The following is a 57,305-nucleotide window of genomic DNA, read 5'->3' as shown; positions in this document are numbered from 1 at the left end:
TGATCATCGCCTCCGGCGTTTCGCCGGTGGCCTGAAAATCAAGCGCGAAGGAGGCCGTGCCGTTCGCGACCTTGCCAAAGCCTTCCGAGAGCAGGGCTGCCGCGATATCAAAGTCCTGAATATTGATCTTGCCGTTCAGCTTCGGTGTGCCGTCGAGCATCAGGTCAACCGCAAACGTTGCGGGGCTGCCATTCAGCTTGGCGGCTTGGCCAAGGTCGATACGAATGACGCCGTCACCGGCCGTCACCGCTGCCTTTGGTGCCATCAGGCGTTGGCCCGCAAGCGTTACACCGTCAAGCGCGAGGTCAACTTGGCCTGTATAACCGCGCAAGCTTTCAAACTTGAACGGTTCCGCGTTTGCGGGCTCCGCTGCTGCTTCACCCTTTTTGTTGCCTGTCAGGTTTTCTACCACAAAACCAGCACCGCGCAGGTTACCAAACAGGCGCTGTTTGCTGTCTGCTCCCACTTTACCGGCGAGTTGTGCGTCACCATTCCGGATATCAAGGCTTTCCAAAGTCCAAGCCGCATCAGCGAGCGTGACATCAGCCGCGATACGCAGGGGTGCGTTTGGTGCAGGCATCTTCAGCATGGGCAGGAACTGGGTTGCTGCACGCTTCGCGGTATTGTGGTCAAACCCGACCTTCCAAGTGCTTTTGGCTTCCCCTTGCTGGCCCTTGGCAATCAGTTGCCCGCCAGCGAACCCACCGCTCACGTCCATCGTGATGGCACCGCTTGGCGCCTGCCCAACGGTATAGTTGAGGTCCGCCGGAGCCGCGCCACGGATAGCAAAACCGGTTGTGGCGGCGAGCGGCGCGAGGTCATTATGCTTGAACGTACCGCGCATATCATAGGCGATCGGCTTATCGGGCGCGTAGGAAACGGTACCGCTTGCCGTCAGCTTCTTCGCGTCACCTTTGTTCGCATTCGCAGTAATATAAAGCTTCGAAAGCGGCCCCTGTGCGCGGGCTGTGGCATTCAGGCCGTTCAGCGCCGCGGCGCGAATATATCCGTCCGCTTCCGGCATCAGGGCTTTCACGAAGGGGAAGGTCCATGACTGCATAGCCACTTCACTATCAAGCTCCCACTGCCCCGAAACCGGCTTCACCTTACCCTTGGCCGAGAGCGCTCCGCCCTTCACATTCATATCAAGCGCGGTGAGGTCGATACCGGCATCGGACAGCAGCATTTGTGCTTTAGCGTCTGTGAAGGACTGACCGGACCACTGCATAGAACCTGCCTCAAGCGAAACCTTGGTTGCGCGCTTGGGGAAACTCTCCAGGAGGGACGTTTCAGGCAGCACGACCGGTTCACCGTCCTTGCTTTCCGGCAGATAGGCGTCAAGGTTGATGGTGTCAGCCACAAGGTTGACGGACGCTGGCCAGGTTTCAGCAAAATCACCCTGCACGTCGCCGGTGATATTGGTAGTATCGAGCCGTGTTTTGATACCCGTGACCGACCAACCGCGCTTGCCGAGCGATACGTCGGCCGAGAGGTCTGCTGTCGCCAAACGGCCCGCTGGCAATTGGCCTGCGGGGTCATAGCCCGCCCAGCGCAGCAAGTCCTGCAGGTTGCCGGAATTGACCGTGAGCTTGCCTTTGCCGCGTTTGCTAGCCCCCACTTTGCCCGCGAATACCATATTGGTCGCGCCCGGCAACAGTGCCTGAAGGTCCGCGATATAAGGGCCGCCATCATTGACACCGACGGAGAAATCCACCTGCTGGATAAGGCCGCCGTTCAATTGCACGCCTTCAATCGCAACATCGATCGCGCCAAATACGGGCAAGTTGGTGAGGTCCGCGGCGTCATCTGCCGCCTCAGGTGCAGCGGCCTGCGCACCACCACTTTTCTTTGGCGGTGTGGTGAAACTATCCATCCACGGCTTGGTATCAATAATGCCGATCGAGACGGTGCCGCCCATATGGGTCTTGCCGTCGCGCGGGGTGAGGATGAGGTCAGCGCGGCCATGGGTCTCGCCAAGGCTCAGCGTGCGCGACGTTACTTTGGTGACGGCTGCGCTGCGGTCCACCTGAATATCAAGCGCAAACGGCAGTTTAGGCAGCGGCATGTCGCCTGCAGCGCCTGTTGCAAGCGCCTGCGCGGCGGCGGCAAAACGATCGATCTCAGCACCCTTCAGTTGTATACGCCCCGTGAAGCCGCCATCTTCCACCCGGCCTGAAATATCAGCGCTACCGCCCGAAAGCCCCACATCAGCCTTGACCGACATGGCCTCACTACCGCTCGCAGGCCGCAGTTTACCAGTGGTTGCAAGGCGTTCACCACCACTTGAGAGGCTGCCCTCCCACTCCAGCGGGCCGGTTGGCAAGGTGCCTGAAAGCTCCAGGTTAATACCGTCCACCTTGCGGGAGGTGCCGTCGGCGAACATGATGGTGACGGCGCTGTTCTCAAGCGTCAGCCGGTCCATCTGGATGGGGGCGCTTGCCTCTTCGCTCGTACCTTCAGTCTCGGGCCAACCGCGCAGATTGATGCTGCCATCGGGCCGTTCTTCCAAGGTTACTGCAATACCCTTGAGGCCCAGATGCTGCACTTCAAGCTCGCCCTTGATGAGGGCGCTAAGCCCAAGGCTTGCTTCAATAAGTTCTGCTGTTGCAACGGGCTCTGGAGCACCTTCCTGTGCCGGCCACAGGCGCACTGATTCGGCGGACATGGACGGACGCGGCAGGATGCCAAGGCGAATGTCGCCAGCAAGCTCAACACGCATGCCAAGGCGGGAGGACACCAGTTCGGCAAGCGTGCCGCGATACTGGTTCCAGTCTAGAAAACTGAGGACGATGGAGGTGAGGATAATGAGGCCAACAAAAGAGCCCACCACCCACATTAGAATGCGACCCAGTTTTCCGGTTTTCATACGTCCCCTCCGTGTATCCGGCCCAAAAGCGTGTGGCGCAAGAGTGCGCACACGGGCGCGAGAATGCAAGTCAGCCTTTTTCAGTAAAGCGCATCAATGCGGCAGCCGTGCGGCGAATTTTCTTAACCTTTTGAAAATCGCACACTAAGGTGCAAAATCGAATTCAAGGTCAGCACTTACCGTAATGATGATACACGTGTTTTACAGTTGGGTTGCGTCGCACTGCCGGAGGCAATTGGCAGCATGACATCCCGCCGAAGCAAAAAACTGATGTCACTGGTCAGGCGCAAGGTTCGCGCCTCACTGTTTTCATCCGGCGGATATGAATTTGGCGCCATCACTGTGATAGCGGCTATTACCGGTGTGCTCGCGGGCTATGCAGCCATCGGCTTCTACCTCGGCATCGGGGAAATCCTCAATCTGGCCTTCGGGCAACACGAAAGTGAGCTGGCCACAGGGGCTGCGGCGCTACCCTGGTATCACATTGTGGCGGTGCCTGTGATTGGCGGCCTGATCGTTGGACAGCTTTTGCGCTTCCTGCCGGGCAACCAGACACGGGGCGTGCCCAACGTCATTGAGGCAGCAGCCCTCAATGAAAGTCGCCTTGGCCTGAGGCACGGCCTTTTGAGTGCGGGCACCACCATCATATCGCTCGGCTCCGGCGCGTCCATGGGGCGGGAGGGGCCTGTGGTGCACTTGGGCGCCACATTGGCAGCGACCATCACGCGCCTTCTGCACCTGAACCCGGCGGTTGCCCGCACGCTGCTTGGCTGCGGCGTTGCGTCTGCCGTGGCGGCATCCTTCAACGCCCCCATTGCTGGCGTATTTTTCGCGCTTGAAGTCATTATCGGGCACTATGCCCTGCATGCTTTCGCGCCGGTCGTTATCGCCGCGATTGCCGGCACGCTCGTCAGCCGCGCGCATCTCGGTAATTTTCCGGCGTTTGAGACCGCGGAATATTTCATCGCCAGCTTCTGGGAATTCCCTGCCTTTTTCATCCTCGGCATCGTGGCTGCGATCACCGCTGTCATTTTCATGTCCGGCATGAACTGGGCGGATCAGTTGCGCGTTCGCCTCAGCAAAATCCCCTACTGGCTGGAGCCTGCGATCGCCGGGCTTTTTGTCGGCCTGATCGCGCTCAACTTCCCGGAAATCCTCAGCGTCGGCTATGAAGCCACCAGCAAGGCCCTCAATGGCGAATATGGCTTTGAACTGCTTGTCTCGCTTGTAATTGCCAAGATGGTGGCCACCATCATTTCCTTCGGTGGCCGGTTCGGCGGCGGTGTCTTCTCGCCCTCCCTGTTCCTCGGGGCCATGGTGGGTGGCGCTTTTGGCATTGCTGCTGGCTCAGTCTTCCCTGCGCTGGCGTCGACGCCGGGGCTCTATGCCGTTGTCGGCATGGGTGCTGTGGCATCCGCCGTGCTTGGCGCACCTATTTCAACCATGCTGATCGTGTTCGAGATTACGGGCGACTATAACGTCACCATCGCGGTTATGATCGCCTCCGCAGTGTCCAGCATGGTGACAAGCGCCTTCTATGAACGCTCCTTCTTCCATATGCAGCTCGCGAACCGGGGTGTACGACTTGAAGGCGGCAGAGCCACCTACCTGTTGAAGTCCGCCCGCGTGATGCATCATATGACGCGAGATTTTTTCACTGTTCGAGAGAATGAACTGGCCATCAAAGCGCGGGAGCTACTGGTCGCACAAGGCGGCGGCATGCTCATTGTAACCGATGAGACAGGCAAGATGGTCGGTGTGCTGAGTTTCGGCCAGCTACCCGCCGATATATTCGAGGGTGATAACGCGCTCAATCACACAGTCGGCGAATATATGCGCGAAACACCGCGCACTGTGCGCGCGGACCAGCCACTTCAGGTTGCCTTGCAAAAACTTGAAGTCAGCGGCGAAGATATTCTGCCTGTCGTCTCGTCAGAGCAGCAAGACGTGGTTGTCGGCCTCATCCGCCACCGCGACGTGATGAAGGAATACAATCGCGCGCTTCTGGAAAGTCAGGGTGGCGACATGCAAATCGGCCGTCGCCGCTAATGTGAACAAGACAAGAACATCACTTTTTCAAAAAGCGCAAAAGCGACGCTTTGCCTGACGCAAATCAAGTGCTATAGACGCCCAATGATGAGTGATCCATTTGACCTTGATGACCTTGGCGAAGACACGCCCGCAGCGCCGCCTGCGCCGCGTCATGACGCCCCGCCCCCGTATCTGGACGGCCTCAATGCCCCGCAGCGCGATGCTGTGCTGGCCACTGAAGGCCCTGTGCTGGTGCTGGCTGGTGCCGGAACCGGCAAAACCCGGGTGCTGACAACACGCCTCGCGCACATCATGCAAACGGGTCGTGCGGCGCCGTGGAACATCCTTGCTGTGACCTTCACCAACAAGGCAGCGAAGGAAATGCAGGACCGGGTTGCCCGTGTGATCGGTCGCCCGGTTGAAGGCATGTGGATCGGCACCTTCCACTCCGTCTGTGTGCGCATTCTCAGGAAACACGCTGAACTGGTTGGCCTCAAGTCCAACTTCACCATCCTCGATACCGACGACCAGATCAGGCTCCTCAAGCAGCTCATTCAGGCTGAGAATATTGACGACAAGCGCTGGCCTGCCCGCACACTCGCCGGGCTTATCGACCGCTGGAAGAACCGTGCGCTCACGCCCGCGAAAGTCCCGCAGGGTGAAGCCTTCGCTTTCGCAAACGGCCTTGGCAGCATGCTTTATGAACAGTATCAGGAACGTCTGAAGGTCCTGAACGCCTGTGACTTTGGCGACCTCTTGATGCACGTCATCACGCTGTTTCAGGCCAACCCAGATGTACTGCGGGAATATCACAATCAGTTCCGCTATATTCTGGTGGACGAATATCAGGACACCAACGTCGCGCAGTATCTGTGGCTGCGGCTTCTGGCGCAGGCCTCCAAGAACATCTGCTGCGTGGGCGATGATGACCAGTCCATCTACGGCTGGCGCGGGGCCGAGGTTGGCAACATCCTCAAGTTCTCCACCGATTTCCCAGGCGCCAAGGTGGTCAAGCTCGAGCAGAACTACCGCTCCACCGGCCATATTCTCGCTGCCGCCTCGGCCCTGATTGCAGGCAATGAGGACCGGCTTGGCAAGACACTGTGGACCGAAAGCCATGACGGCGAAAAGCTGGATGTGCGCGGTGTGTGGGACGGCCCGGAGGAAGCACGCGCCATTGGTGAAGAGATCGAAAGCCTGCAACACAAGGGCCACCGACTGAGCGAGATTGCCATCCTTGTACGCACCGGCTTCCAGATGCGCGAGTTCGAGGAACGCATGATCACCCTTGGCCTGCCCTACCGCGTTGTAGGTGGCCCACGCTTTTATGAACGCGCAGAGATCCGCGATGTGATGGCCTACCTGCGTGTGATTGCGCAGCCAGACGATGCCCTCGCGTTTGAACGTATCGTCAATGTGCCCAAACGTGGCTTTGGCACCACCAGCCTGCAGAAGGTGCATCAGATGGCATCGGCGCACGGTGTGTCCTTGCCCTATGCGGCACGGCAAATTTGCGGGACAGACATGCTGCGCCCCGCCGCACGGTCAACGCTCAGCCGCCTGATGGACGACTTTGACCGTTGGCGCGCCCTCCTTCACACCCACAGCCATGTGGAAGTGACCGAGATGATGCTCGACGAATCCGGCTATATGGAGATGTGGCAGAACGATACATCGCCTGATGCCCCCGGCAAGCTTGAGAACGTCAAGGAACTGGTGTCCGCCATGGGCGAGTTCGAGAACCTTGGTGGCTTCCTTGAGCATATCGCGCTTGTGATGGAAAATGACAGCAACGACACGGTTGAAAAGGTCACCCTGATGACCCTCCATGCCGCGAAGGGGCTGGAGTTCGACACCGTGTTCCTGCCCGGGTGGGAGGAAGGCCTGTTCCCGAACCAACGCGCGCTTGATGAAACCGGCCTGCGCGGACTGGAGGAAGAACGCCGCCTCGGCTACGTGGGCATCACGCGGGCCAAGAAAAAAGCCTATATCTATTTCGCAGGCAACCGGCAGGTGTTCGGCCAGTGGCAATCAAGCCTGCCAAGCCGCTTTATCGAGGAATTGCCATCCTCGCACACCGAGATGGAAACCGCGCAAGGTCTTTATGCCGGTCGCAACCAGCGCAGCGGCTGGGGTGAAGACACTGCATCGGACTACGACACTAGCGGTTATTATACCTCCGGCGGCGACAAATACGGCCCCGGATGGCAGCGCGCGCAAAGCTGGCGGCAGGACCAGCAGACCCGCTATTCGCGCCCTGCCCGCACCATCGACGTGACACCGACGCGGCCCAAGAAAAAAGCTGCGGCACCAAAGTTAAGCGACATCGCGATCGGCGAACGGGTGTTCCATGAGAAATTCGGTTACGGCATTGTTGAGGATGTCGAGGCCAACAAACTGCTTGTCGCCTTCGACAAAGCCGGCAGCAAACGGGTGCTCGACACCTTCGTAACGCGCGCTTGAGATAGCGCAGGAGCATGATCATGAGTGATATCTGGTGCCTCAAGGGCGAACTGCCGGTCGAACAAGCAAGCGCGCTTGATGATCTGCTGACCGAGATGGGTGATGAGCGCGGCGAGTTTCCGCCCACCCTCTCCTATTTCGAGCAACCGGGCGAAACCAACTGGCTCGTTGAAATCTTCTTCGCATCCAAACCGGAAGACGGCTTTGTGGCCGAGATGCTTGAGCGTGCCGGCCTCACGGACTGGCCGCACGATTTCGCCGCCGTTGAGGACAAAGACTGGGTGAGCGAGAGCCAGAAACTGCTGTCACCGGTTGAAGCCGGACGCTTCTTTGTTTTTGGCGCGCATGACCGCGACAAGGCCAAGGCTGGTGCAGTGAACCTGCAAATCGACGCAGGCCAAGCCTTCGGCACTGGCAAACATGAAACCACCGCAGCTTGCCTTGAAGTGCTGGATGCACTCGCACGTGAGATCACGCCCCACCGCGTGCTGGACCTTGGCACTGGCTCAGGCGTGCTGGCACTTGGTGCCCATAAAATCTGGCAGAATGCCCGCGTGGTCGCGAGCGACATTGACCCCATCGCCATTGTGGTGACGGACGAGAATATCGAGATCAACACCGGAACCCCACGGGCCATGGGCGACGACAAGCCGGGTATCGCTACGCTTGCTGCAGACGGCCTTGATGACCCGGCGTTTGCAGGCGAGAAACCCTTTAACCTGATTGTCGCGAATATTCTGGCAGGGCCCCTGGTGGACCTATCGGCCGACATCACCGAAGCCCTTGCAAGCGAAGGAACGCTTGTACTTTCCGGCCTTCTTGTCACCCAGGAAAAAGAAGTCCTCGGCGCTTATGAGCGCCAAGGACTAGTATCTCTGGGCAGAGTAGAGAAAGGGGAGTGGCTCGCGCTCAGTTTGCGCAAGCCGTGAACCTCATACGTATATAAGGTTCGGGGAGTTGTGGGTCGGCCACGGGAATAGCCGTCCCACGCGGAATATCCGAAAACAATGTCTCGGAGAAATTCCTGAGAAATCTCTTAGTGGGCGAACGCGCCGCCACCGAAGGCACCACCACCGAAGCCGCCACCGAGGCTGCGCGGGCGGGTGATTTTGAACTGCACTGGTTTGCGCACTGGCTCAGCGCGCATCATGCCTTTTGCAGTCATCAGCGTGAAGAAGTCACCTTTGGCCGTGAGGTCAAGCGCAAGTTCAATTGCTGCTTCTTCGGTATCTGCAAAGAAGAAAGTCTTGTCTTTGCTGCCGCATGCTACGCCCGGTACTTTACCGTGAGCGGCCATCAGGCCCATGAAGCTGAATGCATCTACCGTCTCGATTTGTTTTACTGTGTTAGCCATCGGTTCTCTCCTGTCACCAATCTCGCTGTTTTATCTTTTTACTGTCAGGCCTTGCTGACAGCGCGTAGATACGCCCATGCGGTATGATTAAGAAGCTATTAAAACCGCAGACTAGCTATGCGTTATACGCATAGCTTTAGCCCTAAAGCTTCCCGCCATGCGCAAGTCACATAATGGTAATATTCAGGCAACTGCGTGACAGTCTGGAGAAATAATAAGAAAGATTGGGTCAGCGCAGGTTACGCACACCAACTACAAGGATGAGCAAAATCAACAGGGTAGCCCAAACGGCGATGCCCCACAGCACATAAGGCTTGGCCATGCGCCGTTCAAACCACTGCAGCGGCTTGATACCTTTCGCGAGGAAGACCAGCAGGCCGGAGAGGTTTACGCACACCACGTTGACGACCAGAAGAAGCGCGGCACCATAAGCCAAGGCAAACTCCCCCCGCCCCAGCAGGAAGCCAAGCGCAGCCGCAGGCGGCAACAGCGCGACGGCGACCATGACACCCACAAGGGTCATGGACAGCCCGGAGGTGAGCGACAGCACGCCGGCCATGCCGGAGGCTGCTGCAAGCGCCAGTCCGCTCAAGTCTACCTGTGTCCTGAGCATAAGTTCCTGGCTATCTGGCGTTTCGTGCCACAAGGCACCAATGAAGGCTGATACAGCAATAGCAAGGCAAATACCGCCAAACGCGGTGATGAACGACCGTGTCATCATTTCCTTGTCGCCAAGGCTGGTGCCAAAGGCGAACGCAAGGTTGGGGCCGAGAAGCGGGGCAATCACCATCGCCCCCACAACGACAGCCACATTGTTCTGAACAAGGCCAATGAGTGCCACGATGGTCGATAGGAAGGTGAGAATCATATAGTTGAGGTCAGGCCGCGCGCCCTGCCGCATCTTGTGATAGAGCTCCTCGCGCGTATCGGTCGCCCCGCCAATCTCCACAAGCGGCAAGGTCGCTTCAACGGGCGAGATGGTCATGCGCGCTTTCTTGGATGTGGTGAGAAGGAGCTGAAGTTCGTCAATCACTTCCTGCCGGTCGCCGGAGCGTGTGAGCAGAAAATAGATCGCATGGTCGTCCTCAAGCGGCACGCCTTTATGGTAGGAGATGACGCAGTCATAGCCTGACGCGATCTTGCGGATATTGGCCTCTGTCGATACCGGTGCAATCACCTGAATCATTTTCAGTGACATGCCATGCTCCCTTCTCTGAAACTTCCGGGAAGCCTAACGAAGCGCGGCCATGTTCACAAGGAATAACAGGTAGTTAGGCACCAATGTGCGCCAGCCACTCTTCCTCGCTCATGGTGCGCACACCGAGGTCGGCTGCTTTCTTGAGCTTTGAACCAGCCCCCGGCCCCGCCACCACGATATCGGTTTTCTTGGACACCGACCCCGCAACCTTGGCGCCAAGTGCTTCGGCCTTGGCCTTGGCTTCATTGCGGGTCATCTTCTCAAGGCTTCCGGTGAAAACAACCGTCAGGCCCGAGACCGGGCTATCACTTGCCTGTGCTTCAACCTCACGCACCGTCAGCTCAGACAGCAAGCGTTCAAATGCGCTGCGGTTCTGCGGCTCAGTATAGAAGTCCTCAACATTCAGGATGGCATCAACACCGATACCATCAATGTTCGCCAGTTCCTGATTGTGCGCATAAAGCGCGCGCGCTGTGTCCGCCGGGAAACGGAAGCCTGGCCGCTCAAGGAACGCAGCAACGGTCTCGAGATGCGCGACCTTGATGTTGTCACCCTTCAGGCTGCCGCTTTTGATTCGTGCCGCCCGCTCCGCCACCAGTTCCACATACCCGTTCGGGTCAGCGAGCAGGTCGCCGGGCCGAAGCGCATCTTCAAACGCCTTCAGTGTACCGAACTTCATCAGCACATAATTGAGGGACGATACCTCTTGCGCACTGAACATCTCCTCAAGCTTCTGGATCAGCACGAGCCCGTCAGCGAGATAGCTTCTGAGCGCGTCAACGGTACCAAAATGCCGTGCGATCAGCTTTGCTGTCTCCTGCCCGATGGACGGGATGCCAAGGCCAAAGAGGAAACGGTGAAAATCAATCTCGCGACGTTCTTCAATGGCGGCCATCAGGTTATCGACCGACTTGTCGCCCCAGCCTTCCTTGAGCTTGAGTTCATCAACTTTGTTTTTGAGCTCAAAAATATCGCCCGGCTCTTTCACCCAGCCCCATTCGGCAAAGGCTTCGATCTGCTTGGCACCCAGCCCTTCGATATCGAAGGCGTTGCGGCTGACAAAGTGGCGCAGGCGTTCGGTCAACTGGGCGGAGCAGATAAGGCCACCGGTGCAGCGCACCACAACGTCATCGCCTTCCGCCACGGCTTGTGAGCCGCATACAGGGCATTCCTCGGGAAACTCGAACGGCGTAGCGTCTGCGGGGCGCTTGTCCATCACCACTTCAACAACCTGCGGGATCACGTCGCCCGCGCGCTGTACAATCACCGTGTCTCCGATACGCACGCCAAGGCGGGCAATCTCATCGCGGTTATGCAGGGTCGCGTTGGAAACGACCACGCCGCCCACGGTCACAGGCTCAAGCTTTGCTACAGGCGTCAGCGCACCTGTCCGGCCCACCTGAATATCGATGTCGCGCAGGATAGTCATGGCCTTTTCAGCCGGGAATTTGTGTGCGATGGCCCAGCGCGGTGCCCGTGCCACGGTACCAAGGCGGTCCTGCAGATCGAGGCGGTCAACCTTATACACCACACCGTCGATATCGTAATCGAGCGTGGGACGCTGTTCCTCAATCAGGCGGTAGCGTTCGAGCGCACCATTTGCACCGTCGCAACGGATCATCAGCGGGTTCACTTCAAAGCCCCAGGCCTTGAAGCGTTCAATCATGCCCATCTGTGTATCAGCCGGCATGGCGCTCACCTCGCCCCAGGCGTAGGCGAAGAAACGCAGCGGGCGGGATTTGGTGATGCTCGCATCAAGTTGCCTGAGGCTGCCAGCTGCTGCGTTGCGCGGGTTGGCAAAAACCTTGGCGCCCTTCGCCTCCTGCGCTTCATTGAGCTTCAGGAAGTCAGCTTTGCCCATATAAACCTCGCCGCGCACCTCGATGACGTCCGGCCAATCATCGCCGCCGAGTGTTTCGGGGATGTCGGCAATGGTGCGCGCATTGGCGGTAACATTCTCGCCCACCGCGCCGTCGCCGCGCGTGGCAGCTTGCACAAGCTTGCCCTGCTCGTAGCGGAGCGCGAGCGAGAGGCCGTCGATTTTTGGTTCTGCCGTCAGGTACAGGTCCGCGTCCGAGCCGAGGCCGAGGAAACGGCGCACGCGTGCAACAAACTCGCTGACATCATCGTCATTGAACGCATTCTCAAGCGACAGCATGGGCCGGGAATGAGTGATTTTGCCAAACTTGCTCGCGCGGACCTGCGCCCCCACCCGCTTGGACGGGCTATCTGCACGCACGAGCGCCGGGAACGAGGCTTCTATTGCCTCGTTTCGTTTCCGTAACGCATCATATTCTGCGTCAGAGATGGCTGGATCATCATCAGCGTGGTAGCGCTGATCGTGGAAAGCAATCTCCATAGCAAGGCGGGCGAGCTCGGCGCGAGCCTGTTCTTCCGAAAGCGCTTCAACTGGAAGGTCGGAGGGGTTTGCCATGGCTATGATCCTATTGTGTCGCTGTTAGCAGTTTATCGGCAGCGGCGCGGGCTTCGTTGGTGATGACCTCACCTGCCAGCATACGCGCAATTTCTTCCCGCCGCTCATCTTGTGTCAGTTTACCCACATTGGTGCGGGTTTCACCGTCCACATCACCCTTGGCGATCTGGAACTGGCAATCGCCGCGTGCAGCCACTTGCGGACTGTGGGTCACCACAAGCACCTGTGCACCTTCCGACAAGCGCTTGAGCCGTTCGCCTACCGCACTTGCGGTCGCACCACCAATACCGCGGTCCACTTCATCAAAGACCATCACCGGTACGCTCGAGTCTTTCGCGAGCACGACCTTAAGCGCGAGGATAAACCGCGCCAGCTCACCACCCGAGGCGATTTTCACCAGTGGACCGAAAGGCGTGCCCGGGTTGGTTTTCACCTCAAAGCTGACACGATCTGCGCCGAGCGATGACCATTCGGCCTCCGGCAGCTCCTCAACCGCAGTGCGGAAAATAGCTTTCTCGAGCTTGAGGGGCGGCAGCTCAGCCATCACGAGCTCATCGAGCCGCTTGGCTGCTGACACCCGTTTGGCGCTCAATGCTTTTGCGGCAGTGATATAGGCAGCGGCCGCAGCTTTCATCTCAGCGCGGAGCTTTTTGACTGTCTCGTCCCCTGCCTCAAGCGCCGTATGCCGGGCCTCAAGCTCATCGCGCATTGCAGCGAGGTCATCGGGCTGGCAGTTATGTTTGCGGGCAAGGCGGCGGATTTCGAAGAGGCGTTCTTCGGTGCGCTCAAGCTCCAGCGGATCAAATTCAAGATTGCGCGCCAGATCATCAAGCGCCGATACAGCTTCGCCAAGCTCAATAGCCGCGCGGTCGAGCGCTTCCATCACGGGCGTGAGAAGGCGCGCCATCTCGGCATCCGTGCGCTCCATACGGCGGAGTACGCCGCGCACAACTGCGTCCACGCCGCCGTCTGCCGCCAATGCTTCCTGATAGCCACCGAGGTCTTCGGCAAGCTTTTCGCCCTGCATCATCAGGCTGCGCCGGTCGGATAGCTCGGTCTCTTCCCCCGGTAGCGGGTTCAGGGATTTAAGCTCGTCCACCGCGTGGGCCAGAAACTCTTCATCGCGGCGCGCTTCCGCGAGCTCACGTTCGGCCTTAGCAAGCGCCTTTTCCGTCGCACGCTTGGCTTCATGAGCCGCTGCCACAGCTTTGATATCAGTGCCGTAACCGCCGAAGGCATCAAGGAGCGCGCGGTGTGCGCTGGCATCAAGGAGGCCGCGGTCATCATGCTGGCCGTGCACTTCAACAAGAAGCGCACCGAGATCAGAGAGTGTGCCTTGGCTGACGGGCTGGTCATTCGCCCAGGCACGACTGCGGCCATCTGATGTAATTTGGCGGCGGAGGATGATCTCACCATCGCCCGCGTCCATGCCCTGTTCGTCGAGGAGCGCGCAGGCGGGATGTCCGGGCGTCACGGAGAATGCGGCCGTGACCGTACCCTTCTCTTGCCCCAAGCGCACAAGCGCGCGGTCGGCGCGGGCGCCGGTCGCGAGGCCAAGACTGTCAAGCAGGATGGACTTGCCGGCCCCCGTTTCACCGGTCAAAACCGTAAGACCTGCCGCAAGCGACAGGTCCAACTTATCGATCAGAACAATGTCACGAATGCTGAGACTGGTCAGCATCGCGCCCCCCTTGATTGATTAAAACGGCCAGATTTTGCTGAGCCAGGACGACTCTTTCACTTCCGGCACCATATCCTTGCCGCTCAGAAGCGCATAGCTGTAGCGGTACCATTTGCTGCCCGGGAAGTTCCGGCCCAGCACGGCGGCCGCCATCTTGGCTTCGTCATCAATACCCAGCGACAGATAAATCTCCACCAGACGGTGCAGCGCCTCAGGCGCGTGGCTTGTGGTCTGGTACTTCTCAATCACCGCGCGGTAGCGGGTTTCCGCCGCCAGATACTCGTGGCGGTTCTGGTAGAAACGGCCAACTTCCATATCCTTGCCCGCGAGGTGATCGCGCGTCAGGTCAAGCTTGAGCTTGGCGTCCTTGGCATAATCGCTGTTCGGGTAACGACGGATCACCTCCACGAGGGAGCTTTCCGCGTCGAGCGTTTTTTGCTGATCGCGCCCGACGTCCGAAATCTGCTCATAATGGCAAAGCGCGATCAGATAGTAGGCGTAGGGTGCGCTACGGTTACCCGGGTGCAACTGCAGGAAGCGCTGCGCCGCGAGGATCGCGTCGTCATAGGAGTTGGTCATATAGTGCGAATAGGCAGCCATAAGCTGCGCACGACGGGCCCATACCGAATAGGGGTGCTGGCGCTCAACCTCGTCGAAGGCGGCAGCAGCAAACTTGTAGCGCTTCTTCGCCAGATTGTCCTGAGCGAGATTATAAAGCACCTCAACATCCCGCGCGACATAACGGTCTTCGTCATCCTTGGAACTGCACGCAGCAACACCCAGCACCATCGCACTCATTACAGATATCTTCAGCCAATTTGCTGTCATGGCAGTCCGTCACTCCCGTGATGGGCGAAATGTCCCCTTGCATTTCCCCCATAAGGTTATAATCTTCTAACTATGCAACCAATGGTATATTTTCACCAACTACAAGAAGGAGATACCTGGCCACATTGGCGTTCGCGAATTCTCTAGCATAGTAACTCGCTAGCGCCAACGGAGAATCCCATCGGCAAAACTGGAGCAAAAGCTATGGGCAGAAAAATTGACGAAAATGAGGAGCATCTGCTGGACCTTTCGGCCCGCAAGGCAGATCTTATCGACAAGCATGTTGGCCGCCGCCTTCGGGACCGCCGCAGGACGCTGGACCTCTCCCAGCAGGACATTGCCAATATTCTCGGCATTTCCTACCAGCAGGTGCAAAAATACGAGAGTGGGCTGAACCGCATAAGCGCGGGCCGCCTCTATCTTCTTGCGCACATCATGCACACAAATGTAGGGTATTTTTATGAGGGTCTGCCGTCGGGGGACGAGATCCTCTCCGGTAAAATTACCGAAATGGACCTCATCATCCCTGAACTGGACACTCTTCCGAACGCAAACGTACGCGATGCCTTGAGCGACCTCGTGCGCGCGATCAAAGAATCGAAGATGCTGAGCTAAGCGGCGCAGCATCCGGGAAAGCCAATCAGGCTTTCCCTTTTACCAGCGCGTCGTAATCAAACATCAGCGTCTTGGTCATCTCACCAACTTCAAAGTTGTACGGCCCGATCTCGGAGAGCGGCGTTACTTCAGCCGCGGAACCGGTGAGGAACGCCTGCTCGAAACCAGCAAGCTCGTCCGGCATGATCGCGCGCTCAACAACCTTGATCTGGCGCTTCTTCGCAAGCTCAATCACCGTCTGGCGCGTGATGCCGTTGAGGAAGCAATCAGGCTTCGGTGTGTGAAGTTCGCCGTCCTGCACGAAGAAGATGTTCGCGCCGGTCGCTTCAGCAACCTGACCGCGATAATCGAACATCAGCGCGTCATCATAGCCCTTCTTCTCCGCCGCATGTTTGGACATGGTGCAGATCATATAAAGGCCAGACGCTTTGGCGTTGGTTGGCGCCGTATCCGGTGCCGGGCGGCGCCATGTGGAGATATCGAGGCGCAGGCCCTTGAGGCGCGCTTCAGGAGAGAAATATGACGGCCAATCCCACACTGCGATTGCTGTGTGGATGGTGTTGTTCTGCGCGCTCACGCCCATCATCTCGCTACCACGCCAAGCGACAGGGCGACAGTAAGCGTTGACAAGATTGTTCTTCACAAGAAGCTCTTTACAGGCTTCGTTGATCTGCTCCGGGGTGTAGGGGATCTCGTAACCGAGGATTTTTGCGGATGCGAACAGGCGCTCCGTATGTTCCTTCAGTTTGAAGATGGTGCCGTTGTAGGCACGCTGGCCTTCAAATACTGCGCCGCCATAGTGCAGAGCGTGGGTCAGCACGTGTGCATTGCACTCGCGCCAGGGGAGAAACTCTCCATCCATCCACATCCAGCCATCGCGGTCGTTATAGGGCGCACTTGCCATTTCTATTCTCCAAAAACGCCTAACAAATAAGAAAATGTCGCTTTTTGCTTGATCGGTGTAACATTGTGTCGATATTATGTCAACAACACTGACATAAATTCAACTGAGCAAAAATGCAAAGAAAACTACCGCACTCGAATTTATATTTGCGGGAGGAGGAGCTGCGACGAGGCGTCGAGCTTCTGTATTTCGCGTACCGCGATTTTACCCGTGATCCAGACGAGATCCTGGCCGAATCCCGTTTCGGCCGGGCCCATCACCGTGTCCTGTATTTTGTCGGCCGCAACCCCGGCACGACTGTATCGGGCCTTTTGTCCCTGCTGCGCATCACCAAACAGAGCCTGTCCCGTGTACTGGGTCAATTGGTGGAAGACGGATACATCACCCAGGAGTCAGGGCTTGAGGACCGCAGGCAGCGCCTTCTATACCTCACCGACAAGGGACAGGCATTCGAGAAAGAGCTGTTTGCCACCCAGCGCGACCGCGTGGCCGAGGCCTACAAGCGTGCAGGCCCCGAAGCTGTTGCCGGCTTCTGGGAGGTACTTCTCAACATCGTCGATGCTGAAGAACGCGACACCGTACTACGTCAGATTGAAAAGTAATCAAGAAGCGGTCATGATGGGCATGAAAGGAACTTCAGCCCATCATGTCCACTGAGCTTAATCCCGAATTTGACGAGTTCTTCTCGCTCTGGAAGGCCCTGCCCCGGCGCAAGCATAGCCTGTTGCCGTGCAAGGCGGACATTACCCCGGTTCAGTTTGGCAAGTTCCTGCAATTCATGGCGATCGCCGAGCGTAAATCGCCTGAAGATTTTCGCATCCTCTTTGCAGGTAGTGTGTTTGAACACAATGCCGGTTTCCCCGTTACGGGACGAAACTATTATGAGATGCTGCCGCCCTCTTTCATCAAGCCGATGAAGGCGTTTCACCGCAACTTGCTCGGCACACCGTGCGGCGCTTACATTGCCGACGTCATTCATACCACAAAGGGTGCGTCCTATATTCACCACACCCTTCAGTTGCCAATGGTGGATGAAAAGGGCTTTGTGCGCTACCTCGTTGGTTGCGGGCTTGCGCGAAAGCCATACGATGACATCGGTAGCCGGACGGACGCCAGCCACCGCCCCGCCAACATCAAGGACATGTTTTACCTGAACCTTGGCTCTGGCGCGCCAAAGCAGAAAATCGTGGACTTTACTGTGCAAGCCGTCGGGCTTTAAGCACCCACCTCCCCCAACCCGATTGAAAACCCGGCACAGTCGGCGCAATATAGGTGCCGGGAAGGAAATCCATGTCATTCAAACTCGGCGCATCATTCGATAGCTTTCAGAAGCTCTGGCAAGCCCTGCCACGACGAGCCCACAAGCTCCTGCCTTGCCGCAAGGACGTTACGCCAGCGCATTTCGGTGAAATGATTCAGAACATCGGCCTCGCCGAACAGGTCGGGCACCTCAATATGACTGTGCTGTTTTATGGCAGCGGGCTTGAGCGCATCTCCGGTCTGAAAGTGACCGGCATGAACTACTATGACCTCCTGCCGCCAGAGTTCGTGAAACCCATGTCCGTGTTTCATGCCTATATACTGGGGACCCCATGCGGTGCCTTTGTAGGTGATGTGGTCACCACGCCGTCTGGCAGCCGGTACCTATACGAATCTGTCCAGTATCCGCTCGTGGATGAGGATGGTCACGTTCGCTTCCTCCTCGTATATGGTCAGGCGCGCAAGCCGTTCGCGACCGAGGATGAACGAGCGCTTGCCAGTATTGGACGCGCCAATATCAAGGACATGCACTACCTCGACCTCGGCGTCGGCGCCCCCGCTGCCCGCATAGAAAACTTTGAATTCCATCGATGACATCAACTGTCACGGTGTGAGACCGCTTCAAAAACTATTTTTTAATCTTTAACGGCAAGAATACGAACTTCAGCACATATGGGGGTCATCGCGCAAAAAGCGTAGCTGAAGGGCGGATGTAACGTGTTCTCTATCGAGCCGGAATTTGACCAATTCCAACGGTGCTGGCAACAGTTGCCCAGGCATGCCCACCCACTGATCCCGCGCAAGAAAGATATTACCCCCGCGACATTCGGCGAACTGCTACACCAAACCTGCATCGGCGAACGCCGCAGTGTGGACGAGATGTATCTCGCCTACGCAGGCAGCGGGTTTGAGCGCAACGCAGGCTTCGATGCGATGGGCCAGAACTACTACGCGTCAGTCCCGCAGGCGTTCCTCGGCGCGATAAAACGCTTTCACGATAATATCTTCTCCCTGCCCTGCGCGGCCTATATCTGCGACCTTGTGACCTCGACCACGGGCAATCAGTATATGCACTATACCATGCATCTACCTGCGACCGACGATGAAGGTGTGCCGCGCTACCTTGTGGTTTTCGGACTCGACCGAAAGCCGGCTACCGATGTGGGTATCCGCGCGGAGCGAAGTGTCGCCGCGACAAGCATCAAACACCTTGCATATCTTGACCTCGGCGCAGGTACGCCTGAGGGTTTTGTGCGCGACTTCCAGCGCATGCCGGGCCGCGCAAAAATGACAAAGGCCCATAAGTTATGCCCAGAACCGCCGGGGGCAAAGCACCAGGAGCCTTGCGAAGACCGCATGAAGGCATACCAATTCGCCAGATAAGAAATTAATCGTTGGCTCCAAGGCTCTGTTCTGCCACATAGATGAAAAAAAGGAACAGAGATCATGACCATCGACGAAAGACTTCGCGCCGGTTATCGCACTTTCCGCGAAGGCGCTTATGAGCGTGACCGGGAACTCTACCAGGATCTGGCTACCTACGGCCAAACCCCGCATACGCTAGTTATCACCTGTTCAGACAGCCGTGTGATCGTTCAGGATATCCTGAGCGCTGGCCCCGGCGACCTGTTTGTAGTTCGCAACGTAGCCGCCATGGTACCGCCATACGAGAATGACAAAGGCTATCACGGCACCTCCGCCGCGATTGAGTTTGCCGTGACCGCGCTGGAGGTGGATAATATCGTTGTGATGGGCCACGCAGGCTGTGGCGGTGTCGCAAGCGTGATTGACCGCAACGTGCCGGAAGACAGCTTTGTCGGCCAATGGATGCGCCCGCTCCACAACTGGCTGCGCGACCACGATAATTTTGCGAACGAGAAACCGTCCGCCCGCAAGCGCATGCTAGAACGTGCTGCAGTCTATCTCTCGATCCAGAACCTGAAGACCTTCCCCTTCGTGACCGAACGGGTAAAGGCCGGAAAGCTATCGCTTCAGGGCCTTCTGTTCGACATTCATAACGGCGAGCTCTCGGAAGTCATCGCCAAGAACGATACGGACTTTGACGTACGTTCGGTCCTCGCTTCCAGTGAGTGAGACCCAGAAATCCGTAACAGCCTGGGCCGAGGAAACCTTCGGCCCGGTGACTGAGCATTCGGTCCTTGTCCGCCGCGCCATGGTGGAAATGGAAGAACTGCTTGAGGCGACCGAAGCCGGCAACCAAACCGAGATCGGCAAGGAAACCGCCGATATCGCTATTCTTCTCTACCGCCTTCTGGAGCTGAACGGCCTCGACCTCACAAATGAGGTCACCAAAAAAATGGCAGAGAACCGTGCCCGCCGCTGGCAGCCAAAGGGCGACGGCACCGGCAAACACATCAAGGGCTAAAGCCCGAACACCCGCCGTGCGTTACCTTCAAGGAAGTTGAACTTGCCTTCATCCGTGAGGCCAAGGCTGTCGAGCGCTTTCAAGCACTGCGCTGGCGACAGCATCGGCCAGTTGGTTCCGAACATCACCCGCTTGCCACCCGGCCCTTTCATGAACTTGACCAGATCATCCGGCAGACGGTGCACCGCATAGGCAGACGTATCCACATAGAAATTCGGGTATTTGAGCGCCAGTGACACCACTTCGTCGATCCACGGGAAGCCAACATGGCCGCCCACCACCTTCAGCTCCGGGAAATCCAGCAACACATCATCAAGGTAAGGGATTAACCGCCCCGGCTCCGACCGGCATAAAGGCCCGGTGTGCCCGATTTGTGTACAGAACGGGACCCCAGCATCCACACAGGCCGCATAGACCGGGTAGTAGCGCCGGTCATTCGGCGGCAGGTCCAGAAGCCACGGCACGAGGCGCACGCCAACAAATGTTTTGCCGTCCACCACGCGCCTGATTTCACGCACCGCCTCCATCGGGTTTGAGATATCAACCGTCGCGAGGCCCCGGAAGCGGTCCGGCGCTTCCGCGATCTGCGCTGCGACCTCATCGTTGCTGATCAGCGAGCCGCGCGGGCCATGCCATGCAGAAAGGAACGCTATGTCCACCCCTGCAGCATCCATCGCGGCAATGGTGTCCGCAATGGTGGGCACAATGACCTCACCTTCCCGCCCGGTCCAGCGCAGCAAAGTTGCCATCCAAGGCTCCCGCGCCATGCGTTCTGTGGTGACCTGTGCCCATACATCAATTGCAGCCATTGTCTTTATCCTCACTAATGCTTCACTAGTGTAGTATTAGCTGCTACTGTTTCCAAAATCAAGTTGCTAGAGTGCCGCCATGTCAGCATCGAACCACAGGCTCTATCTCCACCTGCAGCTTGCCGCCCACCATGTGAAAAAGCAGGCTGACCGCGCGCTTTTGGACGGGGCTGAGCTGACCACGGCGCAAGCGGCGGTGCTGTCGCTGCTCACCAGTGAGGAGCGGGTCACCCAACGCACAGTGGCGGACGCCCTTGGCCAGAACGAATCAGCCGTGACCGCCATGATCCGCCGCTTGATGAAGCTGGGTTATGTCACCCGTCACCGCGACAAGGATGACGCCCGTGCGTGGCTGCTGGAGATAACCGACAGCGGGCGTGCAGCACTTGATGCGATCGCAGGTCCCTTTGGCAGCATCAATGAGACCTTCGACAAAGTACTCAGGGCTGAGGAAGCGGCAGCGCTGGCGGACTATCTGAAACGCATCAGTTCAGCTTTCAGCCGCGGCTAGGTCTTATTGTGCCTTGCCGGGCGTATGTGGCAGGCCTAAGCTCCCCTTCAAACACGGAGGGGAAATCTCATGAAACGGCATCTGTTCAACGTTACATCCGCAATTGCACTAGCTGCCGTGATCGCAGGCACACCGGTACACGCAGACAGCCTCTCCCCGCTCATACCGGAAGCAACACTCAAGCAGATCGCCGAGGAAGTCTCAGGCGTCACCGCAAAGCGCAGCCTTGATGAAATCACGCTCTATCACCGTACCCGCGCCAGTGCGCAGTTTGACAAGGCCGGTGAAGTGGTCATTCGCAAGCTGCAGTCCTACGGCTTCGAGACGGTGGATATCTTCAGCCTGCCTGCCGACGGCAAAAGCATGTACGGCACGCAGAAATCCCGCCCGGCCTGGAATGTGAGCTTCGCCGAACTTTGGGAAGTGACAGAGGATGGCACACGTATACGCAAGCTGGGCGACTGGGAGGCAAGACCCCTCACCCTCGCGCAGGATAGCGACAGCGCAGACGTGACAGCTGAGCTCGTGGATATTGGTCGCGGCGTCACTGAAGACGATTACGCAGGCAAGGACATCAAGGGCAAGATTGTGCTGACCTCAAGCCAGCCGGGCGCGGTTGAGGCGCTGGCACTGCGGAAATATGGTGCTGCTGGTATCCTCTCCTACGCCGCAAACCAGAAATCGGCATGGTGGCAGCTTGACGACAGCCTCGTACGCTGGGGGCATCTGTCCTCCTTCCGCGATGAGCCCGCCTTTGCCTTCATGACAAGCCTTGGTGAAGCTCGTGCGCTGCAAGTGCGCCTCGCCAAGGGGGAGAGCATCCGGTTCCACGCCAAGGTGGATGCCGTGCGCGAGGAAGGTGAATACCGCATCGTCACCGCCACCATTCCCGGCAGTGACCCGAAGCTTGCGGACGAGGAAATCACCTTCAGTTGCCACCTTGATCACCCCCGCCCCGGAGCTAACGACAACGCCAGCGGCTGTGTGTCCATCCTCGAGGCGGCGCGCACACTCAAACGCCTGACCGATTCCGGCGCGCTGCCCGCCCCGAAGCGCACCATCCGCTTCCTGTGGCCGTCCGAGATTGAAGCGACACTCATTCTTCTGAACGCATACCCAGAACTCGGGGAACGCACCAAACATGTGATCCATATGGATATGGTCGGCGGCGGGCCGGAGACCAAGGCCGTATTCCGCGTATCGCGCGGCCCGAAAAGCACTGCGGACGTCTCCGGCGATATCGCATGGGCCATCACTGATTTTGTGAACGAGCATACCCTCGCATTCGCGAGCGGCGAGGACACCGCCTTCCCGCTTTTCTCACCTGAAGGTGGGCGTGAACCGTTGCTCGCGCAACACGAATGGCTCGACATGGGCAGCGACCATGATGTGTTTGCTGCCGGTAGCTGGGGCATTCCGGTCACCTATATGCACGACTGGCCGGACCGCTACATTCACACCACAAAGGATGTCGCAGCCAATATCGACCCCACCAAGCTGAAACGTGCGGCCTTCATTGGCGCAGTGCAGGCTGCTGTGCTCGCAAACCTTGACGACGACGACGCGGGTGCCCTGCTAGCGCTTGAGCGCCCCGCGGCTGTCGCGCGCCTTGCAGAAGTGATGAGCGAGTGGTCAAACCATTCGGCAGAGACACAAGCAGAAGCGCGCCTCGGGCACTGGCTTACAGAGCTGCGTATCACACGAAGCATCAAGGGCTATGCCCCCAAGGCAGACACTACCCCACTGACCGAGTTCACTGCCGCAGTGATGGCGCTTGAAGGCGCACAGGCTTCGAATACACCCCAGGGCACTGTCTACCGGCGCAACCCTGACCTCAAGGGCACCATGAACGGTTTCGGCTATTCCTATATCGCGGATAAACTAGGTGCAGAGAAGCTTGCCGCCCTCAAGCTACCAAACGGCCTACGCGGGCACGAGATGGCCTATGAGGCACTGAACTACGTTGATGGCAGCCGTAGCGTGCGCGAGATTTACACCATGCTGGTGGCCGAGTTTTACGCCGTCGACCGCGCCGCGCTTGAGGAATACCTGCAGGCGCTTGCGAGCATCGATGTTCTCTCAGCAAAATAGCAAAAAGGCGCGCCACTAAAGCACGCCTTAAAAGGTTGCTACGAGAGCTTGGCGCTAGTGTTTCACTGTTGCCATGCATTCGATCTCGACCCGCGCACCGAGCGCGAGACCCGATGCGCCCATGGCGCTGCGGGCGGGGAACTTGTCGGTGAAATAGGTGCGATACACCTCGTTCATCGCGGCCCATTCCTTGATGTCGGCCATCATCACGAGGCATTTGACCACATGGTCCATGTCGGAGCCATTGGCCTCAAGCGTTGCTTTGATGTTTTCCATCGTCTGTCGGGTCTCGGGGCCGATACCGCCTGGCACCAATTCCATCGTACCCGGCTTCGCGCCCAGCTCGCCCGAAAGATAGAGCATATTGCCGACACGTACGGCCTTCGAGAAAGGCAGCTTGGCTTGCGCGTTTTCCGCCTGTGCGCCAACACTTGCCCCAAGAAATGCTGCTGCGAGCACCAGTGATTTAAGCATGATTGATCCCCCGATTATTGCCTGCTGGAAGCCTAGCGAATGACGAGCACTTCGCCAAACAAAAAGGGCCGCCCGATGGGCAGCCCTTGATGTAAGTATTTAGCCTGAAGCTTATTTGTCTTCGTAGACGTTGCGGCCAGACTTGATCGGCTTCCAGATCTTCTTCATCGAGAGATAAAGCACAATCGTGAGGATACCGAGGAACATAAGAACCTTGAGGCCCATGTGGTGACGGTCAACGAGCTTCGGCTCAGCCACATAGGTCAGGAACATCACAACGTCTTTCGACATCTGTTCAGCCGTTGCAGCGGTACCGTCTTCATAGTCGACAACACCTTCAGCAAGCGGCGGCGCCATGGAGATTGCACCACCCGGGAAATACGGGTTGTAGCTCTTGCCAGCTGGCATCTCGTGATCGGCCGGAGCATCCTCATAGCCGGTCAGCAGGCTGTAGATATAGTTCGGACCGTCATGACGAGCTTTCGACATCAGCGAAAGGTCTGGCGGAACCGCGCCACCGTTGGATGCCGCAGCAGCCTCAGGGTTCGGGAACGGTGCCGGGAAAACGTCCTGCGGCAGGCCCGGACGCTCTTTCGGGTCACCCGCATCGTCGACACCGTCGATAACAGTGTATTCAGCGGCCCAAGCCTTGATCATGTCCTCTTCGTAACCAAGGTCAGCAAGGTTACGGAAGTGGAAGTACTTGAGGCTGTGGCAGTTCGAGCAAACCTGCTTGTAGACCTGCCAGCCGCGCTGTGCAGACTGCATGTCGAACTGGCCAAACGGACCTTCGAAGGACCACTCAAGCTGCATCGGGTGCTTTGCGGCACCGGCTGCGAACGAAGCACCTGCGAGGCCTACAGCCGCCGTCAGGGCAATCGCAATGTTTTTAACAAGTTTCATCGTTGATCCCCTTACTCGGCAGCTTTTACGACCGGATTGGCAATGCTTTCCGGCAGCGGCAGCGTCTTCTCGATCTTGCCGAGGAGCGGCAGGATCACGAGGAAGTACGCGAAATAGTATGCCGTACCGATCAGACCCACGAGCGGCCAGATACCTTCAGGCTTCTTGCCACCAACAACCGTGAGGACAAACATGTCAATCACGAGGAAGAGGAAGAACCAGCGGAAGGTCGGACGGAACTTGCCCGAGCGAACTTTCGAGGTGTCAAGCCACGGCAGGAACAGCCACACGAGGATCGATGCAAACATCGCCAGAACACCAAGAAGCTTGGCCGGGATGAACACGATATCCGTGAACGGAATGCCGATATCGAACGTGATGGAGCGCAGGATTGCGTAGAACGGCAGGAAGTACCATTCCGGCACGATGCTCGCAGGCGTTACCATCGGGTCAGCCGGAATATAGTTATCCGGGTGGCCGAGCACGTTCGGCATGTAGAAGATGAATGCCGCGAAGACAAAGAAGAATACACCGGCACCAAACGCGTCCTTGATCGTGTAGAACGGGTGGAACGGGATCTGATCAGCGTTCGACTTCACGTCGATACCAAGCGGATTGCCGCTGTCCGAGATTTTCTTCGCCCAGAGGTGAAGGATTACAACACCTGCAATCACGAACGGCAGCAGATAGTGCAGGCTGAAGAAGCGGTTCAGAGTTGGGTTATCAACCGAGAAGCCACCCCACAGCAGGGTCACAATGCTTTCGCCCACAACAGGGATCGCGGAGAAGAGGTTGGTGATCACAGTCGCACCCCAGAAGGACATCTGGCCCCATGGGAGAACGTAGCCCATGAAAGCGGTTGCCATCATGAGGAGGAAGATCACAACGCCGAGCATCCACAGAAGCTCACGCGGGGCTTTGTATGAACCGTAATAAAGGCCGCGGAAAATGTGGGTGTACACAGCGATAAAGAAGAAGCTTGCGCCGTTCGCATGCATGTAGCGAATGAGCCAGCCATAGTTCACATCACGCATGATGCGCTCGACACTGTCGAACGCGAGCGAGGTGTGCGGGGTGTAGTGCATTGCGAGCACAACACCGGAAATGATTTGAACAACGAGCATAAGGCCCGCGAGCGAACCGAAGTTCCACCAGTAGTTCAAGTTGCGCGGCGTCGGCGTATCGACACCCACAACATTGTTCACCAGCGAAAGGATCGGCAGGCGTTCTTCAACCCATGCAGCGACAGCATTTTTGGGTTTTGCAGCATTCCATTCAGCCATGAGGTGCCCCCTTAACCGATCTGAAGCGTTGTATCGTTGACGAAGGCGTAAGTCGGCACTTCGAGGTTCTTCGGCGCCGGGCCCTTGCGGATACGGCCAGCCGTGTCGTAGTGCGAGCCGTGGCACGGGCAGAACCAACCGCCGAAATCGCCGCGGTCATCGCCCTCTTTGGTGCCGAGCGGCACACAACCGAGGTGGGTACATACACCCAGAACCACCAGCCATTCAGCATGGCCTTCCTGAACACGTTCCGCGTCAGGCTGTTTGTCGACCAGCACGTCCATCGGAACCGCGCGGGCAGCCTCAATCTCGGCTTCCGTACGGTGACGGACAAACACAGGCTTGCCGCGCCATTTGATGATGACCGCTTCACCAACGCCGATAGCGCTGAGGTCTACTTCGACAGATGCAAGCGCCAGCGTATCCGCTGCCGGGTTCATCTGGTCAATGAAAGGCCAAGCCGCCATTACGGCGCCTACGCCGGCCATACCGGCAGCTGCCACGTGAAGAAAGTCGCGCCGCGTGGCGCCATCTTCAGCTTCGATAGTCTCGTTGATAGTGCTCATCTAATCTTCCCTGACAGGAACGTGATGCGAAAGGCGATCAGTCGTTTGATTCCCGAACGTAGTTCTACCTCTGCATGGTGGCAAATCCCTGCGGCACAAGGCCGCACAGCAGCTCACCATAAACTCGACCGCCGGACAGCCCCTGCCCAGCGAATTGGGATTGGTTTAGTCGGACGCGCGTTAAGAGGCAAGGGTTTATCCTCCATCTGACCAAAAAAATGGCCGAAAAAAGTTAAGAAGTTGTGGTCGTCGTTGCATCGGCGCATCAACGTCGGTAGCTTGCGCGCCATGGAAATAGCGCTTTTTGAACCGGACCAGCCCCAGAACACGGGAACCATGCTTCGCCTTGCTGCCTGCATGGGGGTACCGGCGCACGTTATCGAGCCCTGCGGCTTCCCCTTTTCCCACAAGGCTTTCCGGCGTTCCGCCATGGATTATGCCGACCTTGTGGAGCTGCATCACCATATGGACTTTGATAGCTTCAATGCGGCAAGAAAGGCTTTGGGAAAACGTCTCGTCCTCTTGACGACAAAGTCACCTGAACCCTACACCGCGTTCAGTTTCAACCCCGATGATATTCTGGTGGTTGGTAGTGAATCGACCGGGGCGCCGGACTATGTTCATGAGAGCGCGGACGCACGGGTGACGATTCCCATGGCAGCAGGTGCGCGTTCACTCAATGTTGCGGTCTCAATGGCGATGGTTTTAGGTGAAGCATTAAGGCAGACACGATCCGGCACAGAAGGAAACGGGTAATGGATATCGAAGTAAAAAAACAAAAAGCCGCCGAGTGGTTCTTCGACCTCAGGAATCAGATCTGCGCCAGCTTTGAAGCCATTGAAGATGACAACGCCGGCCCGCTCAAAGACCGCGCGCCCGGCCGCTTTGAGCGCAAGAGCTGGGACCGCACCAATCAGGGTGATGGCGCCGAAGGGGGGGGCGGCACCATGTCCATCATGCGCGGCGGTCGCGTGTTCGAGAAGGTTGGCGTGAACATTTCTACCGTCCACGGCACCTTCACGCCGGAATTTGCCAAAAGCATTCCGGGCGCCGAGGAAGACCCGCGCTTTTTCGCCACGGGAATCAGCCTTGTCGCGCATATGAACAGCCCGCGGGTGCCTGCCGTGCACATGAACACCCGTTTCATCACCACCACCCAAAGCTGGTTCGGCGGCGGCGCTGACCTTAACGCGCCCCTTCCAAACGCCACAGACACCGCGGATTTCCATGCCGCATTCAAAGCAAGCTGTGACCGCCATGGTCCGGACTATTACGAGCGCTTTAAAAAATGGTGCGACGAATATTTCTATATCCCACACCGCAACCGCGCCCGCGGTGAAGGCGGCATTTTCTATGATCGCCTCGCGACCGGCGACTGGGACGCAGATTTTGCTTTCACCCAGGACGTTGGCCGCACGTTCAACGAGATTTACCCTGCCCTTGTGCGTCGTCACATGAATGAAGAATGGACGGCGGAAGAGCGCGAGACCCAGCTTGAATACCGCGGCTACTATGCAGAATTTAATCTGGTCTATGACCGCGGCACCACATTCGGCCTCAAGACAGGTGGCAATGTGGAAGCCATCCTGATGTCGCTGCCGCCCGAAGCCAAATGGCCCTGATCTCGCCTGAGGTCCTGCTCTATCTCGGGCTTTTCCTGAATGCCTTTGTAGCGGCAACCTTGCTGCCCGCCTTTTCGGAAGTGGCGCTTGCGTCGCTGATCGCATCCGGGAACGGCGAGTCTGTGTTGCTTATTGCCGTTGCCACGCTTGGCAATGTGCTCGGCTCCATTCTCAACTGGTGGCTCGGCGGACGGGCGCTTGTATACCAAGACCGCCGATGGTTTCCCTTCTCCCCACGGCAGATCGAGCGCGGAACACGACTTTTTGAACGCTACGGCTACCCTACCTTGCTGTTCGCATGGCTGCCTATTATTGGCGACCCGCTAACCTTTGTGGCTGGCATCTTTCGGATGCGTTTCCTGCCTTTCCTTGTTCTGACCACCTTGGGCAAGGCGGGGCGTTATATCGTTATTGCCTTGGCTGCAAACGCCTTTTAAGACCGCTTTCAATCGACAGGCGGTCAAACTTATGCCAATTTTGACCCGCAAGACATTTCAGTAGTTTCGGCTTTCATGGGAAGCCCCATTCAGGCAGAGGGAAGTAAATGACTGCAAGAATCATGAGTGGCCTGTTGCTTATCATCGCATTGGCATTTCCTGCCACCGCGGCCAGCACGGCAGAAAAACGCGAAAAAATCCTCACCATGCGTGAGCAGGTACTGGCAGAGCTGTTCGACCAGCGCCCGCAAGCCCGCGCCGAGATTGACGATGCGGAAGGCTATGCCGTCTTCTCAAACGTTGGTGTGCAGATTTTCCTCCTCGGTGGTGGCGGTGGTCGCGGCGTGGTCCGTGACGCAAAAACCGGCAAGGACACCTACATGAAAATGGCAACCGCTGCCGTTGGCATCGGCCTTGGCATCAAGGATTTCCGTGCCGTGTTCATCTTCCATAGCCGCGATGCGCTTGAAGACTTTATCGACCACGGCTGGGACATGACAGGTGAAGCTGACGCGGCTGCCCGCACTGGCGACAAAGGTGGCGAGATCGGCGAAGCCGCATCCGTACGCAAGAAGGTCAGCGTCTATCAGTTCACCGATGGTGGTTTGATGCTGCAGGCGTCCCTGCACGGAACCAAATACTGGCAGGACAAAAAGCTGAACAAGGGCAGCTAATAGGCACCTCAAGCAACTGAATACATTGAAGAAGGCGGGGCTTTCCCGCCTTTTTTTTGTTCCGCAAAGCAGGCGCGAAGCTGATGCCGTGCACCCTCCAGAATACGGTCGGACATTGCGCTATCCTCCACCGTGCGTGATAGCACGAGCGCGCCTGCAACGGTGCTCAGTACCATCAGCATCTGCTCCTCCGTCAGGCCAAGCTGAGGCGCAAGCTTGATGGCATAGGTCTCAATACGATTTTGGAATAGACGCTTTACGGTCTCGTCTTTACGAGCCGCTTCACAGGCTACCGCCGCCAATGTGCAGCCCTGCCCCGGCGTGTCGCGGTGCGCGGGCGAGAGATATACCTCAAGGAAAGCATCAAGCGACGGCCCTCCCCTGCGGCCCATAGCGCGGGATAGCCGTTCCTCGTCCTCCTGAAAGGCAAATTCAAGCGCTTGTGCCACCATGTCATCGCGCGAACCGAAGTGCGCATAAAAGCCGCCATGGGTCAGCCCTGCTTCTTTCATGATTGCCGCAACACCAAGCCCATCAAGCCCCGCTTCGCGGAAGCGGGTGGCGGCGATAGACACGATCCGCTCGTGGTTCTCTTTTTTCTGCGCCTGCGAGTAGCCCATAACTGAGTTCCTGATTCACCTTGACCATCTGCATGATGATTATCATATTAATCTACATGATGTCTATCATGCTGATGAACGGGAGGGTTCAGTGAGTTCAAAAAAGATATGCGCCATTGTGGGTGCCGGTGACTTTATCGGGCGTGCCATTGCGCTGCGCTTCGCGCGGGAGGGATACACGGTCTTCGCGGGTCGCAGGAATGGCGACAAGCTGGCGCCCCTTAAGGCTGAAATCGAATCCATGGGTGGCCGGTGCGATATCCGCGCCCTCGATGCCCGCAAAGAGGATGAAGTCACCGTCTTCATGGCGGATGCGGCAGCCGCAGACACCTTATCCGCCGCCATCTTCAATATTGGTGCAAACGTGCAGTTCCCCATCCTCGATACGACCGAACGTGTGTTCCGCAAAGTGTGGGAGATGGCGTGTTATTCAGGCTTTCTCGCTGGCCGGGAAGCAGCACGGCATATGATACCGGCAGGCAGTGGCTCAATCTTTTTCACCGGCGCGACAGCGAGCCTGAGGGGCGGCGCAGGCTACGCAGCCTTTGCCAGCGCCAAATTCGGCCTGCGCGGCATCGCACAGTCCATGGCACGAGAGCTTGGGCCAAAGGGCATCCATGTAGCGCACCTGATCATCGATGCGGCGGTCGATACCGAATGGGTGCGCGGCATGATCACCGAACGCCAGGGCGCAGACGCACTGGGTAAGCTTGGGCCGGATGACCTGCTCGACCCCGCGGCCGTGGGCGAAACCTACTGGCAGCTTCACACCCAGCCCCGTAGCGCTTGGACCCACGAGCTTGATATCCGCCCCTACGGCGAAAAATTTTAAGGAGGAAACCATGGTCAAATGTGAATTCCTGTTCGATTTCGGCAGCCCTAACAGTTACCTCGCATGGAAGGTGTTGCCCGGCATCGAGGAACGCACCGGTGTGCGCTTTGACTATGTGCCGGTGCTTCTGGGCGGCATCTTCAAGGCCACCGGCAACTCCTCACCAGCTGTCGCGTTCGCTGGCGTGAAGGGCAAAATGGCCTATGAGATGCTGGAAATGCGCCGTTTCATCAGCAAACACGGCCTGACAGCGTTCAAGATGAATCCGCATTTCCCGGTCAACACCCTGCACCTGATGCGCGGTGCGATCTTTGCCCGGCAGCAGAACTTGCTGCCCGCCTATATGGATGCGGTGATGCACCACATGTGGGAAGAGCCCAAGAAAATGGATGAGCCTGACGTGATCATGGCTGCCCTTGCTGAGAGCGGACTTGACGCAAGTGCGATTCTTGAAGGCGCGCAGGACGCGGGCGTGAAAGCCGCCCTGTTAGAGAACACCGAAAAGGCAGTCGCGCGCGGCGTGTTTGGTGCACCCAGCTTCTTTGTAGGTGATGAGCTTTTCTTCGGCAAAGACAGGCTGAGCGCCGTTGAGGAGGAGATCCTCGCCCAATCCGCCTAACTCAGACGCGCTTTAAAAGCTCATCGCGCGAGAGGGAAAAATCACTCGCGACCCAATCCTGTTCCAGCTGTTTCATCAATTTCGAGACAGCTGGACCTGCATCCACGCCCGCAGCGATAAGGTCGCCGCCCTTCAGGGGAAACTCCGGCACCGGCCAATCCTTCAAGGTTTGAACCAGTGCTTCGCCGCACACTTCCTGCACAAAAAGCGCACACTTTGCAGCGTCATTCCCATACTGGTATATGAAGGCATGCAGCGCTTCCGGCGTGGCAGGAGCCGTCGCATGCAAGGCGGTCACCACCGCAAGCATCTGTTCCCGCTGCTTTTTTGACAATCGAAAGCGTTTCGCGAATATGGGGACCGCTTCCGGCTCCAGCGCCAGCCACGCCGAGAGACGCAAAATCGCATCAGGCTTAAATTCAAAACGGTCTTCGTTGTCGATGTAGTGCTGAAGACGAACACTATTGAGCGTACCCAGCGGCAACACGGCGGTCGCGCCCGTGCGCTCAAGTGCCGTCAGGGCCTCCATGGGCTTTGGCGCAGCTATGAGCTTAAGCAGTTCGTCCCGCACCCGCTCTGCCGACAAGGCCTTCAGAAGCACGACCTTCTGCTTGCAGGCCGCAAGCCCAGTCTCATCAGGCTGTCCCTTGCCGTACCATGCGTGGAAGCGGAAGAAACGCAGGATGCGCAGCGCGTCTTCTTCAATCCTGGTCTCGGCGTTCCCAATGAAGCGCACGCGACCGGCTTTCAGGTCTTTTATGCCGTCAAATGGGTCATTCAAGGTGCCGTCCGCACTCAGATAGAGCGCATTGAAAGTAAAGTCGCGCCGGGCTGCGTCAGCTTTCCAGTTATCAGTGAAGGCAACAACCGCGCGGCGGCCGTCGGTTTCCATATCCTGCCGGAGGGTGGTGACTTCCACCTTCGCGCTATCTGCGATAGCGGTCACGGTACCATGGTCAATTCCCGTAGGAATCACCTTGATATCGCAGGCTTCCAATAGTTTGGTGGCCTCATGAGGTGTATGGACCGTGGCGGCATCAATATCGTGCACCTTGCGGCCTATAAGGGTGTCGCGTACCACGCCGCCCACGAAACGGATATTCTCAGCCCCGAGGCACTCAACAATGCGTTTAATGCCGGGGCGCTTTAGCCAGTCAGCGTCAATTTTGACCACTGTTATCTTCGCCTTCCTCCTCCCCCGGGAGTTCTTGCGCAGGCTCGCTCTCTTCCTCCGGCACAAACCGGCCCGGTACAACCTGCCCGTTTTCGCTGTGCGGCGGAATGTATCTTGTGCGCGGGTCGCCCATGCGGTCATCAACCAGCTTGAGGCCCACGCCAGCAAGCAGGCCGGTCGCCACAAGCGCAATCAGCGTTTTCTGCAGTTTGGCAAGGTCAGCGGCACGGGCTTCCTCAGTCTTGTCTTCTTTCATGCGCCAACGCAGCCATGCAAGCACCGCAATCACCGGCAGCGACAGTAGAAGAATTCTCAGAAAGATGGCCATATCACCCCATTACCTTACCCCAGGAAGCGGGTGCACTCTCCATGGCGTGTTCCATGACATCGCACAGGTTCACCAGCATCGCCGCTGTCGCTCCCCAGATAAAAAAGTCCCCAAACGGCATGGCATAATATTCGCGCCGCGCGCCCTGCCATACCGCACTCTGCCTTTTGTGGTTACGCCGGTCGAGGATAAAATCAAGCGGCACCTCGAACGCGGCCTCCACTTCCGTAACCTGAAGGGTGAGCTCAAAGCCCGGTTTTACAAGCCCAACAACGGGTACGATCTCAAACCCGGTACCGGTTCGGTAGGTATCGAGAAAACCGCAGACATCGATCCAATTGGATGTCAGCCCCACCTCCTCCTCCGCTTCGCGAAGGGCGGCGGCAACCGCGTCAGCGTCTGTGTCGTCAATCTTGCCGCCGGGGAAGCTCACTTGTCCCGCATGTTTGCTCAGGTGCTCAGTGCGCTTGGTGAGAAGAATGGTTGGCCCCGACGCATGTTCAACAATTGGCACTAGGACCGCTGCATCCCGTGGCGGGCGGTCTTTTTGTGCCAGCAATTTCGCTTCCATATTGAGGTCATAGTCACTGCGCCGCCCACGGGCAGCCGGATTATCGTCCCTCAATGCATCTGCAAGCCAGTCTCTCACATGTCACCGTCGTCAATATCACCTAACGAGAATGTAGTGCCACGGCTGGTGATCGCCAACCGCGCACCGCCATCTTTTGTGACTGTTTCAGCATTCTCGACCAGTTCATAGAAAACTGATCGGGCGATCAATGCCTCAAGCCGCCCACGCACCAGAATGTAGGGCCGCGGCTCACCGGTGGCCTCATCCACTTCAACACGGATCGGATGGTCGGCATCGGCGATCACTTCATCGCCCACATTTGTGGTGAACTTGAACGCTTTGTCAGTCCCCTCACCCACGGCCTCGACACTGGTGGCAACAAAATGCGCGTCTTCTACCTCAATGCCCACTTTCTCGACCGGGGTCACCAGATAGGTTTTACCGTCCTCGTCTTTACGTAGCACAGTAGAGAACAGGCGCACCATGCGTTTGCGGCCAATGGGCGTACCCATGTAGAACCACGTGCCGTCCCGCTTGATCTGCATATCAATATCGCCGCAGAAATCAGGATTCCATTTCTCAACAGGCGGATAACGCTGGCCTTCCACCTGTTTGATGATGTCTTCAAGTTTGATCTGCGTTTTGGTGCTTGCACTTGCCATAAAATACCTCCTGCCCCTCAATAGTAAGGGGCAGGTATGGCAAAGAAAAGACTATGAATGATTAAGCTGCTGCGACCGGCAGGCCTCGGTCATAGCTCCCGACAAGCGCGGGCGCTGTCATGGAGCCCTCAGGCACAGCCGGGATGATCTTGCCAACCGCCGGCAGTGACGGCATGGATGCGCTCTGTTTCACCAGAAGCCGCCGTGCGTCCCGCCCGCCGGGCATGGTGATATAGTTCGGCAGCACATTCTTGAAGCCGAAGCGGCTGTAGTAGCCAATATCACCCACGAGCAGGATACGCTTGTGCCCGGCTTCAGCGGCAGCCGTCAGCGACATGCGCATCAGCTCACCTCCGATGCCGGCGCTGTGCATGGCAGGCGCAACCGCAAGCGGGCCGAGAAGCAATGCTTCGCTGTCCGTGCCGCGCAAGAGGTCGCGCACCAGAATGGGCCAATACCGGATGGTACCTACAATGCGACCGTCAAGGCGCGCTACACGCGACAGTTTCGCAATAGGGTCCACATTGTCCCGAAGGCTGTAAGAAGACTTATTGAACCGGTCCGGTCCAAATGCCGCATCGAGAAGCGCCTCAACCTGCGCTTTGTCGAAGGGCCGTTCTTGACCATAACTGATCATCGGCTTTTCCCATATCAGTGGCACCAAATGATGCCGAAGAGCATAACAACACGTGTAGAATCAGCGTCTTACGTGTCGTCGCATGCGCGTATGCCCGTCGATATGAGTGGTCTTTACCATGGCGTCCATGACAGTTTTGTGTTCAAGAAGTTGCGTATTTATAATTACGCGCGCGCAAGTTCAAGCGACATTTTCTTCGCACCAATGTAGCTGAGTTTATGCATTATTTCGCCCACCCTTCCGGACGGTATTTTCTGCCTGCCCCCCACGTCGCAGATCGGCATATTTTTCCTATGCGGCAGAAAATGCCGATCTGGTTAATAGATAAAATTTTATCAAATACGCAGAATCCTGCGATTTCTTATGGTCGGGTTATTTGGCCCACTTTGTGCATGTAGCATAGTGCCTCGCAAAAGGTGAGGTGGATAAAACACAGAAAGTGCAGGAAATAATCATGGCCTTCTCGGTCAATACAAATGCCGGAGCCTTTGCGGCGCTACGTAATCTGGACGTAACGAACGCACTCGTGGACCGGACGCAAAGCCGGATCAATACCGGCCTTAAGGTAGCCAGCGCCAAGGACGACGCTGCTTCTTTTGCTATTTCCCAATCTCTCAAAGCTGATGTCGCGGGCTTCAAGGCCGTGCGCAGTTCGCTTGATCGCGCCATATCGGAAAACGATGTCGCGCTCGCGGCGGCGCAGGCGATATCTGACTCCCTTATTGAAATGCGCGAGAAAGCTGTCGCCGCGAAAGACAGTGGCCTCGACGCCGCCAGCCGCACGGCCCTGAACAAAGACTTCCTTGCACTCAAGGAACAAATCACCTCGATCGTACAGAACGCCGAATTCAATGGCCGCAACCTGTTGACCGGCGATGCCTCGACCGCAATTACCGATGCAACAGGCTCAACCACGATCAGCACCACAGCGACACAGCTGACACTCAGCAGCCTCAGCCTCGACACGTCTGACCTTGTTACCATCCCCGGCGGATCGGTGACCGGTACCGTCGTCGCGCTTGCGGGTGTCACCATCAGCGCTGGCACCGACGCTGAATTCCGTGCTGCCCTCGTCAATTTGCAGAACGACAACGGTGGTAATCTGGGTGGCGAAACGATTGACGCGTCCACTGGTGTCACAAGTGACGTGGTTACGTCCGGTTTTGCATCCAACGAATTCCAGCAAGGCGTTGCTGCAGCACTAGGGATCACCACGGCAGAGATTAACGGCACAACGGTTGACGGCTTTGCTTTTGCCCCGAACGTGGACGCTGGAAGCCAACTCCACCTCGTCCGCAACGGCGCATCATCCTACCTGACGGTTGGCGATCCGACCGCAGGCATCGGCGATGCATCGTCCCCGGCAGCAGCAGCTACAACAGTCACAAACCTTGACGCCGCCATCGATACGGTCAACGACGTGCTGTCCTCATTGGGCGCCACCGGCAACCGGCTTGATATCCAGCGCACCTTCGCAAGCGGGCTTTCGGATACACTTGAAGTGGGCATCGGCAATATTGTGGACGCTGACCTCTCGCGCGAGGCAGCCAACCTTCAGGCCTTCCAGACCAAGCAGCAGCTCGGCCTGCAGGCGCTCGGCATCGCGAACCAGGCACCACAAAGCGTGCTCTCGCTGTTCCGCTAACGCACCTACCCTATCCAACAGATAAAAAAACGGCGGAGCATCATGCCCCGCCGTATTCAGTTTCTGCTCTATCCCGGCTTACCAGTCGATCTGGAACCGCAGGGTCAGAGCATCAGCGTCGTTCTCTCCGTCGGGGCCGTTGGCCGCGACATTAAATGCTTTGTCAAACGTCATGTGGGCATAGTTCGCCATCACACGGGTGTGACGGTTCAGGTACCAGTTGAGACCTACGAGATAGGTGTCCTGCTCGCCGCCATAAACGCCGCCATCGGTCATGTCGAGGCGGTCAAAGCGTGCAGCAACCTGCCACGCACCCATGCCACCCTTGTGTACCGGGTTGGTAACTTTCGGACGGTCCCAGACACCTTTCTTGAGGTTGAGGGTCTTTTCCTCGCCGGTAATGAACCAACCAGCTTCAATATAACCGCCCCAAAGCTTGGCACTGCCACCGTCCGCAGCCGCATCCTTCGCACGCAGCTCCGAATACTCGGACGCCACATGGAATGCGCCGAGCTGCAGACCTGCTTCAACCACATAGGTAGTGTCGCGGTCCGTCAGCGTACCGGTATCAACAAAGCGGTCCGCAAGGTGGGAGTGTGCGCGCTGGCGGTAGCGGTAGGAGCCGTCGCCGGCATCACGGTACCGGAGCGAAGCACCGGCGATCCATTTACCGCCTTCAAATTCCTGACCGTAAGTCGCACGTGCCGAAAGCGTGTAGCCTTCGTTTTCAAGCGAGTCTTCGTTGTTGCCCCGGAAAGCACCGAGGAACAGGGTCCAGTTGTCGTCGCCGTTCAGGTAGGCGATACCAACGTTGCGACCAAAGGAGAAGGCATCAGTGAACGCGGAACGCTCAGTGAAAGTTGCGTTCACCGAGGAAGTCATTTCTTCAAGCGAGATAGCTGGCTTGAAGTGACCAACGCGCCAGGAGCCGTATTTGGTCGAATATTCTACCAGCGCATCAGCAACGGCTACTTCGTTCCCTGCGAAATCCGCCTCGAGCACATATTTCACATCTTTCCACGCCTTGCCCTGAACACCAATGCGTGCTGCCCGCAGCTCGGTGCCCTTCAGGTCCATGGTGTCATCGCCGTCCGACGCCCAAGCGGAGTCAACGAACACACGACCGCGTACGTTGATTTCAAATAGCCCGTCGTCCGTCGCGAGCGCAAATGCAGGCTCATCCTTGGAAATCTTCGGGCGTTTGGTTTCGCTTTTTTCTGACGCGGCCTGTTTGGCTTCAAGCTCTTCAATGCGTTTTGCAAGTGCAGCAAGCTGCGCCTTGAGGTCATCAATTGATTGCGCGCTTGCCGGCTGCGCAACGATCGTGGTCATTGCCGTTGCGCCCAGCAAAGCCCACAGATGATTTCGCTTCAACATCTGTTCTTCCTATCGTTTCGCCAATCGGAAACAAGCACCCAACTGCCGTCTCCTTGGCTACTGCCCATGTTACCAAGCGGTTTCATGTCTCAGTTGACGCGCATCATCAACATTTGTGTTTAACTTTTGTGACAATTGTTACAGCTGCGCGTCAAATTACATAAGTATCTGATTTAAAAAGATACTTTTATTACATTTTGTCGAATTATCGCCCTCAGCAGACCTCTGAAACATCGTTTGTGACACCCGAATCATAAATTCATCACAAAAGAGACATGGCGTTTCGGCTGCGCCTCAGTGACGACAATTCGACATCAAATCTGCCTTACATCCCGTAGGAAGCCATCCACTTCGCGTTTGATATTGGCTGCAAGCATTTCCAGCTGCTCAGCCGCTGACATCACTTCCGTGGAGGCTGCACCGGTTTTCTCGGCGCCATTGGCCACCTCATGAATTTCGGACGCCACACGCTGGGTGCCTTCCGACGTGTATTGCACGCTGCGGCTGATTTCATTGGTGGTCGCCTGTTGCTCCTCCACCGCGGAGGATACGTTCACCATCACATTGTTCAGCCGGTCGTTAGCCTCGCCAATGGTCTGGATAACCGTTACCGCCACCTCGGTCACATTCTGCATGTCGGCGATTTGTGCAGTGATCTGCTCTGTCGCCTTGGCGGTCTGGTTCGCGAGTGATTTCACCTCGCTGGCAACCACAGCAAAGCCCTTGCCGGCCTCGCCAGCCCGTGCCGCTTCAATCGTGGCATTGAGCGCCAGGAGGTTGGTCTGCTCCGCGATATCGTTGATCAGCTTCACCACGTCTTCGATCTGTTTTGACGACTCCGAGAGTTGCGCCATTGCCTTGCCGCCACGATCAGATGCTTGAACCGCCTCACGCGAAATGGAGTTGGCGTTGTGCATCTGCTGGTTCACTTCAGCGATGGAAGCAGCAAATTCTTCAATTGCTGACGCCATGGCGGAGACATTCTCCTGCATCTGGTTCGCAGCTTCACTGACGGAATTGACTTGGCGGCCCGTGGTGTCTGCCACATCCACCATCTCGCCCGCCGTGTTGCGCATCTGCACAGACGCACCGTCAAGGTTATGAACGGCATCGCCAATCGCACTATCGAATGAGGTGACGAGCGCGTTCAGCTTGTTCGCGCGCTCTTCCCGCCGTGCGGCGGCTGCGCGCTCTGCCTCAACCTTCTCGCGTTCTGCTGCGGCTTCAGCAGCCGCTCTTTCACGTTCTTCCCGCGCTTCTTCTTCCACACGCTTGCGTGCGTCCGCTTCAAGCCGCACACGTTCAGCCGCGCTATCACGCAACTGTTCCGCCGTGCGCGCCATGCTGCCAAGCTCATCGCGGAACTGGGTGCCCGGTACCGTGGTCTGGAAATCGCCACCAGCAATGCCGCTAAGCGCGACTTCAAGCGAACGAACCGGATAGACGGTTGCCTTGATAACAGCCGCCGCAATCAGAAGCGCCAGCACGATCATGACAATGGTGATCATCACAAGGGTCGCAAATGCTGCGGATTCGGCGGCCTCGGCCTCCGCAACCTTCTCGGCATAAAGCCGCCCTGACACTGTATTCAGTGTCTCAAATGGCTCATCCATTCGGCTATAAATTTCGCTGAGCTCGCTCATTTCCTCATCAAGAGTGAGGCGGCGGTCAGAATAGGCCTTGAAAGCTGCGAGGTAGCTATCAAGCCCTGCTGTAATCTCAGCTTTCATGTCTGCCCCGAAACGGGACTGGCTGAGGGCTGCCTTGAATTCCTGCCCACGCGCGTTCACACGGTCGATATACTTGCGGTCGACGCGCATGATGAAGTCTTTCTCATGCCGTCGCAGCATCAGCATCAGGATTTCAAGCTGGTCGTTCCGGTTGGCATCAAGAAGGCTTTCAATACCGTGGACCGCCGCGCGTAGGTCACCCTGCAGGCCGCTTTCCTCATCAAGCCCGATGGCGACATAGGTATCCACAACCTTATGGAACTGGGCTTTGTGCGCCGGTACGGTCGCGGCAAGCTCACCGACCGCGGTCTTCATCTGGCTATTATTCAGGTTGGATTGCAGTGCCTCAAGGTCTTTGCCTGCCTCTGCACTGGCCTCGTCATATAGGCCGACATATTTCATGTCTTGCCTGAGGAAGAAGTCCTTCTCCCGGCGGCGCAGTTGCAGCGCCTGCCGCTCCAGGTCCTTCGTCAGGACATTTATCTTACTAAAATGCTCTGCCTCGTCTGTGGCTTCACGCACTACCGAGTCTGATACAATATGAGTGACCAATACCGCGATGAGTCCTAGGACCCCGACAGCCGCAAGGATAAAAACCCTGAGCGAAATGGATTTATTCTGAAGCCAAGCAAGCATATTCATCCTTCTCCAACGAAGAAAGCCACCCCCCAACCGAATTTAGTCCGAAATTACTGGCATGAACGTTTACCAAACCGCCCCAAGCGTCTGGCAAAACTGTCGTTCATGCGCCTCTCTAGTGTCTTCAGTAAACCCTAAGCGTTAATTTTTAGAAAACATGTTTGGATTGGCGCTTGCCCCGCGCCTTTATGCCTTTTTTATTTCGCGCCCCAGCAAACCGCACAGCAAACCGATGCAGACAGGTTTAAGACTCGTAAGTATTCCGCTTACGCTCGGTTGGAGAGGCTACGATGACCTATCAGGCAGTGACAGTGAAACAGATCCACCAGAAACAGGTGGTTGGGCTATCCGGTGAAAAACTGGGTGTCATCGAGGATGTGGTGATGGGCCCGCACGACGGCGCTTTCAGCCATGTGATCCTTCGCCGTGGCGGCGTGCTGGGCATTGGTGCCACACGCTACGCTTTCCCGTTTTCAGCAATTACCATCTGTGCGGACGGCAAGTGCTGCCGCATCGATATCAGCGAGGACGAGCTGGATCACTTCCCTTGCTTTGAAGGCTCAGACTATTCCGGCCTCAATGATCCCTTTCGCCAAAGAATGATGCCGACCATGCTGGGCGGGGACTTCACGCCTGCGGACCTTGACTTTGTCAAGCAACGCTAACAGGCTTGATCAACAGATCCATTATACAGGGAAATAGATATGGACATTATTCGCATTATCATCGCGATTCTGCTGCCGCCGCTTGGTGTATTCCTTCAGGTTGGCCTTGGCGCGCAGTTCTGGATTAACATCCTCCTGACCATCCTCGGCTACTTCCCGGGCATTATCCACGCCATCTATATCATCGCAAAACGCTGACACTTCGGCGGCAATTGCGAGCATGAAAAAACCTCCCGGAGATTACTCCCCGGGAGGTTTTATTTTTACCGGTTAGCCGGATGGCTGGCTTAGAAGCCCATGCCGCCCATGCCGCCCATGTCCGGCATTGCCGGTGCAGCAGGCTTGTCTTCCGGAATTTCAGCAACCATTGCTTCGGTCGTGATCATCAGACCAGCGATGGAAGCCGCGTCCTGAAGAGCGGTACGTACCACTTTGGTCGGGTCGATGATGCCCTTGGCAACGAGGTTGGTGTACTCTTCGTTCTGCGCGTCGAAACCGAAATCGGTGTCGTCTTGCTCGAGGAGCTTGCCAGCAACAACTGCGCCGTCAACACCAGCGTTTTCGGAGATCTGACGAACCGGAGCCTGCAGCGCACGACGGATGATGTCGATGCCTTTGGTCTGGTCGTCGTTCGCGCCGGTCACGCCTTCGATTGCTTTCGTTGCGTAAAGAAGCGCCGTGCCACCACCGGCAACGATACCTTCTTCAACAGCTGCGCGGGTTGCGTGCAGCGCATCGTCAACGCGGTCTTTGCGCTCTTTCACTTCAACTTCAGTTGCGCCGCCAACCTTGATCACAGCTACGCCGCCAGAGAGTTTTGCAAGACGCTCTTGCAGTTTCTCTTTGTCGTAATCGGAAGTCGTGCTTTCGATTTGCGCTTTGATCTGGTCGCAACGGGCTTTGATGTCGTCCTGCTCACCAACACCGTCAACGATCGTGGTGTCTTCTTTGGTGATGGTAACGCGCTTAGCTTTACCGAGCATCTCGAGGCCAACGTTCTCAAGCTTGATGCCGAGGTCTTCGGAGATAACCTGACCACCCGTGAGGATAGCGATATCTTCGAGCATGGCCTTGCGGCGGTCACCGAAGCCAGGTGCTTTAACCGCAGCGATCTTGAGGCCGCCACGCAGTTTGTTCACAACGAGGGTAGCCAGTGCTTCGCCTTCGATGTCTTCTGCGATGATCAGAAGCGGCTTGCCGGACTGCACAACTGCTTCGAGAAGCGGGAGCATCGGCTGGAGGTTCGAGAGTTTCTTCTCGTGGAGGAGGATCAGCGGGCTGTCCAGCTCAACGGTCATTTTCTCTGCGTTGGTGATGAAGTAAGGCGACAGGTAGCCGCGGTCGAACTGCATGCCCTCAACAACGTCGAGCTCGCTTTCGAGACCTTTGGCTTCTTCAACGGTGATAACACCTTCTTTGCCAACCTTGTCCATCGCTTCCGCGATCATCTTGCCAACAGCGTCTTCGCCGTTTGCGGAGATGGTGCCGACCTGTGCGATCTCGTCAGAGGTCGTGATGTCGCGCGAACGAGCTTTGAGGCTCTCAACAACTTTCGCCGTTGCGATGTCGATACCGCGCTTCAGGTCCATCGGGTTCATGCCGGCAGCAACCGACTTCATGCCTTCGCGAACGATAGCTTGTGCGAGAACGGTCGCGGTCGTCGTGCCGTCACCGGCCACGTCGTTGGTGCGGGAAGCGACTTCCTTCACCATTTGTGCGCCCATGTTCTCGAACTTGTCTTTGAGTTCGATTTCTTTCGCTACCGAGACACCGTCTTTGGTGATGCGCGGTGCGCCGAAGGATTTGTCGAGTACGACGTTACGGCCTTTCGGGCCGAGCGTGGTTTTCACTGCGTTTGCCAGCGTGTCCACACCTTTGAGGATTTTGGCACGGGCCTGTTCGTTGAACTTTACTTCTTTAGCAGCCATTTTATGGGGCTCCTGATATATGATGTTACTGAGATCGAGACGAAAGGGTCAGAGCAACCGGTTGGTTACTCGATGATGCCCATGATGTCTTTTTCTTGCATGATCAGCAGGTCTTGGCCGTCGATCTTGACTTCGGTGCCAGACCATTTGCCAAAGAGAACCTTGTCGCCAACTTTAACGTCAAGCGCGGTTACCTTGCCGTCTTCACCGCGAATGCCGGTGCCAACTGCGAGAATTTCACCTTCGGACGGTTTTTCTTTTACCGTATCCGGCAGAATGATGCCGCCTTTGGTTTTCTCTTCGCTCTCAAGACGCTTGACCAGTACACGGTCATGAAGCGGACGAAAAGCCATGGTTTGTCTCCTGAAAATGATAAACCGTTAAAATATGAATTGTTAGCACTCACTCACCCCGAGTGCTAACGCAAGCCACTATCTATGCCTTAATTGTTACGGCTTCAAGAGGTCTCGGATAGATTTTTTGATTTCTGGGGCAAATACTTTTATGCCTTGTGCGAAACCGCTTGGGGAAAGCCGTGTACAGCGCTGATGACATGTCGTTATACCTGCATATCGGGCACGCCAAGGCGGGTTCGACTTCCATTCAGACATTCCTTTATGAAAACTGGCGCGCCTTGCGTGAGCTGTCGGTCCTGCAGCCAGCGGCGGACCTGACTGTCGCGAGAGAGGACAATCCCCCTGCCAACCCGCTGACCACCCTCATGCAGCAATCAACGGCAGGCACCATGGCAAAGGTGGCAAACTGGATTGCCGAGGTGCGGCGCACAGCAGACGGCCCGGCCAAGTTGGTGCTATCGTCGGAATACCTATTCAACCCCGGCAACGCGACCCTCTTCCGCGAGATCGCGGAGCAGATTCCGGTGCATCTGGTCTATTATATCAGGAGACAGGATGAGCAGTTGATCGCGCTTTGGCGACAGTGGGCGCTTAAAAGCGGTATCGGGCTTGATGAGATTATCGAAAAGCGCATCGCCCAACTTCGCCCCAACTACCGCAAGGTGATGAAAGAATGGCGCGGAAATGTGAAGCTGGCGTCCTGGCATGTGCGCTACATGGCGCCGGCGTTCCTTGAAGGCGGCAACCTGATTTCGGACTTCGCCACCGCAATTGGCGTCGGGACTGATGGACTGGTGCTACCGGGACGGGAGAACCCAAGCCTTGATGGCCGCCTGCTTCATTTCATGAGCCGCCACGCGGATATTCTTGAGGGCCAAAAGCCGGACGCTTTCCTGCGCCTGCTCATGGACCCCGATGAGCCCATCCAACGCACCAAGCTGACCCAAGCGCAGTTCACAGAAATTCACAACCGGTTCGAATGGCAGAACCGCCGCATGCTGGAAGAGTATCACGCGGCGATGGTCGGCACAAAGGTGCTGGAAGAAGCTACCGCGCCCATTGTCACAGCAGCCGACAAGCTGGATATCGCCAGCCAGCATGCCTATATGGCCGCACAGCTTGCACGCCTTGCGGGCCATAAAGACCCGCGACTGCAAATATTGAAGGAACGGCTAGAAGCGGAGATGAAGGGCTAGTCTCGCTTGCGGCCCACAATCACCGGCTGGAAGAAGACACCATCAATGCGCTCCACTGCGCCAAATCCAGCCTCTTCAAAAAGCGCCATCATGCGCGCCGGAGAAAGCGCATAAAAAGCCGCACGCATGGCGTGGGTTTTAAGCTCAGCCTTGCCGTCGTCTGCGGTGAAATACATGGTGAAGTCATAGATGTCTGAGCCGTCATCCCGCCAGTCCCACACCTGATAAACTGCCCAGTTCACACCGTCGTGGCGGCGCACACCAAAGGGATGGAGCTGGCTGCCGCCCTTATCAACCTTGTCATAGTCCCGCATGGTTACCATGCACAGCCCGCCGGGCTTGAGCGCATGGTGAAAGGACTTGAGCGCGGAGAGGATCAGGTCGTCCGACAGTAGGTGCGTCACCGCATTGTCAGCGGAATAGACCACGTCAAATTTGCCACAATAGGTTTCGTGCACCCTGCACATATCGGCGACATGAAAGTCGATAGTCAGGCCACGCTTGTGCGCTTCGGTCTTCGCGCGCTCAATGGAGGCGGGGGACAGGTCAGACGCTGTCACCTGATAGCCGCGTGCCGCTAGGCCCAGCGCCTGTGTGCCGATACCGCACGTCACATCGAGAAGCGCCTCACCACCACCCTGCCCGAGCCGCTCACGGATGATGCCATCAAGCGCCGCAGACTGCCGCGCAATGCTCGCCTCCCAGTCACCATGCACAAGATGGTAAAACGGCGCCATCGGGTCATAGAACTGGTTGGTCATGGCAGCACCCCGTCAGCTTTCTGCGCTTTGATCCAGGAGGATTTCGTCACATTCAGCTTCCACGAGGGCCGCGCTTTTGGCAAGGAAATCGTCTTCCGAGGTGTCGTCCGCTTTTGCGTCCACTTCCGCGCTCGCAGCGTCCTCACCCGCTGCATGGCGGAGGAAAAGCCGCATCACATGCTCAACACCGTCTTCGACCACGTTGCGCAGGTCGTCGGCATAATATTGACCGCGGTTATAGGCGCCGGTGATCACCTCGAAGGAGGGGAAATAATGCACACCCGTGTGGCGCTGGCGCAGGGTTTCCGCTGCCACGCGCAACACCGCTTTTGAGTAGGTGGTGGCCGAAAGCACCTGTGCGCCGGGTTCCGCCGTTGCCATCAGGGGCACGGGTGAGACCGTCAGCACCACTTCCGCGGCCGGGTTTACCGCCCTGAGCTTCTCGATGAAGGCGGACATATCTGCCGTCACATCATCGGCTGTCTGGTTATAGAATTCATATTTATCGGCGTCGAATTCGCCGCCACTCACGCCCGGGCACAGCGGGAAAACCGCACCGTCAGCGCGTGAGCGCCAGCATTCCGTAAGCCCAAGAGTGAAGACAAACACGTCGAGGGTTTCAAACATTTCCCGCACGGCAGCCAAGTGCTGCGCGCGGTCGCCCTCCATCTCGGCCACCGATATGAAATTGCCTGGTTGCACGGTCGGGCGGAACGGGTCCCGCACACTTCCGTCCGCGTCAACCCAAGCGCCCTCTTCCGGCATGAAACGACCGTAGGCGCGGTCGATCAACTGCAGCAACTGGCGCGCTGTATAGATATTGCCGTAGCGCGCGGAGAAGAGGCCATAGCCGTGTTCAGTGCGGATCTGCTCAGGCACGATGGCGTGCCCCGGCTCCGCAACATAATACTGAAAGCCCGAGCTCTTGAGGTGCCGCGCAATATGTTGAGCAAAACAACTGCCTGCGGTCGCTACCTTTTTCTCGCGCGTGAGCTGGAGCTCAAAAACACCAACGGGGTCCACATCCGCCATGTGCGGCGCAGCCACTGAACGGCGCCAGAATGCCTTGTCAGGCAAGGATTTATAGGGATGGTCGGTCATGCTGCCTCTGTACCCTTTTGTTTTGGTGTCAGTTTTTTCCGCCGTCCCATGGCTTTACTGGTCTTTTTACCAGTTTGAGCACGGACGAGCTTTTCGATCTGTTTGATAAGCAGCTTGCCATATTCCTTGTTGGCGTGTGTCGCGTCCGGCGCAGAATATTCTTCCCTTAGGAAACCGCGCTCCGACAGACACTCCTTTGGCACAGGAATAAGCGGCACCTCATAGTCGGCAAAAATCTGTTCCATCACACGCTTCTGCAAACGCCAGAATTTCTGCCGTAGCGGCGCGGGGGAGACACCCCGCTCCTTGATATGCATGCGCAGGAATACCTGAGGGCCCTGCAGGATATACTTCGTGCTTTCCTTTGGGGGCGGCGCCATCAAATGGCACACACAGGCGTCTGTGCGGCGGCGAAAGAAACGCACTGGCTCATTTTCCTTGCTCAGCCGCCTAAGGAAAAAGTCTTCCAGCACTTTATAGGGGATCAGCGTTGTGCCGTCCTCGGGCGAGGTATCGTCGCCCGGCAACAGGAAATCATAGGGCTCAGGGTGCTGCACCATGCCCACCATATGGTGGAAGTTCCCCATCAGCATGGAGACAACCATATCCTTGGGCCCAAGCTCTTGCGCGCGTTCCTTGAATTCATCAAGTGTGGTGTCGCCGCGGAAGCCGCCGTTCATGGCAGGCACCTTCCGGTAAAACGCTTCAATGGTGATGCCACGCCGTGTCGCGCCACGTTCCTGCAAGGCTTGTTGCAGCGCCTCTACGTGGCTATCACCAAAAACCAGCACCCGTCTTTTGCGGAAAAACAAACTCATCTTCCTTACTCATCGGTCCACGAACCACGTCGCCTGTTGCTATCACGCAGCGTGCGGGAACGCCACACCCTACGCGCTCGCCCCGGCAACGCTGTTGGCTATGCCCCAATTTTATTGGTGTCACCCGAGGCAATGCCTTCAATTTGCTCCAGCAAAAGCCGGCCATAGGCGCCGTTTGCATGGGTCGCGTCAGGCGCATAATACTCAAGCTTTAGGCAGCCATCCTCGCCCTGACAACCATCTGGCACAGGGACAAATATTACCCCAACCTCGTCGCACAGCCTTTTCAACATCAGATTATATAGCCGCCAGACCTTCACCCGCAAACTCGGCGCTGAAAGCCCATGTTGCAAGAGGCCCAATTTTTTGAACGGGCCAGGATACTGCCGTATCAAATCCAAGTTTCCCTTGGGTGGCGGTGGCGCCAATTGAAAGACCGCTGCTTTGCTACCTTCCTTGATCCTCACCATCATCCTGAGGTCACGCCGCAGCCCGATCTCGAAAGAGCCTTCAAGCACCTTGAAGGGAATTAGCGTTGCCTCACCCTCAGGGCAGTCCTCACCGGGCATCTGAAAATCAAATGGCACCGGGTGCTGCACGAGGCTGACAAAATTATGGAAATTTCCGCGAGTCATGGAAATGATGATATCCGCAGGGTCTAGGTCCCGGATGGCGGCAAAAAATTCAGCCTGCGGTGTATCCCCTGCAGTGCCGCCATCTTCTGTCTTGCGGGCGCGCGCGTGCACGCTGATCTCAAGCTCAGCATTGCGTGGGCTATAGTCGCCAAAGGCGTCCTGCACCGCGGCCACATGGCTATCGCCAAATACCATCACCCGCTTCTTAGGCACCGTTCCCATAATCCGGAAATACTCTTGGTTGATTTATGAACCCTGTTTAATGCCACACGATGAGAAGGTCGACCTTCATTTTGTCCATTTGCGATCACAGGTTTACCAGACAGGGAAGTCACAATAGACTGTCCGCAGGCAAGGGTAATTACGTTTGACAATCTATTTGGGGGATATTCCTTTATGAAACGAGTACTGATTGGCGGCCTTGTTGTAGGCGCAGCCGCGGTAGGCGCCTACGCATACGCCGACCACCGGTTTGAAGCACAAATCCTCGCGGCTATTGAAAGCCGGAACGCCAACCCGGATGTGGATGGTCATCTGAGCTTCTCAAGCCTCGACACCAGCTTCCTGGGCGGCACCGCCAACGTCACCGACCTTCTGGTTACCAATAAGGTGTCTGGCACTGAAGTGACCCGCATCAAAGATGGGATGCTTACCTTCGATGTTGGTTTTGGCGGCAACCCCGGTGCGCTGACTGGCTTTTCCTTTGACGGCGTTGTGCTGACGGAACCCGCCGGTACGGTTACCGTTTCCCACCTGTCTGCAGACGGGCTGAACATCAACCCGATGAATGCGGACGAAATGGAGAGCCTTGCAGGTGCGAAAATCGGCTCCTTCAAACTTACGGACATGAGGGCAAAAGGCATGGCCCCCGGCCCGATGGAGTTCGCACTCAATAAAGTCAATTTTGAAACCAGCAACGATGGCGACTGGTTGGAGGAGTTTCTGATTGAGGGCCTCAACCTTGATATGGTGATGCCGGACACCGGCATGCCGCTCAAAGCGCAGCTCAAGCAGATGCAACTGGTTGGCGGCAACATTGGTGCAATTCGCGGCCTGATGGACGTAAAACCGAGTGAGAACGGTGGCGCACCCACATTCGGCGCAGACGCCATGCGCGTCTACATGCAGGAATCGCTCAATTACATGGGCATTGAAAAAGCCACCATCGCCGGGCTGGAGGTCAATGTACCGGGTAGCGTAACCATGTCACTGACCAATATGTCCGTGGATGATATCACCCGCAAAAATGGCATCGCGCTCGGCGGCCGGGCCAAGATCGAGAACTTCAGGCTTTCGAACCTTGCCAGCATTTCACCTCAAGCCGCACAGATCCTTGGCATCGCCGGCCTCGACCAACTGGTCATGAATGCAGCCAGCGTCACAAGCTATGACGAGAGCACAAGCACCTTCACCAGCAAAGGCCACCTGCATGCGGACCAACTGCTCAACCTCAACATGAATGTCAAAATTGACGGGGTCGACCTTGACCAGATGACCAAGCTTATTGGTGAAGCGCAGGAACGGCAAATCGCCTTCGTCAAAAAGATGGAAGACCCCAACATGACGCCGGAGCAAGCCGCCGAGTATGTTGCAGAATCCCAGAAGCACATGCTGGATGTTTATTTCGGCTACTATTCCGGCTTCAACATGAACATGACGCTGGAGGACATTGGTGGCCTTGAGCGTGGCCTGCGTGTTTATTCAGCCATGTCTGGTCTGCCGGTCGAACAGCTGCGCATGCAGTTTGGCATGGCGGCGACACAGAACCTGATGATGCTTCTGGGTGCAAACACCCCAGAGGAGCTTGAAGCCACCATTAACGGCTTCATGGGCAATCCGTCCTCCCCGGTGATCATCTCGCTTGAAAGCAAGCAGGACATGCGTACCGTGAACCCCGAGGATGTGGACCAGAGCAACTGGCACGAGTTTGTGAAAGTGGACATCAAGGCCGCGAACTAAGTGCCTCGAACCAAACAAAAAAGGGCCCCAACCGGGGCCCTTTTCATTTTAGCAGTTCGCAAACCTAAAGCTTGCTGAAGGAAACATTCTCGCCAATACGGCTCGCGCGCTCCAGAAGCTTCGCGGTCATGGCCGCCTCGCCCTTGCGGTCCTGCGCCTCAAGCGACTTCATAAGGCCATAGAGCGACCATGCGCTATTGGGGTGCCGCACAAGGGCGGCCTTGAAGGCGTCCTCGGCTTCGCTGAATTTGCCTGCTTCATAGAGTGCGGCGCCAAGGCTTTGCTCGGTCGCATAGTACCAGAACGGCGGCTCCATATAGGGCATGCTGTCCTGCAGCTCGACCGCACGGCGGAAGGATGCGATCGCGCCCTCATAGTCACCGGCAGCTTGTTTCGCGCGCCCTTCAATGGTGACGGACGCCAGCTCCAGAATGGTCTTGGCGGGCATGCCGCCAGAATTGCTGACAGCGCCAGCGGCAACAAGTGCATCAATGGCCGCCTGCTCAGCCGCCGCGCGGGCATCGCCGCGCTCCGCCAGCGCGAGGCCGCGCATATAGTGCCACATGGCCTTGAGGTAAGCGACATCGTCACCCGGGTCCTCAACCGCCAGCACATCGTCAAGCGGCGCGAACTGGGCAAAGACAAAATACGGAGCAACCTTAATGGGCGCGATCCATTCCGCTTCCTTGACCACCTGTACCGGGATCAGGGCATCCAGCTTCTTCGCATATTCAAGCGAAATTGCCTCATCCCCGGCCATCTGCGCGGAAACGAGCACAAAATGCACATTGTGCGGATAGTAGCCGTAGCGGTAGAGGTCCGAGCCTTTGGTCATCGCCAGGTAATCCTCATCCACCTTCACGGCAACCACGTTGGTCTCAAGGCTGTCGAGGTAACGACCGATACGGAAATAGATGTGTCCCGGCATATGCACAAGGTGGCCTGAACCGGGCGCAAGACCCGCTAGCTTGTCGGCATATGGTTCCGCCTTTGTCGCCACACTGCTGGCTTCATACAGGTGGATAAAGAGGTGGATGGCACCGTAATGGTCCGGGTTTTTGGCGACCACACCTTCAATCGCGTCAATCGCGGTTTTGATATGTGGTTTCGGGGTGGTGAAATCACGCTCCCAATAGTCCCACGGGCTGGTGTCCATCAGCGCCTCGGCATAGATCGTTGCGATATCCTGATCATCCGGATATTTGGCATGCAGCGCTGCCATCGCGTCGGCGAACTTCTGGTCCATATCGCCACGGTCTGCGCCAGCACCTGCCTTGTAGCGGGTATCAAGCGCCATGATAAGGTCGCGCTCACGCTCGCTCGCATTCGCGATAAGGGCTTTGGCTTTCTCAAGGGCGGCGACGGCTTTTTTGTTACCTTCAGCATCCATTGGCGCGTTGATGTTGGGGCCGTAGGCTATCGCCTCACCCCAATGGCAGATGGCGCAGGTTGGGTCCAGTTCCTGCGCTTTCTTGAACGCGCGGATCGCTTCCCAGTGGTTGAAACCGTATAGAAGCGCTGCGCCCTGCTGATAGTAGGCCTGCGCTTCCGGCACCTTGGTCGAGATCGGGAATGAGCGGCTATCAAGGCCCGGCAGCAGCGGTACGCTTTCGCTCATCGCAGCATCGTCCGCGCGCACAGCACTTGAGATCAGGTGCGCGATATCGGGGCGGAACAGCGAACCACGGTTCGTGCCCACAGGCCCACAGATATTACGGCGGATTTCGCCCGGATTGAAGGAATAGGCAACCTCGCCCTCGCTCACGTCCGGCGCGGGCACAAGGGTGTTAATTCCGACCACAGCAGCGAGAAACACCGCAGGGGCAATAAAGGATTTCATGACAATAGCTCCAGTCATTGAGCAAGCATTAATCTTGGCTCATGCAATACTCTGAAATTGGAGGCGGGGACCGGCATATTAGCAGAGACACGCCATTTCGCCACACAAAAATAAGCGGCAAGGCGCGGTGCTTGGCCAAAACGGCGTTTCATGGCATGCTTGCACATCCATCACGGGAGGCGAAGCATGGCAACGAATGGTGCGGGCGAGCTGAATGTGGCCATCATTGGCGCAGGTCCGGCAGGCTATTATACTGCCGAGGCGCTAACCGCGACCGACCGCCCCGTGCATGTGGATATCATCGACCGCCTGCCTACCCCCTTTGGCCTTATCCGTGCCGGCGTGGCGCCTGACCATCAGTCGATCAAGAATGTGTCCCGCCGTTATGAGGCGACCAACACGCGTGAGAATGTGCGCTTTGTTGGCAATCTCGCGCTTGGCCGCGATATCACGCTTACTGAGCTGCGCGGGCTCTATGATGCGGTGGTCCTGGCCACAGGCGCGGGCAAGGACCGGCCACTGGGTATCGAGGGCGAGGACCTCAATGGTGTCATCGGCTCCGCCGCCTTTGTTGGCTGGTATAACGCCCACCCCGACTACACAGACCTTAACCCTGACCTGCGCGTGGCCTCCGTCGCGGTGATCGGCAATGGCAATGTGGCGGTTGATGTCGCCCGCGTGCTGGCAAAAACCGCGGCGGAGATGGCAAATTCCGACCTTGCCTCCCATGCGGCAGGGTCAATCCATGGCTCGCCCATCAGGGATATTCATATCATTGGCCGCCGGGGCCCGCTTGAAGCCAGCTTTACGCCCAAGGAACTCGGTGAATTGAACCAGCTTGAGAACTGCGTGGCGCTGGTGGACGGCAAACAGTTGCCTGACCCCAGCGGCGACGCAGACCTGAGCGGTGCGCAAAAGAAAAACTTGGCTGCCTTGCGGGCCATGGCTTTGAATAGCGCGGACGCGAAGCCCGTGCGCCTTCACCTGCAGTTCTATCTCCGCCCCATGGCGATCCTCGGTGACCGCTGTGTTTGCGGCATCAGGCTTGAGGAAACCCGCGTTGAGGGTGGCAAGTGTGAAGGCACTGGCGTGACCGAAGTGTTGCCGGCAGGCCTTGTTGTACCCTGCATCGGCTACCGCACCAGCCCCATCCCCGATGTGCCCTATAGCGCACGCTACGGCTGCTTTGAGAATGAGGACGGCCGCATCGCCCCGGGCCTTTACTGCGTGGGCTGGGCCAAACGCGGCCCCACCGGCACCATCGGCACCAACAAGCCCGACGGCGCGGAGGTGGCTTTGAAAATTCTTAATGAAGTTTCCACAAGCCGCAAGGAAGGCCGCGACGGGCTTGACCGCATCATCCGCGAACGTGACCTCCATATCGTCACCTTCCAGAACTGGAAGAAGATCGAGGCGGAGGAGGTCGCCTCCGCCCGGAATGGTGCCCCCCGCCGCAAGCTGACGGACGTGCATGAGATGGTGCGCATCGCGGAAAGTTAGGCGACGCCCCACAGCACTTTGGCTTCATCCGCGATCAGGTCCGGATATTCCTCCGGGAAGAAGAGCTTAGCACCCGGCACTTCCCGCACTCCTTTTGAGTTTTTGAAAACACGGTCGAGATAGCCGGGGCTATCGCTCGAGAAGATGTCATCCGCCGTGCCCCACACCACACGCACCGGCGTATCAAGCGCACGGAGGCCCGCTTCAATACCCGCAAGCGGGTTAGGATCCAGTCCCAAAGTGTAGGCGTTCGTGAGCCCCTTACGCGCCGCGCTGCTGACAAGCGGTGCAAGGTAAAGGTCAAGCGCGTCATCGGTCGGATGTCCGGGCTTGCTGTAGCAGAGGCCCGCAAGACCTTCGCTTGAGCGCGCAAGGTTATGGTCCGCATTCCACGGCATCAGCCATTCATCAGGGAATGTGCCTTTGCGTGCGAGTTCAATCACCGGGACGAGCGCAGGTGGTGGGCTGTCCGGCTCTACATCGCAGTTGGTGAGGAGGAGCGTGCGCACCCGCGCCGGGTACTTGAGCACAAAAAGCTGTGCCACCGCGCCGCCGCTATCGTTCGCAACAAGGTCCACACTATCCACACCAAGGGTATCAAGGAACGCGGCCAGCATTTCCACCTGGTCCGCCGGGGCCACGCCCTGTCCCTCGGCAACTTCAGTGAAACCAAGCCCCATGGAATCGGGCGCGAGGCAGCGGCGATAGGCCTTCAGGCGCGCAATCGCACCGCGCCACTGATAGTTGCTGAGCGGGAAGCCATGCAGGAAGAGAGCCGCAGGGCCCGCCCCTTTGTCAATATAGGCAATGCGGCCTTGCTTGAGCGGCATGAACTTGCGCATGCGCCCGTAATCCGCGGCGCTATAATCAAGCCCACCGTCAGCACATTCCGCAAGCGCGCTTCCTGCCCCTGCAACCAGCGATGCCGCTACAGCCGCACCCGCTGTACCTGCCATCAATTTCATGAAGTCTCTCCGTTTCATTCTATCCTCCTGCCACGACCGGGCTGTTCCATTCGCGATTCTGTCGCGTGATGGCTTGGTATGACGGAAGGAAGGTCACGGCATCAATGACCTCGGAGGTCATGGCTTTTTGCACCGGGAGCCGTATGATCGGGGCAGGATCTCAGGAAGGACACACACATGTACCCTTACGTTCAGGTTGGTTCACTGGTGAAAGACTGGCGCACCACGCGGCGCATGAGCCAGATGACGCTGGCGTTCGAGGCCAATGTCTCGCCCCGGCACCTGAGCTATGTGGAGACCGGTAAATCACAGCCAAGCGCCATGCTGCTCGCGCGGCTTTCAGACGCGCTGGATATCCCACTGAGGGAACGTAACACCCTGCTGACCGCCGCCGGTTACGCGCCCAAATACAGCAACACCAGCCTGACAGACCGCGAACTTGCGCCGGTGCGGGACGCTATTGACTGTATTCTGAAGCAGCAGGAGCCTTACCCTGCGTTCGTGATGGACCGCTACTGGAATGTGCTGATGACCAATGATGCCGCAGGCCGGGTGCTGGGCACCGTGCGCGGCGACGCACCCAAGCACATGAATATCCTGCATCAGGTGTTTGACCCTGAGTGCATGCGCCCGTTTGTGGAAAACTGGGAAGATGTGGCGGGTGACCTGATCGGCCACCTGCACGGCGACATTGCTGCCAACCCGTCAGACACGGCAGCCCGTGAGCTTTTGGCCGATATCCTCAAATACCCGGACATCCCCACCGCGTGGCAAGAACGGGAGCCGGGAAAAGCCCCCCTGCCCATGCTGACCACCCATTTCAAACATGCATCAGGTGGTCTCAGCTTCTTCTCCACCATCACCACGTTCGGCACGCCGCGCGATGTAACCCTGGCCGAAATCAGGATTGAATGCCTCTATCCCGTAGACGCATACACCACCACGTTCTGCAAGAAACTGGCTATGTGACCTAGCTCATCCGAATACGTTTGAGGATACCACTGAAGGTCATGATCGTGGTGTCGCCTGTGAAGATGGTGCCGCGCACGAACAGCAGTGATTTGGTGGCACGCGTTACTTCGCCCGTGGCTTCAATAAGCGCATCCTTGGGGCCTGCGGAGATGAATTCAGCATTGAAACCAGCGGTCACCGCCGCGCCGCCCTCAAGCTCCCGCCGGGCAAGCGCAAAGAGGGAGAAGTCGGCAAATGTCATAAGCAGGCCACCATGCAGCATGCCATGGCCATTGCAGTGTTTGCGCTCAGAAATAAAGGCACATTTGATGTCGTCACCTTCCTCATTGAAATAGAAAGGTGCAATCATGTCCTCAAACGGGTCTTCACCGCCCCATGTGCGGTAACCCTGTGCCTTCAGGTCTTCAACAGTCAGCGCCACGCGCAGTCCCCCTTAAAAATACATCTAGTCAATTTCAACAAGCGTGGCTTCAATGCCCCGAATGCCTCGCTCGTCAGGAATATAGTAGGCAATCAGGATTTGACCACCCGGAAGCAGTGTGGCGGACGGATACCCGGTGTCGCGGCTGGGGCTGTCATCCCTGATGATAAACTCCTCAGCGTCCGCGAAGTCCTGCCCCGGCGCAATGATGCGGGCGCGCGAGCCCATGGGCTCATGCCTGTAGCCATACACCAGAAACAGCCTGCCATCCGGCAACACAAGCGGGTCATAGGGGTGGCCTGTCACGCCAACTGTTTCCGGCGGGCCGAAGGTTCGGCCTTCATCGCTTGAGGTGGCGATCACGAGCCGGTCCTCGTTATGGCCGGTGCGGTTAAAGATCGTCACCTTACCCTCAGGCCACTGCGCCATGGAAGGTTCTGCGAGGGACACATCAGGCATGGCGATCATGCGGTCAGGCGCGGTCCAGCTCTCACCGCCGTCTGTGCTTTCAAAAAAGCGCACCACAGGCAGCTCCTGTCCCGGCACACTGCCAGTGTAGGCTGAGATCAGCAGCGAACCATCCTTGCGTTCGATCATACGGCCACGGATGGGCGCACTTTCCGGCCAATATTTCAGCCGCGGTTCTTTCATCAAAGGGTCACGGGGCAATAAGTTATGGTCGGACCATGTTTGCCCCTCGTCATCGCTATAGCGCACATAACTGGCCCAATAGAGGTAGCCAGCTCCCAAGTGCTCCCGCGTGACCGGGTGGATTTTCTGCGCCGGCAGTTTGTCGGCAATTTCGCGCGTCATGGGATACCATAGGAAACCATATTGCAGCAGCCGCCCGCTTGACGTGAGGAACAGGTTCGCGTCCTGGTCGGCGGCTTCAGCATGCATGGGCAGCATTTGAACGCCACCGCGCGCATCAAGGTTCCCGTCAAACCGCATTAGCGCGATGTGGGAACGAAAGTGCCAATGGTCGACACTCTCGCGCTCGTCTTCTGCCGCGTCGCCCAGCATCCAGCGGTGGTCTGGCGCGCGCCTGAACGCCAAGAGCACCTCGCCCGACGGCAATGCAAGCACGTTCGGGAACGCGGCGTAAAACCGCTCGTCCCGGTAAAGGGTCTGGTGCTGGATGATACGAAGTGCCATGGCTGTCCTTTAGAAGCTGTTATCACCGTCCAGCATACGGCCAATTCCACCAAGGACGGAACCCTCGCCCCGATCCTTGCCGCCACCTTGCGGGGCAGCTGCCAGCACACGGCCAGCAAGGCGGCTGAACGGCAGGCTTTGAAGCCAGACTTTACCCGGCCCTTCAAGCCGCGCGAAGAACACACCTTCACCGCCAAAAATCATCGATTTGATGCCGCCCACCCGTTCGATATCCATATCGATATCGGCGGTCATGGCGGCCACGCAGCCGGTGTCCACATGCAGGATTTCGCCGCGCTTGAGTTCTTTTTCAATGAGCGTACCGCCCACATGCACGAAGGCCCAGCCGTCACCGTCGAGCCGCTGCATGATGAAGCCTTCCCCGCCAAATAGCCCGGTCAGGATTTTGCGCTGCAGATGAATACCAATCTGTACACCGCGTGCGGCGGCAAGGAAGCTATCCTTCTGGCAAATGAGGCGCCCGCCATAGTCGGAGAGTTTGAAGGCAAGAATATTGCCCGGAAACGGTGCTGCGAAGGCGACACGCGCCTTGCCGATGCCTTCATGGGTGAAAACCGTGGTGAACAGGCTTTCGCCGGTGATCAGGCGTTTCCCCGCACCGAGGAGCTTGCCCATGAAACCACCGTCCTGGTTGGACCCATCACCAAATACCGCGTTCATGGTAATGCTAGAGGACTTGAACATCATGGCGCCAGCTTCGGCGACAGCGGATTCACCGGGGTCCAGCTCCACCTCGACAAACTGCATTTCCGCGCCCTTGATCTCAAAATCGACATCATCTGCAATAC

Annotated in this window: 56 protein-coding genes (2 of these 56 cut by a window edge); 25 read left to right on the top strand and 31 right to left on the bottom strand. The window is 57.5% G+C overall.

The genetic code is table 11. The features are described from left to right. Nucleotides 1–2,866 carry the 5' portion of an AsmA family protein gene (locus B150_RS0111285; RefSeq protein ID WP_020400036.1) on the bottom strand. It extends 620 nt beyond the left edge of the window, so only the first 2,866 of its 3,486 coding nucleotides appear in the window; the start codon lies at nt 2,864–2,866; its stop codon lies off the left edge, out of view. Nucleotides 2,867–3,109: 243 nt separating this feature from the next. On the opposite strand from B150_RS0111285, the gene B150_RS0111280 reads away from it, so the two are divergent. The 3 genes from B150_RS0111280 (at nt 3,110) to B150_RS0111270 (ending at nt 8,289) form a co-directional block, all read left to right on the top strand. Continuing rightward, complete coding sequence (locus tag B150_RS0111280) at nt 3,110–4,915, top strand: chloride channel protein (RefSeq protein WP_020400035.1); 1,806 nt, start codon at nt 3,110–3,112, stop codon at nt 4,913–4,915. Between the two features lie 84 nt (nt 4,916–4,999). Then, entirely contained in the window at nt 5,000–7,360 is a 2,361-nt protein-coding gene (locus B150_RS0111275) for an ATP-dependent helicase (RefSeq protein WP_020400034.1), read from the top strand. A 20-nt stretch (nt 7,361–7,380) separates the two neighbouring features. After that, nucleotides 7,381–8,289 carry a 50S ribosomal protein L11 methyltransferase gene (locus B150_RS0111270; protein WP_020400033.1) on the top strand — a complete coding sequence of 303 codons (909 nt, stop codon included), beginning with the start codon at nt 7,381–7,383 and terminating at the stop codon, nt 8,287–8,289. Between the two features lie 107 nt (nt 8,290–8,396). Here B150_RS0111270 and B150_RS0111265 read toward each other — a convergent pair whose 3' ends face one another. The 5 genes from B150_RS0111265 to B150_RS20730 form a co-directional block, all read right to left on the bottom strand. Beyond that, nucleotides 8,397–8,714, bottom strand: coding sequence for a hypothetical protein (locus B150_RS0111265; RefSeq protein WP_020400032.1), 318 nt, complete (start codon nt 8,712–8,714; stop codon nt 8,397–8,399). 229 nt (nt 8,715–8,943) lie between these two features. Then, nucleotides 8,944–9,912 carry a TIGR00341 family protein gene (locus B150_RS0111260; RefSeq protein ID WP_020400031.1) on the bottom strand — a complete coding sequence of 323 codons (969 nt, stop codon included), beginning with the start codon at nt 9,910–9,912 and terminating at the stop codon, nt 8,944–8,946. 73 nt (nt 9,913–9,985) lie between these two features. Continuing rightward, nucleotides 9,986–12,346 carry an NAD-dependent DNA ligase LigA gene (gene ligA, locus B150_RS0111255; protein ID WP_020400030.1) on the bottom strand — a complete coding sequence of 787 codons (2,361 nt, stop codon included), beginning with the start codon at nt 12,344–12,346 and terminating at the stop codon, nt 9,986–9,988. Between the two features lie 10 nt (nt 12,347–12,356). Further along, the gene (gene recN, locus B150_RS0111250; RefSeq protein WP_020400029.1) at nt 12,357–14,027 is read right to left on the bottom strand and encodes a DNA repair protein RecN; all 1,671 of its coding nucleotides are present in this window, start codon (nt 14,025–14,027) and stop codon (nt 12,357–12,359) included. A gap of 18 nt (nt 14,028–14,045) precedes the next feature. After that, nucleotides 14,046–14,855, bottom strand: coding sequence for an outer membrane protein assembly factor BamD (locus tag B150_RS20730; RefSeq protein ID WP_035921476.1), 810 nt, complete (start codon nt 14,853–14,855; stop codon nt 14,046–14,048). A gap of 204 nt (nt 14,856–15,059) precedes the next feature. Between B150_RS20730 and B150_RS0111240 the strand changes: the two genes are divergently transcribed. After that, entirely contained in the window at nt 15,060–15,470 is a 411-nt protein-coding gene (locus B150_RS0111240) for a helix-turn-helix domain-containing protein (protein ID WP_020400027.1), read from the top strand. A gap of 25 nt (nt 15,471–15,495) precedes the next feature. Here the strand turns inward: B150_RS0111240 and B150_RS0111235 are convergent, their stop codons facing one another. Further along, nucleotides 15,496–16,374, bottom strand: a complete 879-nt coding sequence (locus B150_RS0111235) for a branched-chain amino acid aminotransferase (protein WP_020400026.1) — start codon at nt 16,372–16,374, stop codon at nt 15,496–15,498. 113 nt (nt 16,375–16,487) lie between these two features. On the opposite strand from B150_RS0111235, the gene B150_RS0111230 reads away from it, so the two are divergent. The 6 genes from B150_RS0111230 (at nt 16,488) to B150_RS0111205 (ending at nt 20,020) form a co-directional block, all read left to right on the top strand. Beyond that, nucleotides 16,488–16,976, top strand: coding sequence for a MarR family winged helix-turn-helix transcriptional regulator (locus tag B150_RS0111230; protein ID WP_025896643.1), 489 nt, complete (start codon nt 16,488–16,490; stop codon nt 16,974–16,976). 44 nt (nt 16,977–17,020) lie between these two features. Further along, nucleotides 17,021–17,593 (top strand): PAS domain-containing protein, encoded by a 573-nt coding sequence (locus tag B150_RS0111225; RefSeq protein WP_020400024.1) that lies wholly within the window; start codon nt 17,021–17,023, stop codon nt 17,591–17,593. Between the two features lie 71 nt (nt 17,594–17,664). Beyond that, nucleotides 17,665–18,228, top strand: a complete 564-nt coding sequence (locus tag B150_RS0111220) for a hypothetical protein (protein WP_020400023.1) — start codon at nt 17,665–17,667, stop codon at nt 18,226–18,228. 174 nt (nt 18,229–18,402) lie between these two features. Then, nucleotides 18,403–19,017: a hypothetical protein gene (locus tag B150_RS0111215; protein WP_155860030.1), complete on the top strand. Its 615-nt coding sequence runs from the start codon at nt 18,403–18,405 to the stop codon at nt 19,015–19,017. Between the two features lie 63 nt (nt 19,018–19,080). Next, nucleotides 19,081–19,728, top strand: coding sequence for a carbonic anhydrase (locus B150_RS0111210; protein WP_020400021.1), 648 nt, complete (start codon nt 19,081–19,083; stop codon nt 19,726–19,728). Next, entirely contained in the window at nt 19,721–20,020 is a 300-nt protein-coding gene (locus B150_RS0111205) for a pyrophosphohydrolase domain-containing protein (protein ID WP_020400020.1), read from the top strand. The genes B150_RS0111210 and B150_RS0111205 overlap by 8 nt, the downstream gene beginning before the upstream one ends. On the opposite strand, the gene B150_RS0111200 is transcribed toward B150_RS0111205, so the two are convergent. Continuing rightward, nucleotides 20,017–20,829, bottom strand: a complete 813-nt coding sequence (locus tag B150_RS0111200; RefSeq protein ID WP_020400019.1) for an amidohydrolase family protein — start codon at nt 20,827–20,829, stop codon at nt 20,017–20,019. The two genes, B150_RS0111205 and B150_RS0111200, sit on opposite strands and share 4 nt — an antisense overlap. A gap of 79 nt (nt 20,830–20,908) precedes the next feature. Here B150_RS0111200 and B150_RS20725 point away from each other — a divergent pair, with 79 nt between their 5' ends. Then, complete coding sequence (locus tag B150_RS20725) at nt 20,909–21,340, top strand: MarR family winged helix-turn-helix transcriptional regulator (protein WP_020400018.1); 432 nt, start codon at nt 20,909–20,911, stop codon at nt 21,338–21,340. 69 nt (nt 21,341–21,409) lie between these two features. Then, nucleotides 21,410–23,431, top strand: coding sequence for a M28 family peptidase (locus B150_RS0111190; RefSeq protein WP_020400017.1), 2,022 nt, complete (start codon nt 21,410–21,412; stop codon nt 23,429–23,431). Between the two features lie 54 nt (nt 23,432–23,485). Here B150_RS0111190 and B150_RS0111185 read toward each other — a convergent pair whose 3' ends face one another. From B150_RS0111185 to petA, 4 genes are all read right to left on the bottom strand, one after another. After that, nucleotides 23,486–23,905 carry a RidA family protein gene (locus B150_RS0111185; protein ID WP_020400016.1) on the bottom strand — a complete coding sequence of 140 codons (420 nt, stop codon included), beginning with the start codon at nt 23,903–23,905 and terminating at the stop codon, nt 23,486–23,488. 111 nt (nt 23,906–24,016) lie between these two features. After that, the gene (locus B150_RS0111180) at nt 24,017–24,808 is read right to left on the bottom strand and encodes a cytochrome c1 (RefSeq protein WP_020400015.1); all 792 of its coding nucleotides are present in this window, start codon (nt 24,806–24,808) and stop codon (nt 24,017–24,019) included. A gap of 11 nt (nt 24,809–24,819) precedes the next feature. Next, complete coding sequence (locus B150_RS0111175) at nt 24,820–26,091, bottom strand: cytochrome b (protein WP_020400014.1); 1,272 nt, start codon at nt 26,089–26,091, stop codon at nt 24,820–24,822. 11 nt (nt 26,092–26,102) lie between these two features. Continuing rightward, a complete protein-coding gene (petA, locus tag B150_RS0111170; protein WP_020400013.1) occupies nt 26,103–26,657 on the bottom strand; it encodes a ubiquinol-cytochrome c reductase iron-sulfur subunit in 555 nt (184 codons plus the stop codon). Nucleotides 26,658–26,945: 288 nt separating this feature from the next. Between petA and B150_RS0111165 the strand changes: the two genes are divergently transcribed. The 4 genes from B150_RS0111165 (at nt 26,946) to B150_RS0111150 (ending at nt 29,390) form a co-directional block, all read left to right on the top strand. Further along, nucleotides 26,946–27,413 (top strand): tRNA (cytidine(34)-2'-O)-methyltransferase, encoded by a 468-nt coding sequence (locus tag B150_RS0111165; RefSeq protein WP_020400012.1) that lies wholly within the window; start codon nt 26,946–26,948, stop codon nt 27,411–27,413. Continuing rightward, on the top strand, nt 27,413–28,279 hold the full coding sequence (hemF, locus tag B150_RS0111160) for an oxygen-dependent coproporphyrinogen oxidase (RefSeq protein ID WP_020400011.1): 867 nt from the start codon (nt 27,413–27,415) through the stop codon (nt 28,277–28,279). Before B150_RS0111165 ends, hemF begins: the two co-directional genes overlap by 1 nt. Beyond that, entirely contained in the window at nt 28,270–28,716 is a 447-nt protein-coding gene (locus B150_RS0111155) for a YqaA family protein (RefSeq protein WP_020400010.1), read from the top strand. Before hemF ends, B150_RS0111155 begins: the two co-directional genes overlap by 10 nt. Before the next feature lie 107 nt (nt 28,717–28,823). Continuing rightward, nucleotides 28,824–29,390 (top strand): lipid-binding SYLF domain-containing protein, encoded by a 567-nt coding sequence (locus tag B150_RS0111150; protein ID WP_025896633.1) that lies wholly within the window; start codon nt 28,824–28,826, stop codon nt 29,388–29,390. Nucleotides 29,391–29,398: 8 nt separating this feature from the next. On the opposite strand, the gene B150_RS20720 is transcribed toward B150_RS0111150, so the two are convergent. Further along, nucleotides 29,399–30,010 (bottom strand): TetR/AcrR family transcriptional regulator, encoded by a 612-nt coding sequence (locus B150_RS20720; RefSeq protein ID WP_020400008.1) that lies wholly within the window; start codon nt 30,008–30,010, stop codon nt 29,399–29,401. A gap of 91 nt (nt 30,011–30,101) precedes the next feature. Here B150_RS20720 and B150_RS0111140 point away from each other — a divergent pair, with 91 nt between their 5' ends. Both B150_RS0111140 and B150_RS0111135 read left to right on the top strand, forming a co-directional pair. Next, nucleotides 30,102–30,842, top strand: coding sequence for an SDR family NAD(P)-dependent oxidoreductase (locus B150_RS0111140; protein WP_020400007.1), 741 nt, complete (start codon nt 30,102–30,104; stop codon nt 30,840–30,842). 10 nt (nt 30,843–30,852) lie between these two features. After that, on the top strand, nt 30,853–31,461 hold the full coding sequence (locus B150_RS0111135) for a 2-hydroxychromene-2-carboxylate isomerase (RefSeq protein ID WP_020400006.1): 609 nt from the start codon (nt 30,853–30,855) through the stop codon (nt 31,459–31,461). Between the two features lies 1 nt (nt 31,462). Here the strand turns inward: B150_RS0111135 and B150_RS0111130 are convergent, their stop codons facing one another. From B150_RS0111130 to B150_RS20710, 5 genes are all read right to left on the bottom strand, one after another. Next, nucleotides 31,463–32,635, bottom strand: coding sequence for a CCA tRNA nucleotidyltransferase (locus tag B150_RS0111130; RefSeq protein ID WP_020400005.1), 1,173 nt, complete (start codon nt 32,633–32,635; stop codon nt 31,463–31,465). Further along, complete coding sequence (locus B150_RS23315) at nt 32,622–32,963, bottom strand: hypothetical protein (protein ID WP_020400004.1); 342 nt, start codon at nt 32,961–32,963, stop codon at nt 32,622–32,624. The genes B150_RS0111130 and B150_RS23315 overlap by 14 nt, the downstream gene beginning before the upstream one ends. A gap of 1 nt (nt 32,964) precedes the next feature. Next, entirely contained in the window at nt 32,965–33,612 is a 648-nt protein-coding gene (locus B150_RS20715) for a CoA pyrophosphatase (RefSeq protein ID WP_202899503.1), read from the bottom strand. Further along, a complete protein-coding gene (locus tag B150_RS0111115) occupies nt 33,609–34,196 on the bottom strand; it encodes a DUF1285 domain-containing protein (protein ID WP_020400002.1) in 588 nt (195 codons plus the stop codon). The genes B150_RS20715 and B150_RS0111115 overlap by 4 nt, the downstream gene beginning before the upstream one ends. 61 nt (nt 34,197–34,257) lie before the next feature. Beyond that, complete coding sequence (locus B150_RS20710; RefSeq protein WP_020400001.1) at nt 34,258–34,833, bottom strand: GNAT family N-acetyltransferase; 576 nt, start codon at nt 34,831–34,833, stop codon at nt 34,258–34,260. 454 nt (nt 34,834–35,287) lie between these two features. Between B150_RS20710 and B150_RS22405 the strand changes: the two genes are divergently transcribed. Continuing rightward, nucleotides 35,288–36,478, top strand: a complete 1,191-nt coding sequence (locus B150_RS22405; protein ID WP_020399999.1) for a flagellin — start codon at nt 35,288–35,290, stop codon at nt 36,476–36,478. Between the two features lie 78 nt (nt 36,479–36,556). Here the strand turns inward: B150_RS22405 and B150_RS0111095 are convergent, their stop codons facing one another. After that, nucleotides 36,557–37,855, bottom strand: a complete 1,299-nt coding sequence (locus tag B150_RS0111095) for an OprO/OprP family phosphate-selective porin (protein ID WP_020399998.1) — start codon at nt 37,853–37,855, stop codon at nt 36,557–36,559. Between the two features lie 314 nt (nt 37,856–38,169). Beyond that, a complete protein-coding gene (locus B150_RS0111090) occupies nt 38,170–40,221 on the bottom strand; it encodes a methyl-accepting chemotaxis protein (protein ID WP_020399997.1) in 2,052 nt (683 codons plus the stop codon). A gap of 293 nt (nt 40,222–40,514) precedes the next feature. Here B150_RS0111090 and B150_RS0111085 point away from each other — a divergent pair, with 293 nt between their 5' ends. Both B150_RS0111085 and B150_RS23035 read left to right on the top strand, forming a co-directional pair. After that, nucleotides 40,515–40,889, top strand: coding sequence for a PRC-barrel domain-containing protein (locus tag B150_RS0111085; protein ID WP_020399996.1), 375 nt, complete (start codon nt 40,515–40,517; stop codon nt 40,887–40,889). A gap of 39 nt (nt 40,890–40,928) precedes the next feature. Further along, on the top strand, nt 40,929–41,087 hold the full coding sequence (locus B150_RS23035) for a YqaE/Pmp3 family membrane protein (RefSeq protein ID WP_020399995.1): 159 nt from the start codon (nt 40,929–40,931) through the stop codon (nt 41,085–41,087). 89 nt (nt 41,088–41,176) lie between these two features. On the opposite strand, the gene groL is transcribed toward B150_RS23035, so the two are convergent. Together groL and groES are read right to left on the bottom strand one after the other, a co-directional pair. Continuing rightward, nucleotides 41,177–42,817, bottom strand: a complete 1,641-nt coding sequence (groL, locus tag B150_RS0111075) for a chaperonin GroEL (protein ID WP_020399994.1) — start codon at nt 42,815–42,817, stop codon at nt 41,177–41,179. A 65-nt stretch (nt 42,818–42,882) separates the two neighbouring features. Beyond that, a complete protein-coding gene (gene groES / locus B150_RS0111070; RefSeq protein ID WP_020399993.1) occupies nt 42,883–43,170 on the bottom strand; it encodes a co-chaperone GroES in 288 nt (95 codons plus the stop codon). A 182-nt stretch (nt 43,171–43,352) separates the two neighbouring features. On the opposite strand from groES, the gene B150_RS0111065 reads away from it, so the two are divergent. Continuing rightward, nucleotides 43,353–44,369 (top strand): hypothetical protein, encoded by a 1,017-nt coding sequence (locus tag B150_RS0111065; RefSeq protein ID WP_020399992.1) that lies wholly within the window; start codon nt 43,353–43,355, stop codon nt 44,367–44,369. On the opposite strand, the gene B150_RS0111060 is transcribed toward B150_RS0111065, so the two are convergent. The 4 genes from B150_RS0111060 to B150_RS0111045 all read right to left on the bottom strand — a co-directional run bounded on the left by B150_RS0111060 (nt 44,366) and on the right by B150_RS0111045 (nt 47,879). Further along, complete coding sequence (locus tag B150_RS0111060) at nt 44,366–45,130, bottom strand: class I SAM-dependent methyltransferase (RefSeq protein WP_020399991.1); 765 nt, start codon at nt 45,128–45,130, stop codon at nt 44,366–44,368. The genes B150_RS0111065 and B150_RS0111060 overlap by 4 nt on opposite strands. 12 nt (nt 45,131–45,142) lie before the next feature. Continuing rightward, nucleotides 45,143–46,231: a GSCFA domain-containing protein gene (locus B150_RS0111055; RefSeq protein ID WP_020399990.1), complete on the bottom strand. Its 1,089-nt coding sequence runs from the start codon at nt 46,229–46,231 to the stop codon at nt 45,143–45,145. Further along, entirely contained in the window at nt 46,228–47,049 is an 822-nt protein-coding gene (locus B150_RS20690) for a hypothetical protein (RefSeq protein WP_155860029.1), read from the bottom strand. Before B150_RS20690 ends, B150_RS0111055 begins: the two co-directional genes overlap by 4 nt. A 98-nt stretch (nt 47,050–47,147) precedes the next feature. Further along, entirely contained in the window at nt 47,148–47,879 is a 732-nt protein-coding gene (locus tag B150_RS0111045) for an SGNH/GDSL hydrolase family protein (protein ID WP_020399988.1), read from the bottom strand. A gap of 201 nt (nt 47,880–48,080) precedes the next feature. Here B150_RS0111045 and B150_RS0111040 point away from each other — a divergent pair, with 201 nt between their 5' ends. Further along, a complete protein-coding gene (locus B150_RS0111040; RefSeq protein ID WP_020399987.1) occupies nt 48,081–49,643 on the top strand; it encodes a hypothetical protein in 1,563 nt (520 codons plus the stop codon). Nucleotides 49,644–49,707: 64 nt separating this feature from the next. Here the strand turns inward: B150_RS0111040 and B150_RS20685 are convergent, their stop codons facing one another. Beyond that, entirely contained in the window at nt 49,708–51,483 is a 1,776-nt protein-coding gene (locus tag B150_RS20685; protein ID WP_020399986.1) for a hypothetical protein, read from the bottom strand. A 186-nt stretch (nt 51,484–51,669) separates the two neighbouring features. On the opposite strand from B150_RS20685, the gene B150_RS0111030 reads away from it, so the two are divergent. Continuing rightward, nucleotides 51,670–52,983 carry an FAD-dependent oxidoreductase gene (locus B150_RS0111030; RefSeq protein ID WP_020399985.1) on the top strand — a complete coding sequence of 438 codons (1,314 nt, stop codon included), beginning with the start codon at nt 51,670–51,672 and terminating at the stop codon, nt 52,981–52,983. Here B150_RS0111030 and B150_RS0111025 read toward each other — a convergent pair. Beyond that, nucleotides 52,980–53,966 (bottom strand): alpha/beta fold hydrolase, encoded by a 987-nt coding sequence (locus B150_RS0111025; RefSeq protein ID WP_155860028.1) that lies wholly within the window; start codon nt 53,964–53,966, stop codon nt 52,980–52,982. The genes B150_RS0111030 and B150_RS0111025 overlap by 4 nt on opposite strands. Nucleotides 53,967–54,125: 159 nt before the next feature. Here B150_RS0111025 and B150_RS0111020 point away from each other — a divergent pair, with 159 nt between their 5' ends. After that, nucleotides 54,126–54,917, top strand: a complete 792-nt coding sequence (locus B150_RS0111020; protein ID WP_020399983.1) for a helix-turn-helix domain-containing protein — start codon at nt 54,126–54,128, stop codon at nt 54,915–54,917. Nucleotide 54,918: 1 nt separating this feature from the next. Here the strand turns inward: B150_RS0111020 and B150_RS0111015 are convergent, their stop codons facing one another. The 3 genes in view from B150_RS0111015 to B150_RS0111005 are tightly spaced (at most 24 nt apart) and all read right to left on the bottom strand, a layout consistent with a single transcriptional unit that may run on beyond the window. Further along, nucleotides 54,919–55,341, bottom strand: coding sequence for a PaaI family thioesterase (locus B150_RS0111015; RefSeq protein WP_020399982.1), 423 nt, complete (start codon nt 55,339–55,341; stop codon nt 54,919–54,921). A 24-nt stretch (nt 55,342–55,365) separates the two neighbouring features. Next, nucleotides 55,366–56,496, bottom strand: coding sequence for a sialidase family protein (locus B150_RS0111010; RefSeq protein WP_020399981.1), 1,131 nt, complete (start codon nt 56,494–56,496; stop codon nt 55,366–55,368). A 9-nt stretch (nt 56,497–56,505) separates the two neighbouring features. After that, nucleotides 56,506–57,305 carry the 3' portion of an AIM24 family protein gene (locus B150_RS0111005; protein WP_020399980.1) on the bottom strand. The gene runs 52 nt beyond the window's last position, so only the last 800 of its 852 coding nucleotides appear in the window; its start codon lies beyond the right edge, outside the window; the stop codon is at nt 56,506–56,508.

It is taken from the genome of Kordiimonas gwangyangensis DSM 19435 = JCM 12864, assembly GCF_000375545.1.
In the GTDB taxonomy this organism is placed as follows: domain Bacteria; phylum Pseudomonadota; class Alphaproteobacteria; order Sphingomonadales; family Kordiimonadaceae; genus Kordiimonas; species Kordiimonas gwangyangensis.
Note: the sequence above shows the minus strand (reverse complement) of the source record. Positions and strands in the feature narration are given on the sequence as shown.

Coding starts and splice junctions, on each gene's coding strand:
- B150_RS0111135 (WP_020400006.1), top strand. CDS start 30,853: ATGGTCAAATGTGAATTCCTGTTCGATTTCGGCAGCCCTAACAGTTAC.
- B150_RS0111085 (WP_020399996.1), top strand. CDS start 40,515: ATGACCTATCAGGCAGTGACAGTGAAACAGATCCACCAGAAACAGGTG.
- B150_RS0111240 (WP_020400027.1), top strand. CDS start 15,060: ATGGGCAGAAAAATTGACGAAAATGAGGAGCATCTGCTGGACCTTTCG.
- B150_RS0111190 (WP_020400017.1), top strand. CDS start 21,410: ATGAAACGGCATCTGTTCAACGTTACATCCGCAATTGCACTAGCTGCC.
- B150_RS0111220 (WP_020400023.1), top strand. CDS start 17,665: ATGTCATTCAAACTCGGCGCATCATTCGATAGCTTTCAGAAGCTCTGG.
- groL (WP_020399994.1), bottom strand. CDS start 42,817: ATGGCTGCTAAAGAAGTAAAGTTCAACGAACAGGCCCGTGCCAAAATC.
- B150_RS0111200 (WP_020400019.1), bottom strand. CDS start 20,829: ATGGCTGCAATTGATGTATGGGCACAGGTCACCACAGAACGCATGGCG.
- B150_RS0111030 (WP_020399985.1), top strand. CDS start 51,670: ATGGCAACGAATGGTGCGGGCGAGCTGAATGTGGCCATCATTGGCGCA.
- B150_RS0111045 (WP_020399988.1), bottom strand. CDS start 47,879: ATGGTATTTGGCGATAGCCATGTGGCCGCGGTGCAGGACGCCTTTGGC.
- groES (WP_020399993.1), bottom strand. CDS start 43,170: ATGGCTTTTCGTCCGCTTCATGACCGTGTACTGGTCAAGCGTCTTGAG.
- B150_RS0111060 (WP_020399991.1), bottom strand. CDS start 45,130: ATGACCAACCAGTTCTATGACCCGATGGCGCCGTTTTACCATCTTGTG.
- recN (WP_020400029.1), bottom strand. CDS start 14,027: ATGCTGACCAGTCTCAGCATTCGTGACATTGTTCTGATCGATAAGTTG.
- B150_RS0111090 (WP_020399997.1), bottom strand. CDS start 40,221: ATGCTTGCTTGGCTTCAGAATAAATCCATTTCGCTCAGGGTTTTTATC.
- B150_RS0111010 (WP_020399981.1), bottom strand. CDS start 56,496: ATGGCACTTCGTATCATCCAGCACCAGACCCTTTACCGGGACGAGCGG.
- B150_RS0111275 (WP_020400034.1), top strand. CDS start 5,000: ATGATGAGTGATCCATTTGACCTTGATGACCTTGGCGAAGACACGCCC.
- B150_RS20690 (WP_155860029.1), bottom strand. CDS start 47,049: ATGAGTTTGTTTTTCCGCAAAAGACGGGTGCTGGTTTTTGGTGATAGC.
- hemF (WP_020400011.1), top strand. CDS start 27,413: ATGGATATCGAAGTAAAAAAACAAAAAGCCGCCGAGTGGTTCTTCGAC.
- B150_RS0111115 (WP_020400002.1), bottom strand. CDS start 34,196: ATGGCAAGTGCAAGCACCAAAACGCAGATCAAACTTGAAGACATCATC.
- B150_RS0111270 (WP_020400033.1), top strand. CDS start 7,381: ATGAGTGATATCTGGTGCCTCAAGGGCGAACTGCCGGTCGAACAAGCA.
- B150_RS0111165 (WP_020400012.1), top strand. CDS start 26,946: ATGGAAATAGCGCTTTTTGAACCGGACCAGCCCCAGAACACGGGAACC.
- B150_RS20730 (WP_035921476.1), bottom strand. CDS start 14,855: ATGACAGCAAATTGGCTGAAGATATCTGTAATGAGTGCGATGGTGCTG.
- B150_RS0111040 (WP_020399987.1), top strand. CDS start 48,081: ATGAAACGAGTACTGATTGGCGGCCTTGTTGTAGGCGCAGCCGCGGTA.
- B150_RS0111260 (WP_020400031.1), bottom strand. CDS start 9,912: ATGTCACTGAAAATGATTCAGGTGATTGCACCGGTATCGACAGAGGCC.
- ligA (WP_020400030.1), bottom strand. CDS start 12,346: ATGGCAAACCCCTCCGACCTTCCAGTTGAAGCGCTTTCGGAAGAACAG.
- B150_RS23315 (WP_020400004.1), bottom strand. CDS start 32,963: ATGGCCATCTTTCTGAGAATTCTTCTACTGTCGCTGCCGGTGATTGCG.
- B150_RS0111210 (WP_020400021.1), top strand. CDS start 19,081: ATGACCATCGACGAAAGACTTCGCGCCGGTTATCGCACTTTCCGCGAA.
- B150_RS0111265 (WP_020400032.1), bottom strand. CDS start 8,714: ATGGCTAACACAGTAAAACAAATCGAGACGGTAGATGCATTCAGCTTC.
- B150_RS0111025 (WP_155860028.1), bottom strand. CDS start 53,966: ATGAAACGGAGAGACTTCATGAAATTGATGGCAGGTACAGCGGGTGCG.
- B150_RS0111155 (WP_020400010.1), top strand. CDS start 28,270: ATGGCCCTGATCTCGCCTGAGGTCCTGCTCTATCTCGGGCTTTTCCTG.
- B150_RS0111235 (WP_020400026.1), bottom strand. CDS start 16,374: ATGGCAAGTGCGCCCTATAACGACCGCGATGGCTGGATGTGGATGGAT.
- B150_RS20710 (WP_020400001.1), bottom strand. CDS start 34,833: ATGATCAGTTATGGTCAAGAACGGCCCTTCGACAAAGCGCAGGTTGAG.
- B150_RS23035 (WP_020399995.1), top strand. CDS start 40,929: ATGGACATTATTCGCATTATCATCGCGATTCTGCTGCCGCCGCTTGGT.
- B150_RS0111180 (WP_020400015.1), bottom strand. CDS start 24,808: ATGAAACTTGTTAAAAACATTGCGATTGCCCTGACGGCGGCTGTAGGC.
- B150_RS20720 (WP_020400008.1), bottom strand. CDS start 30,010: ATGGGCTACTCGCAGGCGCAGAAAAAAGAGAACCACGAGCGGATCGTG.
- B150_RS20685 (WP_020399986.1), bottom strand. CDS start 51,483: ATGAAATCCTTTATTGCCCCTGCGGTGTTTCTCGCTGCTGTGGTCGGA.
- B150_RS0111020 (WP_020399983.1), top strand. CDS start 54,126: ATGTACCCTTACGTTCAGGTTGGTTCACTGGTGAAAGACTGGCGCACC.
- B150_RS0111185 (WP_020400016.1), bottom strand. CDS start 23,905: ATGCTTAAATCACTGGTGCTCGCAGCAGCATTTCTTGGGGCAAGTGTT.
- B150_RS0111055 (WP_020399990.1), bottom strand. CDS start 46,231: ATGACCGACCATCCCTATAAATCCTTGCCTGACAAGGCATTCTGGCGC.
- B150_RS22405 (WP_020399999.1), top strand. CDS start 35,288: ATGGCCTTCTCGGTCAATACAAATGCCGGAGCCTTTGCGGCGCTACGT.
- B150_RS0111280 (WP_020400035.1), top strand. CDS start 3,110: ATGACATCCCGCCGAAGCAAAAAACTGATGTCACTGGTCAGGCGCAAG.
- B150_RS0111095 (WP_020399998.1), bottom strand. CDS start 37,855: ATGTTGAAGCGAAATCATCTGTGGGCTTTGCTGGGCGCAACGGCAATG.
- B150_RS20725 (WP_020400018.1), top strand. CDS start 20,909: ATGTCAGCATCGAACCACAGGCTCTATCTCCACCTGCAGCTTGCCGCC.
- B150_RS0111230 (WP_025896643.1), top strand. CDS start 16,488: ATGCAAAGAAAACTACCGCACTCGAATTTATATTTGCGGGAGGAGGAG.
- petA (WP_020400013.1), bottom strand. CDS start 26,657: ATGAGCACTATCAACGAGACTATCGAAGCTGAAGATGGCGCCACGCGG.
- B150_RS0111150 (WP_025896633.1), top strand. CDS start 28,824: ATGACTGCAAGAATCATGAGTGGCCTGTTGCTTATCATCGCATTGGCA.
- B150_RS0111225 (WP_020400024.1), top strand. CDS start 17,021: ATGTCCACTGAGCTTAATCCCGAATTTGACGAGTTCTTCTCGCTCTGG.
- B150_RS0111175 (WP_020400014.1), bottom strand. CDS start 26,091: ATGGCTGAATGGAATGCTGCAAAACCCAAAAATGCTGTCGCTGCATGG.